General features: G+C 42.3%; 59 protein-coding genes and 5 pseudogenes (1 of these 64 running past the window's edge). 9 read left to right on the top strand and 55 right to left on the bottom strand.

Annotated features, from left to right (window positions below):
• Positions 1 to 2,050, bottom strand: partial view of a sigma-54 interaction domain-containing protein gene (locus tag TY16_RS15975; RefSeq protein ID WP_197028409.1) — the 5' portion only. Its footprint begins 68 nt before the window's first position; only the first 2,050 of its 2,118 coding nucleotides appear in the window; its start codon is at positions 2,048 to 2,050; the stop codon falls past the left edge of the window.
• Positions 2,051 to 2,174: 124 nt separating this feature from the next.
• Between TY16_RS15975 and TY16_RS15970 the strand changes: the two genes are divergently transcribed.
• Complete coding sequence (locus TY16_RS15970; protein WP_043932836.1) at positions 2,175 to 2,411, top strand: DUF2627 domain-containing protein; 237 nt, start codon at positions 2,175 to 2,177, stop codon at positions 2,409 to 2,411.
• 17 nt (positions 2,412 to 2,428) lie between these two features.
• Here TY16_RS15970 and TY16_RS15965 read toward each other — a convergent pair whose 3' ends face one another.
• From TY16_RS15965 to spoIIIAA, 24 genes are all read right to left on the bottom strand, one after another.
• Complete coding sequence (locus tag TY16_RS15965) at positions 2,429 to 3,166, bottom strand: glycerophosphodiester phosphodiesterase (protein WP_043932835.1); 738 nt, start codon at positions 3,164 to 3,166, stop codon at positions 2,429 to 2,431.
• 135 nt (positions 3,167 to 3,301) lie between these two features.
• Entirely contained in the window at positions 3,302 to 4,093 is a 792-nt protein-coding gene (spo0A, locus tag TY16_RS15960; RefSeq protein ID WP_043932834.1) for a sporulation transcription factor Spo0A, read from the bottom strand.
• 844 nt (positions 4,094 to 4,937) lie between these two features.
• Complete coding sequence (gene spoIVB, locus TY16_RS15955; protein WP_043934787.1) at positions 4,938 to 6,233, bottom strand: SpoIVB peptidase; 1,296 nt, start codon at positions 6,231 to 6,233, stop codon at positions 4,938 to 4,940.
• A 127-nt stretch (positions 6,234 to 6,360) separates the two neighbouring features.
• Positions 6,361 to 8,049, bottom strand: a complete 1,689-nt coding sequence (gene recN, locus TY16_RS15950; protein WP_043932833.1) for a DNA repair protein RecN — start codon at positions 8,047 to 8,049, stop codon at positions 6,361 to 6,363.
• A 16-nt stretch (positions 8,050 to 8,065) separates the two neighbouring features.
• A complete protein-coding gene (ahrC, locus tag TY16_RS15945; protein ID WP_043932832.1) occupies positions 8,066 to 8,515 on the bottom strand; it encodes a transcriptional regulator AhrC/ArgR in 450 nt (149 codons plus the stop codon).
• Positions 8,516 to 8,985: 470 nt separating this feature from the next.
• A complete protein-coding gene (locus TY16_RS26325; RefSeq protein WP_155922266.1) occupies positions 8,986 to 9,159 on the bottom strand; it encodes a hypothetical protein in 174 nt (57 codons plus the stop codon).
• A gap of 326 nt (positions 9,160 to 9,485) precedes the next feature.
• Positions 9,486 to 10,337 carry a TlyA family RNA methyltransferase gene (locus TY16_RS15940; RefSeq protein WP_043932831.1) on the bottom strand — a complete coding sequence of 284 codons (852 nt, stop codon included), beginning with the start codon at positions 10,335 to 10,337 and terminating at the stop codon, positions 9,486 to 9,488.
• Between the two features lie 4 nt (positions 10,338 to 10,341).
• A complete protein-coding gene (gene dxs, locus TY16_RS15935) occupies positions 10,342 to 12,234 on the bottom strand; it encodes a 1-deoxy-D-xylulose-5-phosphate synthase (RefSeq protein ID WP_043932830.1) in 1,893 nt (630 codons plus the stop codon).
• A 237-nt stretch (positions 12,235 to 12,471) separates the two neighbouring features.
• Positions 12,472 to 13,359: a polyprenyl synthetase family protein gene (locus TY16_RS15930; protein ID WP_231505636.1), complete on the bottom strand. Its 888-nt coding sequence runs from the start codon at positions 13,357 to 13,359 to the stop codon at positions 12,472 to 12,474.
• A 4-nt stretch (positions 13,360 to 13,363) separates the two neighbouring features.
• Positions 13,364 to 13,597, bottom strand: coding sequence for an exodeoxyribonuclease VII small subunit (locus tag TY16_RS15925; RefSeq protein ID WP_043932828.1), 234 nt, complete (start codon positions 13,595 to 13,597; stop codon positions 13,364 to 13,366).
• Positions 13,590 to 14,948, bottom strand: coding sequence for an exodeoxyribonuclease VII large subunit (xseA, locus tag TY16_RS15920; protein WP_043932827.1), 1,359 nt, complete (start codon positions 14,946 to 14,948; stop codon positions 13,590 to 13,592). Before xseA ends, TY16_RS15925 begins: the two co-directional genes overlap by 8 nt.
• Positions 14,949 to 15,373: 425 nt before the next feature.
• Positions 15,374 to 16,240, bottom strand: a complete 867-nt coding sequence (folD, locus tag TY16_RS15915; RefSeq protein ID WP_043932826.1) for a bifunctional methylenetetrahydrofolate dehydrogenase/methenyltetrahydrofolate cyclohydrolase FolD — start codon at positions 16,238 to 16,240, stop codon at positions 15,374 to 15,376.
• A gap of 45 nt (positions 16,241 to 16,285) precedes the next feature.
• Entirely contained in the window at positions 16,286 to 16,678 is a 393-nt protein-coding gene (gene nusB / locus TY16_RS15910) for a transcription antitermination factor NusB (protein ID WP_043932825.1), read from the bottom strand.
• Between the two features lie 327 nt (positions 16,679 to 17,005).
• On the bottom strand, positions 17,006 to 17,416 hold the full coding sequence (locus tag TY16_RS15900) for an Asp23/Gls24 family envelope stress response protein (RefSeq protein WP_043932823.1): 411 nt from the start codon (positions 17,414 to 17,416) through the stop codon (positions 17,006 to 17,008).
• A 21-nt stretch (positions 17,417 to 17,437) separates the two neighbouring features.
• Positions 17,438 to 18,790: an acetyl-CoA carboxylase biotin carboxylase subunit gene (gene accC / locus TY16_RS15895; protein ID WP_043932822.1), complete on the bottom strand. Its 1,353-nt coding sequence runs from the start codon at positions 18,788 to 18,790 to the stop codon at positions 17,438 to 17,440.
• A 3-nt stretch (positions 18,791 to 18,793) separates the two neighbouring features.
• Positions 18,794 to 19,315 (bottom strand): acetyl-CoA carboxylase biotin carboxyl carrier protein, encoded by a 522-nt coding sequence (accB, locus tag TY16_RS15890; RefSeq protein ID WP_043932821.1) that lies wholly within the window; start codon positions 19,313 to 19,315, stop codon positions 18,794 to 18,796.
• A 367-nt stretch (positions 19,316 to 19,682) separates the two neighbouring features.
• Positions 19,683 to 20,246, bottom strand: a complete 564-nt coding sequence (locus TY16_RS15885) for a SpoIIIAH-like family protein (protein WP_043932820.1) — start codon at positions 20,244 to 20,246, stop codon at positions 19,683 to 19,685.
• A 2-nt stretch (positions 20,247 to 20,248) separates the two neighbouring features.
• Entirely contained in the window at positions 20,249 to 20,911 is a 663-nt protein-coding gene (gene spoIIIAG / locus TY16_RS15880; protein ID WP_043932819.1) for a stage III sporulation protein AG, read from the bottom strand.
• Positions 20,901 to 21,533 carry a stage III sporulation protein AF gene (gene spoIIIAF / locus TY16_RS15875; protein ID WP_043932818.1) on the bottom strand — a complete coding sequence of 211 codons (633 nt, stop codon included), beginning with the start codon at positions 21,531 to 21,533 and terminating at the stop codon, positions 20,901 to 20,903. The genes spoIIIAG and spoIIIAF overlap by 11 nt, the downstream gene beginning before the upstream one ends.
• 13 nt (positions 21,534 to 21,546) lie before the next feature.
• On the bottom strand, positions 21,547 to 22,734 hold the full coding sequence (spoIIIAE, locus tag TY16_RS15870; RefSeq protein WP_043932817.1) for a stage III sporulation protein AE: 1,188 nt from the start codon (positions 22,732 to 22,734) through the stop codon (positions 21,547 to 21,549).
• Between the two features lie 178 nt (positions 22,735 to 22,912).
• Positions 22,913 to 23,302 (bottom strand): stage III sporulation protein AD, encoded by a 390-nt coding sequence (gene spoIIIAD, locus TY16_RS15865; protein WP_269320349.1) that lies wholly within the window; start codon positions 23,300 to 23,302, stop codon positions 22,913 to 22,915.
• A 16-nt stretch (positions 23,303 to 23,318) separates the two neighbouring features.
• Positions 23,319 to 23,522, bottom strand: coding sequence for a stage III sporulation protein AC (gene spoIIIAC / locus TY16_RS15860; RefSeq protein ID WP_043932815.1), 204 nt, complete (start codon positions 23,520 to 23,522; stop codon positions 23,319 to 23,321).
• A gap of 12 nt (positions 23,523 to 23,534) precedes the next feature.
• Positions 23,535 to 24,050, bottom strand: coding sequence for a stage III sporulation protein SpoIIIAB (spoIIIAB, locus tag TY16_RS15855; protein WP_043932814.1), 516 nt, complete (start codon positions 24,048 to 24,050; stop codon positions 23,535 to 23,537).
• A complete protein-coding gene (gene spoIIIAA, locus TY16_RS15850; RefSeq protein ID WP_043932813.1) occupies positions 24,051 to 24,974 on the bottom strand; it encodes a stage III sporulation protein AA in 924 nt (307 codons plus the stop codon). It lies immediately after the preceding gene.
• Positions 24,975 to 25,138: 164 nt separating this feature from the next.
• Here spoIIIAA and TY16_RS15845 point away from each other — a divergent pair, with 164 nt between their 5' ends.
• Positions 25,139 to 25,801: an SIMPL domain-containing protein gene (locus TY16_RS15845; protein WP_043932812.1), complete on the top strand. Its 663-nt coding sequence runs from the start codon at positions 25,139 to 25,141 to the stop codon at positions 25,799 to 25,801.
• 352 nt (positions 25,802 to 26,153) lie between these two features.
• Here the strand turns inward: TY16_RS15845 and TY16_RS15840 are convergent, their stop codons facing one another.
• The 12 genes and pseudogenes from TY16_RS15840 to TY16_RS15790 all read right to left on the bottom strand — a co-directional run bounded on the left by TY16_RS15840 (position 26,154) and on the right by TY16_RS15790 (position 35,706).
• Positions 26,154 to 26,732, bottom strand: a complete 579-nt coding sequence (locus TY16_RS15840) for a TlpA family protein disulfide reductase (protein WP_231505635.1) — start codon at positions 26,730 to 26,732, stop codon at positions 26,154 to 26,156.
• A 101-nt stretch (positions 26,733 to 26,833) separates the two neighbouring features.
• Entirely contained in the window at positions 26,834 to 26,959 is a 126-nt protein-coding gene (locus TY16_RS25790; protein ID WP_081773012.1) for a CcmD family protein, read from the bottom strand.
• 12 nt (positions 26,960 to 26,971) lie between these two features.
• Positions 26,972 to 27,733, bottom strand: a complete 762-nt coding sequence (locus TY16_RS15835) for a cytochrome c biogenesis protein (protein ID WP_081773011.1) — start codon at positions 27,731 to 27,733, stop codon at positions 26,972 to 26,974.
• Between the two features lie 3 nt (positions 27,734 to 27,736).
• Positions 27,737 to 28,417 (bottom strand): heme exporter protein CcmB, encoded by a 681-nt coding sequence (locus tag TY16_RS15830; RefSeq protein WP_043932811.1) that lies wholly within the window; start codon positions 28,415 to 28,417, stop codon positions 27,737 to 27,739.
• Complete coding sequence (locus TY16_RS15825) at positions 28,414 to 29,118, bottom strand: ABC transporter ATP-binding protein (protein WP_043932810.1); 705 nt, start codon at positions 29,116 to 29,118, stop codon at positions 28,414 to 28,416. The genes TY16_RS15830 and TY16_RS15825 overlap by 4 nt, the downstream gene beginning before the upstream one ends.
• 22 nt (positions 29,119 to 29,140) lie before the next feature.
• The gene (locus TY16_RS15820) at positions 29,141 to 30,127 is read right to left on the bottom strand and encodes a hypothetical protein (RefSeq protein ID WP_043932809.1); all 987 of its coding nucleotides are present in this window, start codon (positions 30,125 to 30,127) and stop codon (positions 29,141 to 29,143) included.
• On the bottom strand, positions 30,124 to 30,486 hold the full coding sequence (locus TY16_RS15815) for a hypothetical protein (RefSeq protein ID WP_231505634.1): 363 nt from the start codon (positions 30,484 to 30,486) through the stop codon (positions 30,124 to 30,126). Before TY16_RS15815 ends, TY16_RS15820 begins: the two co-directional genes overlap by 4 nt.
• Positions 30,487 to 30,498: 12 nt before the next feature.
• Positions 30,499 to 31,008 (bottom strand): cytochrome c-type biogenesis protein, encoded by a 510-nt coding sequence (locus TY16_RS15810; RefSeq protein WP_043932808.1) that lies wholly within the window; start codon positions 31,006 to 31,008, stop codon positions 30,499 to 30,501.
• The gene (locus TY16_RS15805) at positions 31,009 to 32,991 is read right to left on the bottom strand and encodes a heme lyase CcmF/NrfE family subunit (RefSeq protein ID WP_043932807.1); all 1,983 of its coding nucleotides are present in this window, start codon (positions 32,989 to 32,991) and stop codon (positions 31,009 to 31,011) included. It abuts the gene before it with no gap.
• 25 nt (positions 32,992 to 33,016) lie between these two features.
• The gene (locus TY16_RS15800) at positions 33,017 to 33,469 is read right to left on the bottom strand and encodes a cytochrome c maturation protein CcmE (RefSeq protein ID WP_043932806.1); all 453 of its coding nucleotides are present in this window, start codon (positions 33,467 to 33,469) and stop codon (positions 33,017 to 33,019) included.
• 13 nt (positions 33,470 to 33,482) lie between these two features.
• The gene (locus TY16_RS15795; protein ID WP_043932805.1) at positions 33,483 to 34,547 is read right to left on the bottom strand and encodes a hypothetical protein; all 1,065 of its coding nucleotides are present in this window, start codon (positions 34,545 to 34,547) and stop codon (positions 33,483 to 33,485) included.
• A 591-nt stretch (positions 34,548 to 35,138) separates the two neighbouring features.
• Positions 35,139 to 35,706, bottom strand: a pseudogene (locus tag TY16_RS15790) (GNAT family N-acetyltransferase).
• Between the two features lie 55 nt (positions 35,707 to 35,761).
• Between TY16_RS15790 and TY16_RS15785 the strand changes: the two are divergent.
• Positions 35,762 to 36,058: a hypothetical protein gene (locus tag TY16_RS15785; protein ID WP_043932804.1), complete on the top strand. Its 297-nt coding sequence runs from the start codon at positions 35,762 to 35,764 to the stop codon at positions 36,056 to 36,058.
• A 133-nt stretch (positions 36,059 to 36,191) separates the two neighbouring features.
• Complete coding sequence (locus tag TY16_RS26320; protein WP_155922265.1) at positions 36,192 to 36,347, top strand: hypothetical protein; 156 nt, start codon at positions 36,192 to 36,194, stop codon at positions 36,345 to 36,347.
• Positions 36,348 to 36,403: 56 nt separating this feature from the next.
• On the opposite strand, the gene TY16_RS15780 is transcribed toward TY16_RS26320, so the two are convergent.
• From TY16_RS15780 to TY16_RS15770, 3 genes are all read right to left on the bottom strand, one after another.
• Positions 36,404 to 37,063, bottom strand: a complete 660-nt coding sequence (locus tag TY16_RS15780) for a cytochrome c (protein ID WP_043932803.1) — start codon at positions 37,061 to 37,063, stop codon at positions 36,404 to 36,406.
• Between the two features lie 112 nt (positions 37,064 to 37,175).
• Positions 37,176 to 37,847, bottom strand: a complete 672-nt coding sequence (locus TY16_RS15775; RefSeq protein ID WP_043932802.1) for a response regulator — start codon at positions 37,845 to 37,847, stop codon at positions 37,176 to 37,178.
• 264 nt (positions 37,848 to 38,111) lie between these two features.
• Entirely contained in the window at positions 38,112 to 38,600 is a 489-nt protein-coding gene (locus TY16_RS15770) for a DUF6803 family protein (RefSeq protein ID WP_043932801.1), read from the bottom strand.
• A gap of 259 nt (positions 38,601 to 38,859) precedes the next feature.
• Between TY16_RS15770 and TY16_RS15765 the strand changes: the two genes are divergently transcribed.
• Together TY16_RS15765 and TY16_RS15760 are read left to right on the top strand one after the other, a co-directional pair.
• Positions 38,860 to 39,405 carry an HAD-IIIA family hydrolase gene (locus tag TY16_RS15765; protein WP_043932800.1) on the top strand — a complete coding sequence of 182 codons (546 nt, stop codon included), beginning with the start codon at positions 38,860 to 38,862 and terminating at the stop codon, positions 39,403 to 39,405.
• Positions 39,406 to 39,499: 94 nt separating this feature from the next.
• On the top strand, positions 39,500 to 39,946 hold the full coding sequence (locus tag TY16_RS15760) for an NUDIX hydrolase (protein ID WP_043932799.1): 447 nt from the start codon (positions 39,500 to 39,502) through the stop codon (positions 39,944 to 39,946).
• Between the two features lie 129 nt (positions 39,947 to 40,075).
• On the opposite strand, the gene efp is transcribed toward TY16_RS15760, so the two are convergent.
• The 4 genes from efp to TY16_RS15740 form a co-directional block, all read right to left on the bottom strand.
• On the bottom strand, positions 40,076 to 40,633 hold the full coding sequence (gene efp, locus TY16_RS15755; RefSeq protein WP_043932798.1) for an elongation factor P: 558 nt from the start codon (positions 40,631 to 40,633) through the stop codon (positions 40,076 to 40,078).
• Between the two features lie 20 nt (positions 40,634 to 40,653).
• Positions 40,654 to 41,715: a M24 family metallopeptidase gene (locus TY16_RS15750; RefSeq protein WP_043932797.1), complete on the bottom strand. Its 1,062-nt coding sequence runs from the start codon at positions 41,713 to 41,715 to the stop codon at positions 40,654 to 40,656.
• Positions 41,712 to 42,167, bottom strand: a complete 456-nt coding sequence (gene aroQ / locus TY16_RS15745; RefSeq protein WP_043932796.1) for a type II 3-dehydroquinate dehydratase — start codon at positions 42,165 to 42,167, stop codon at positions 41,712 to 41,714. The genes TY16_RS15750 and aroQ overlap by 4 nt, the downstream gene beginning before the upstream one ends.
• A 79-nt stretch (positions 42,168 to 42,246) precedes the next feature.
• Positions 42,247 to 42,735 carry a YqhR family membrane protein gene (locus TY16_RS15740; RefSeq protein ID WP_043932795.1) on the bottom strand — a complete coding sequence of 163 codons (489 nt, stop codon included), beginning with the start codon at positions 42,733 to 42,735 and terminating at the stop codon, positions 42,247 to 42,249.
• 180 nt (positions 42,736 to 42,915) lie between these two features.
• Here TY16_RS15740 and TY16_RS15735 point away from each other — a divergent pair, with 180 nt between their 5' ends.
• The gene (locus TY16_RS15735; protein WP_043932794.1) at positions 42,916 to 43,863 is read left to right on the top strand and encodes a DUF1385 domain-containing protein; all 948 of its coding nucleotides are present in this window, start codon (positions 42,916 to 42,918) and stop codon (positions 43,861 to 43,863) included.
• A gap of 65 nt (positions 43,864 to 43,928) precedes the next feature.
• Entirely contained in the window at positions 43,929 to 44,303 is a 375-nt protein-coding gene (locus TY16_RS15730; protein WP_043932793.1) for an SA1362 family protein, read from the top strand.
• Positions 44,304 to 44,479: 176 nt separating this feature from the next.
• On the opposite strand, the gene TY16_RS15725 is transcribed toward TY16_RS15730, so the two are convergent.
• From TY16_RS15725 to TY16_RS15685, 8 genes and pseudogenes are all read right to left on the bottom strand, one after another.
• Positions 44,480 to 45,364, bottom strand: coding sequence for a patatin-like phospholipase family protein (locus tag TY16_RS15725; protein WP_043934783.1), 885 nt, complete (start codon positions 45,362 to 45,364; stop codon positions 44,480 to 44,482).
• 98 nt (positions 45,365 to 45,462) lie between these two features.
• Positions 45,463 to 46,488 (bottom strand): spore photoproduct lyase, encoded by a 1,026-nt coding sequence (gene splB, locus TY16_RS15720; RefSeq protein ID WP_043932792.1) that lies wholly within the window; start codon positions 46,486 to 46,488, stop codon positions 45,463 to 45,465.
• A gap of 703 nt (positions 46,489 to 47,191) precedes the next feature.
• A complete protein-coding gene (locus tag TY16_RS15715; RefSeq protein WP_052342760.1) occupies positions 47,192 to 48,214 on the bottom strand; it encodes an HNH endonuclease in 1,023 nt (340 codons plus the stop codon).
• A gap of 325 nt (positions 48,215 to 48,539) precedes the next feature.
• Positions 48,540 to 49,172 (bottom strand): annotated as a pseudogene (locus TY16_RS15710) (vitamin B12-dependent ribonucleotide reductase); the annotation flags it as partial.
• 331 nt (positions 49,173 to 49,503) lie between these two features.
• Positions 49,504 to 50,013, bottom strand: a pseudogene (locus TY16_RS15700) (vitamin B12-dependent ribonucleotide reductase); the annotation flags it as partial.
• Between the two features lie 308 nt (positions 50,014 to 50,321).
• A pseudogene (locus TY16_RS15695) lies at positions 50,322 to 50,969 on the bottom strand (vitamin B12-dependent ribonucleotide reductase); the annotation flags it as partial.
• A 308-nt stretch (positions 50,970 to 51,277) separates the two neighbouring features.
• Positions 51,278 to 52,072, bottom strand: a pseudogene (locus TY16_RS15690) (ribonucleotide reductase N-terminal alpha domain-containing protein); the annotation flags it as partial.
• 354 nt (positions 52,073 to 52,426) lie between these two features.
• Complete coding sequence (locus tag TY16_RS15685; RefSeq protein WP_043932788.1) at positions 52,427 to 53,260, bottom strand: lipoate--protein ligase family protein; 834 nt, start codon at positions 53,258 to 53,260, stop codon at positions 52,427 to 52,429.
• Between the two features lie 200 nt (positions 53,261 to 53,460).
• Between TY16_RS15685 and TY16_RS15680 the strand changes: the two genes are divergently transcribed.
• Positions 53,461 to 53,844, top strand: coding sequence for a rhodanese-like domain-containing protein (locus tag TY16_RS15680; protein ID WP_043932787.1), 384 nt, complete (start codon positions 53,461 to 53,463; stop codon positions 53,842 to 53,844).
• A gap of 138 nt (positions 53,845 to 53,982) precedes the next feature.
• Here TY16_RS15680 and gcvPB read toward each other — a convergent pair whose 3' ends face one another.
• The 3 genes from gcvPB to gcvT form a co-directional block, all read right to left on the bottom strand.
• Positions 53,983 to 55,443 (bottom strand): aminomethyl-transferring glycine dehydrogenase subunit GcvPB, encoded by a 1,461-nt coding sequence (gene gcvPB, locus TY16_RS15675; RefSeq protein WP_043932786.1) that lies wholly within the window; start codon positions 55,441 to 55,443, stop codon positions 53,983 to 53,985.
• Positions 55,436 to 56,782 (bottom strand): aminomethyl-transferring glycine dehydrogenase subunit GcvPA, encoded by a 1,347-nt coding sequence (gene gcvPA, locus TY16_RS15670; RefSeq protein WP_043932785.1) that lies wholly within the window; start codon positions 56,780 to 56,782, stop codon positions 55,436 to 55,438. The genes gcvPB and gcvPA overlap by 8 nt, the downstream gene beginning before the upstream one ends.
• A gap of 14 nt (positions 56,783 to 56,796) precedes the next feature.
• A partial coding sequence (gcvT, locus tag TY16_RS15665) for a glycine cleavage system aminomethyltransferase GcvT (protein ID WP_043932784.1) occupies positions 56,797 to 57,671 on the bottom strand: 875 nt, incomplete at its 5' end.

Below are 57,671 nucleotides of genomic sequence, written 5' to 3'. Positions count from 1 at the left end.
CCAAAAGCTTGGCCGTTTTTGTCTTATTTCCATTTGTCTGTGCAAGAGTCCGGCTAATGATTGCAGCTTCATATTTTTCAACCATCTCTGCAAGAGGCATTGATTCAGTAGCTGATAGTCCTGGTAAGGCAACCCTGCTTGAAGAGGTACGTTTCTTAAGGTCTGGAAGATGATTAACATCAATAATCGTTTCATTGTATCCCATGAAAATAATTGCCCTGCCCAGTATATTCTCCAGCTCTCTAACATTCCCCGGCCAATCATATTCCATTAAATGAAGCATTGCCGCCTCTGTTACACCCTCAACATTGCGGCCATAATCCTGATTGATTTTTTGGATGAGCCTCTCGCATAACAACGGCACTTCCTCCAGCCGATTCCTAAGCGGAGGGATTTGGATAGGAAGACGATTGATTCTATAGTAAAGGTCTTCTCTAAACGTACTGCTTGCAATCCCTTTTTCTAGATTGACATTCGTTGCCGCGATGATCCGGACATTAATTGGAATGGCTTTGGTGCCGCCTACCCGGATAATTTCCCTTTCCTGAAGCACCCTTAATAATTTCGCCTGGGTATTAGCCGATAATTCGCCTATTTCATCCAGGAAAATGCTTCCGTTATTCGCCTCTTCAAACAAGCCACGCCTTCCGCCTCTTTTTGCCCCGGAAAAAGCACCCTCCTCATAGCCGAACAACTCGCTCTCCAAAAGCGTTTCGGACAACGCTGCACAATTGACCCGAATAAACTTATTGAACTTCCTATCGCTTGCATTATGTATTGCGTGGGCAAACAACTCTTTACCAGTACCGGATTCTCCCCTAAGAAGAACGGTCGCTGGTGTTTTTGCCGCCAGTTTCGCCTGTTCGGTGGCAAGGAGCATTTCCTCTGATTTTCCGATAATGTCATCAAAAGAATATTTTGCCTCAAGTGTCCGGATAATCTGCCTGGCACGTGAAAGCTCACGGTTCAGTGTCTGGATTTCCGACATGTCGTGAATAACGCCAACACTGCCTTTTAATTTTCCTTCAACAATAATTGGTGCTACATTGACAATTACTTCCTTCTTGTTTGGGCCAACCCTCATCGGAACACCACGGACCGCACGCCTTGTTTTAAGCACCTTAAAATGCATGCTTTCCCCTTCGGAAATATCTGCAGTGGCGGGCTTGCCAATCACTTGCTCCCGCGTCAGTCCAGTTATCCTGTTATAAGCAGGATTTACAAGAATGCCCCTTCCTTCTTCATCAACAACGGAAATAGCATCATCGCTGGATTGGATAATTGCTTCAAGCATTGTTTGTATTTCCTTGAGATTTGTTATTTCTTCCGCAAGGCTGAGTACCTCAGAAATATCTTTAAATACTGCAAAGGCACCTAAAAGAATTCCTTGTTCATCAATGATTGGGATCCTCGTCGTAATAATTTTCACACCATTAACCAGGACCATTTCCTGATTGGCCTCAATCCTTCTAGAGCTAAGAATCAGGGGCAGCCTGCTTGAAGGGATGATTTCATGGATGTGGCTGCCTAGGGCAAGCTCTCTGCTGACTCCTACCATTTCTGATGCTCTGCTGTTAAAAAGAGTGATTATCCCTTTTTGGTCAATGACAATCATGCCATCGCTTGCGGAACTAAAAATCAATTCCTGTTTATACGACTCATTTTTTAGCCGCTCGATTAAATCTTCCTTTAATTCCATCAAGGTAGCGATCAAGAATGCTACGCTCCCCGGTATCAGAATTGCATCGGATGCAGCCTTTTTTAATTCGGGAAAAACGGTAGGATCTCCTGTAACCTCAATAATGATATCATGATTTACGGCCATAAATGGCTTCCAATCCACTCCCGTGGAAATACCTTCACTCTTTGCAAGCAGTATGCCGGGGGCATCCTTGTTCCTGTCTATTACAGCCTTCACATCAAAGATTTCTGCTTCCTTAAGCATTTTAAGTATCGCAGTACCGCCTTTACCCGCACCAATGATCATCACACTAGGCAAACTTGATGCCTCCCTTTGCAGAAATTTGATTGACTCCGCAAACAATTTCATGGAGTAAGCGCCATGAACCTGCAACCTTTTTCATATTAATTCTAACGGTTCTAAACTTTCTTGACAAATTTTTATCTTAGCTTATGATTTTTTTAAGGAATAACTTTGATTGGGGAATGAATAGATGAAACGTTTGGCTGCTCTTCTTGTTATGTTGGTCCCAGGGTTTCTGGCAGCCTATGGAGTAAAATTAATGCGGGATATGCTCTTTGGCAAACTATTGGAACCCTTTGGGCTCCTATGGCTGCAATTCTTGACTGGTTTCATCCTCTTTGTAACAGGGCTTGGCTTTGTGGCCGGCTTTGTGCTTTATCGAGATCGAAAACGCAATAAAGTCCAGGACCGCTTTAAAAACAAATAAAAGGAAAGGGCAGAATTTTAATGCCTCTTTCCTTTTTTGTTTCTTATCTCGAGTGCAAGCGCTGGATTATCGGTTATAAGAGCCGTACAGCCAGCTTTATATAACCTTTCCATGTCCTTTTCCCGATTTACTGTATAAGGCCTTACCGCAACGCCATTAGATTCTGATTCCCTAATAATGTCGTCAGAAGCATATATATATTTCGGATGAATGCCCTTGGCTCCTAAAGCTTTCGCATATACCCATGGTTTATAGACAAGTTCCGCAAAAAGTGGCGCTGTTTCTATTTCAGGATCAATTCTTAAGCACTGGACAACACTGTAATGATTAAAGGAAGAAAGAATCACACGTTTTTCCAGCCCATACTTCCTGACAAGGTTAATTGACTTTTCTTCCATACCAGCATACGGAAATATCCCGTTTTTAAATTCAATATTGCAGTTAAGTTTTGTGTCCTTTAGCCATTCCAGCACTTCCTCAAGTGTTGGGATTGGTTCAGACCCTTTTGGGGACATCTTTTTAAAATCGGCATTCAACTTTTTGATTTCCGCATATGTAAAATCTTTTACAAAACCTGCATTTCCCGTCGTCCTGTCTACCTTTTCGTCATGTATAATGACCGGAACCCCATCTTTCGTTAATTGAACATCCAGCTCCAGCCCTTCAGCACCAGCCTTTTCAGCTTCAATAAAAGCAGTCATTGTATTTTCCGAATACAATGACTTGTATCCGCGATGAGCAAATATCAAAGTCATTTCAATTCCCCCTATTGCTATAAATTATCTATGCCTTAACCTCTACCCTTTTTCATTATATGTTATACTCCAAAAAATCCCTCTTTAGCACAGAGCTAAAGAGGGATTTTTGGATAAATTAGAGGAATCGCTGAATTAAGAAGCTTTATGTTCAAGCCTCAGTTTGTCTGCTACCATTGCAATAAATTCAGAATTAGTCGGTTTTGCTTTGGTCATGCTGACCGTGTAGCCGAACAAGGAGGAGATTGAGTCAATATTCCCGCGGCTCCAGGCTACTTCAATCGCATGGCGGATTGCTCTCTCGACACGGCTGGCAGTCGTGTTGTATTTTTTGGCAATATCCGGATATAAAACTTTTGTAATGGATCCAAGCAACTCGATGTCATTGTAAACCATTGAAATTGCTTCACGGAGGTATAGGTACCCTTTAATATGCGCCGGAACACCAATCTCATGAATGATGGTGGTGATGCTCGCATCCAGATTCCTTGGCTTTTGCTCGGAATGGGAACGGAAGCTTGAGGATTGGCCTTTCCTCGTAACAGAACTTGATTTACCATTTACAGTGCGAATGTGATTGCCGAGCATTTCCATATCAAACGGTTTCAAAATAAAATAGGACGCTCCCAGCTCCACAGCCTTTTTGGTCACATCTTCCTGGCCGAAAGCAGTCAGCATAATGACATGCGGCATTGGTCCATTTTTAATCTCGCGCATCCTTTCAAGAACAGCAAGCCCGTCAAGATGAGGCATAATAATATCCAAAACAAGTACGTCTGGATTTATTTCTTCCAACATTTCCAGGCATTCTTGACCATTATGCGCAACGCCAGCTACCTCCATGTCATCCTGAGACGATATATAATCATCCAGTAACCCTACCAATTCACGGTTATCGTCAACGACGCAAACTTTAATTTTCTTCACTCCCAGTTACCTCCTCAAGTTCCAAGTAATCTCATGACCAATCTATTTTCTATTCTAAAGGACAAATTCGACAATGCAACTATAATTCCTGCACGGAAGTAAAATTTTCTCAAAAAACTCATAAAAATTACGATTTTCTTTATTTATCTCGTTAATTCTCTTTATTTCGACTCTTTTCGCTTTAATCTGCGAATTTGTCGAAAAGTATTTTTGGTATCATCACAGAGGAGTTCCCAACCCCTAGCTTACAGGATTTTCGAGAAGCACTTACAGGGGCTAACAAAGTCGCTTCCGCATTAACATACCTCTCGTCGCTATTAATGCCTGTAGGCTCTACCTTTTGTTGGGGAAGAGCAAGTAAGGGAGAAAACGGTCGTTACTAAAAGTCTTGACGATTATGATGGTTAAGAAATGCAAGGGTGCGGTCGTCAATAAAGATTCTTGACGACCCGGATAGCTGAGAAATAAAGGGCACGGTCGTCAATAAAGGCCCTTGACGACCCGGATTGCTTAGAAATGAAGGGCACGGTCGTCAATAAAGGTTCTTAACGACCCTGAGAGTTAGAAATGAAGCGCACGGTCGTCAATAGAGCATCATTGATTCTTTTCCCGTTAGGAGATTGAATAAGCTCCCATTAATTAACATCTCATGACCTTATGCAATTACACAAGGAAAGCTTCCAGGAATAATCCTCAGACGATAGTATGCGTTAACATAATTAAGGATCATGAGGATTTTCGAACGAGTCATCGCACCTTTCACTTCAATCAACAATGGTAAAATTTCTACATTATCCAAAAAGAAAAAAGGCCCGCTTATGGGCCTCTAATCCAACCAAATCACTCAGCTTGCTTTTGATTCCGGCTTTTCATATATGTCAATTCCCGCTTCCGAAAGCATCCATTCGATGTGCACCCCATAACCAGAGGTAGGATCGTTTACAAATACATGCGTTACCGCACCAATTAGTTTCCCGTCCTGGATAATGGGACTGCCACTCATCCCCTGTACAATGCCGCCAGTCTTTTGGAGAAGCTTCGGATCGGTCACCTTAATGACCATTCCCTTTGTTGCAGGGAATTTTTGCGGAATCGTGCTTACAATTTCAATGTTGAACGTCTCCACTTTGTCATTATCAACAACAGTAAGAATTTGCGCTGGCCCTTCTTTTACTTGGTGAGATAAGGCGATTGGCATCGGCTTATCCATGATGCCGTTATCGATATCCCTATGCAATTTGCCAAAAATCCCGAATGGGCTGTTTCGCTTTATATTTCCGATAATTTGCTTATCATCAGAAAACCTTGCAAGCTTTTCGCCAGGGTTTCCATTAGATCCTTTTTCTATCGAAGTGACAGTTGAGCGTAAAACTTGGCCGTTTTCCACTACAATTGGCTTCTTGGTATCCATATCTGAGATGACATGTCCCAGGGCTCCATATTTCTTTGAATCAGGGTGGTAAAAGGTCATAGTCCCAATACCTGCCGCTGAATCCCTGATATATAGGCCGAGCTTATAGTTATCCGCACCTTTTTCTTTTAATGGCATTAGATTGGCTTTAACCTTTCCATTTTCCCTGGTAATCGAAAGCTTGAGCGCTTTTCCAGTCTTGCCTGCTTCCTGAACCAATGGTGCTACGTCAGCCATTTTCTCAATTCGCTGGCCATTGATTTCAGTAATGATATCTCCGACTTTGATCCCGGAAAGTTCACCAGGTGATTTACGCCCGTTTGAGGTCTCAACCTGATGATGCCCCACAACCAGGACCCCAACAGAATTCAGTTTTACACCAATAGATTGGCCACCCGGATACACCTTAAATCCTTTGAGCACCTTTACATCGACTTTTTTGATTGGAATGCCTGCGAGGTCGAGGACAACTGAGCTTGCGCCTGAATCCTTTGCAGATAAGGAAACCTGTTGGTCGGTCTGGTTCAGGACAATGTTATCCGATTTCGAGACAACCGAAGCGGTTACAGGTAATGCTTTATCAAACGAGAACTCCTGTCCCTGAAAAACAGTTATCTCATTTGGTATTTGGAGATAGCTTTGGAATGGTTTCCAGCTAGTTAAAGCAATAATTGAAACAAGGAGAATTCCACCGATTATTTTTCTAATTAATCCTAAATTCAAATTCATCACTCTCCTCGCTTCTAATGCTTGTTGCTTCTTTTCTTTAAAAATGGCTACAACTATAATTTTGCCGGGTTCTGATTCATTTATAACCATGTGAGAAATAAAAAAGCTACCCTAAATGGATAGCATTTCATGAATTCTTTATTTGTGAGGCTAATGTAAGGAGTTCTCTGGCATGTTCCTTTGTCAAGTCAGTAATTTCGACACCAGATATCATCCTGCTAATTTCTTCGACTTTCTGTTGTTCATTTAGAGGCACAACCGATGTTTTCGTTCTTCCGCCTTTTGTAATCTTGGAAATAAAAAGATGTGTATCAGCCATGGCAGCTACTTGAGGCAAGTGGGATATACAAAGAACCTGGGATCCGCTTGCAACTCGAGAAATTTTTTCGGCGATTGACTGTGCCACCCTTCCGCTGACTCCAGTATCCACTTCATCAAATATAATTGACGTAACTCCCTGGTGCTTTGAAAAGATGCTTTTTAGAGCAAGCATAATACGGGAAAGTTCGCCTCCTGAAGCGACCTTTGAAAGTGGCTTCAAAGGTTCGCCGGGATTGGTGGAAATAAAAAATCCAACCTTGTCAACGCCGCTGCGGGTAAAATTCTGGGACTCCCGTCCAAAACGGATTTCAAAGACCGTTTTTGCCATATAAAGGTCTTTCAGTTCTTTATGGATCAGTTTGGTCAGCCTGTCCGCCCATCTTTTTCTTAAACTGGTGAGCTTTGCCGCTTCACTAGTCAATTGGCCATTTAGCTTTGAAAGTTCTTTTTCAAGTTTGCCAATATGGGTTTCCTTGTTCTGAAGGGCATCAATCTCAACTTTGATTTTTTCTTGATAGGCAAGAATTTCTTCAATGGTCCTGCCGTATTTTCGTTTAAGCTGGTTAATCTCAGTTAGCCTGTCTTCTATTTCACTCAGACGCTGAGGATCATATTCGAGTGTGTCGAGACTATTACGGAGCGTGGAGGCAGCATCTTCAAGTGCGTAGTAACTGTTGGAAACCGATTCCGCCATTTCTTTATATTCCGTATCGAGAGCTGCTGCATCCTCCAGGCTGCCCATCGCTTCACCAGCCCAGTCAAGCGCCCGGGAATCACCTTTCAAGGCAGTATACGCAGCTTGAATCGCCTCATATATCTTTTCAAAATTTCCAAGGCGGTGTTTTTCTTCAGCCAACTCTTCGTCTTCGTTTTCCTTAAGGCCGGCATTATTTATTTCCTCTAGCTGGAATTGTATTAAATCCAGGCGATGGGCCATTTGCTGTTCATTTTCGCTAAGCTTTCGCAGCTTTGATAGTGTTTCTTCATATTGCCGATAAATTGACTGATATGCGTCAAGTGCAGGTTGAATATCATTTGAGCCAAATTGGTCCAGCAGCGGCAGGTGCAACGCATCATTCATCAGTTCCTGGTGCTCATGCTGCCCGTGGATATCGACAAGTGTACCGCCTATCTCCCTCAAAACGGATAAAGTAACTAATTTTCCGTTGACACGGCAAACGCTCTTCCCGCTTAAAAATATATCGCGCCGGATGACAACCATTGAATCCTCAATTTCAATACCGAACTCTTCAGCTTTCTCTATACATGGGTGGTTTTGGTCATCAAGTAGGAAAAGACCTTCAATTTCTGCCTTTTCCTCGCCATGGCGTACAAATTCTGATGAACCTCTGCCACCGACCAGCAAATGGATCGCATCGATGATAATCGATTTTCCCGCACCGGTTTCCCCTGTCAAAACAGTTAGCCCCTTCTCAAATGAAACAGAAAGGGCTTCTATAATAGCAAAGTTCTTTATTGATAATTCGGTTAACAAAAAGCATTCCCCCAAGCTAAAGCATTTCCAGGAATTTGTCAGTAATCGCCTCGGTATCCTCGGTCGTCCTGCAAATGATCAAGATTGTATCATCTCCGCAAATCGTACCTAAAATTTCTTCCCAATCAAGATTATCTATGAGTGCGCCAATGGCCATTGCATTTCCGGGAAGTGTCTTCATGACGAGTAGATGGCCAGCCGAATCAATGCGTACAAATGCATCCATCATCGTTCGTTTCAGTTTTTGAAGCGGGTTAAATCTCTGGTCAGCAGGCAAGCTGTATTTATATCTGCCATCCTGGAGCGGTACCTTGACCAGATGCAGCTCCTTAATGTCCCTTGAAACAGTTGCCTGTGTAACGTTAAATCCGGCAATTCTTAGTTCATCCACCAGGTCGTCCTGGGTTTCAATGTCACTGCTCGTTATAATTTCCCTGATTTTAATATGCCGCTGGCCTTTGTTCATTCTATTTCACCCCATCAGACAATCAAAACATTTTGTATGTTTATACATTTTGTCGGTTCTACCCATATGTTAGCTGATTTTGGCGCAGTTGTGCAATCATTCATGTGAAAAATTAAGGTATTTATCTGAATAATATAGTTTGGACCGACTTTTTTAAAGTTTTTTATCAAAAGCTATGTTAAACAACGTTGTTGATTTCCGCTGCACAAAGGGAAGCTTCAAAGAATAACCTTCGCAGGGACACAAAGGAAAGCTCCTGAGAATTAACATCGCAGAGACAGGCGCATTTTGCCTGTCGCGAGGCGTTCTTTGCCTGTCACGAGGCGCTTCGCTTTCCACGGGCGGCCTCGGAGCCTGTCTAGCTGCGGCTCCTAGCTAGTTTTCTTCTTGACTAAGCATCCTGAGTATCTTGTAACAATCATGGCTTTGGAAAAGCGATGATTGTTACAGCTCGAGGTCGCTTCGGTCCCTCAGCTGAAGTCAAATAGCGACTTCTGCTTCAGGCCCCCCACAAGAGTATGCTTCGGAAGCATAGACATCCACGAAGAAAATGCGTTTTTTGCATTTTCGAGGAGCGCAGTCGGAGCTGGGCAGTCGCCTCGCTTTTCTATCTCCTCGGCGCGAGCGCCTGTGGGGTCTCCCACTGACCTTTTCTCCCGTAGGACGTTGAATAAGCTTCCCTGAAAAAGCATCGCAGGAGAAAATGCGCTTTTTGCATTTTCGAACGAGTCTTCGCGCCTTCCGCTCCAATCAACAATGCTAATATATCAACAATATCCATTAACACAGCTTATCAAAAAAACATAACTGCTCGAACTTTGGTTGCAATCCATTTATGGAGAGTTTCCCGACTTCCTAGCCAGAAAGGCAATACTAATATTATCTCGTATAAATCTGCCTCATAAACTTAAAAGGCGTATTAATAAGCTAATGCAAAAAAGCTGTCCCAAGGGGCCGTTATCAAACGGCCTCATGGTGCAGCTTCTTCATCGGTTTTCTTTGTTTTGAGGATAGCGTGTGCTTCTTTTACAACTTGTTCCGGAGTGATATTCAAGAGGTTTTTTCCTCCATCATCTTTTCCGTCCCATTTCAGGTGAAGCAAAAATTCGATATTTCCATCCCCACCTGTTATAGGAGAATACGAGAGGCCCGCAACATTGAAGCCTTCCCCTAGCGCAAGCCCAATTGTTTTCTCCAGAACCATCAGATGGACTTTTTCGTCTCGAACAATTCCTTTCTTCCCAACCTGTTCCCGGCCAGCCTCAAATTGCGGCTTAACAAGCGCGATTACATCACTGCCAGGCACTAGAAGCGTTGCAAGAACAGGAAAGATAAGTGAAAGCGAAATAAACGAAACATCGATTGTCGCAAATTCAGGCATGCCCCTTTCCAAATCGGCAGGTGTCACATACCTGAAATTTGTCCGTTCCATTACGACAACACGTTCATCCTGACGAAGCTTCCATGCCAGCTGATTATAACCTACATCAAGGGCGTAGGACATTTTTGCCCCATTTTGCAGAGCACAATCCGTGAACCCACCTGTAGAGGAGCCGATATCGAGCATCGTTTTACCTTTGACTTCTACATTGAAAACCTTCAAGGCCTTTTCTAGCTTCAGGCCTCCTCTGCTGACATAAGGAAGCTGGTTCCCTTTTATAGTCAACGGAAGGTCAGTACTAATCTTTTCACCGGGCTTGTCAAGCCGTTCTTCATTTGTGTATACCAGGCCTGCCATGATTGACCGTTTAGCTTTTTCGCGAGTTTCTGCAAGGCCCCTCTCAACCAGCAGAACATCAAGCCTTTCCTTTTTTGCCTTCATACGATTACGCCCTTTGCTGCTTTTTTGCAGCCAATACGGACAGCCGGCTGATTGCCGAATCAACTGTAAAATCTATTTCTTCAAGCAGGAGATCAACGCTGCCATGTTCAATAAATTGATCCGGTATCCCCATCCGATCAATGACAGCCTTGAAAAATCCATGATCATGCGCAAACTCAAGCACACTGCTGCCAAATCCACCTTGAAGGACTGCTTCTTCAATTGTTAATATCGGCATGCCTTTTCCAAGTATTTCAGTCAGCATTGCTTCATCAAGCGGTTTAATAAACCGTGCATTCACTACCTTAGCCGATACCCCGCGTTTTTCCAGAGCTGCAGCTGCTTCCAAAGCCATAGGTACAGTCGTACCGAACGTTAGGATTGCAGCATCTTCACCTTCTTTCAGGACCTCCCATGAGCCAATTGGAATTTGTTTCAACTCTTCATCCATCGGCACACCGATTCCATTACCGCGCGGAAACCTCATTGCGATTGGACCATCGTCGTACTTAAGCGCCGTATTGACCATATGCTGCCCTTCATTCTCATCCTTTGGCATCATAAGTACAAGATTAGGAACATGCCTTAGGAAGGCAATATCGAATACTCCCTGGTGGGTTTCACCGTCAGCACCAACGAGGCCGGCACGGTCGATTCCGATAAAGACATTCAAATTTTGTCTGCAGATATCATGGACAACCTGATCATAAGCCCGCTGGAGGAAAGTTGAATATATCGCCAAAAACGGTTTCATATTTTGGGTAGCCAGCCCAGCTGCAACAGTCGTTGCGTGCTGTTCGGCTATCCCTACATCAAACATTCTGTCAGGGAATTCCGACGCGAAGCCTTCAAGCTTCGAACCGACAGGCATAGCTGGTGTAATCGCTACAACCCTCTCGTCCTCCCTGGCAATTTTTCGTACAGTCTCAGCGACCAATCCACTCCAGGATGGCGGAGAAAAAGCAGGTTTTACAAAATCACCCGTCTCCATCTTGTAAGGACCGGTTCCATGCCAGGTACCGATTTTATCCGATTCAGCTGGATAATAACCTTTCCCCTTCTTGGTAATAACGTGGATAATGACAGGACCTTCTGTTTTTTTTGCATAAGCAAGATTTTCAAACAGATCGTCAAAATTATGGCCATCGACCGGCCCTAAATAGGTAAAGCCCATCTCTTCAAAAAACATGCCGGAGACCAGCATATACTTCAGGCTGTCTTTTACCCTCTCTGCAGTTGCAGCCAGGACGCCTCCAACAGCGGGTATCTTTTTAATCAAAAGTTCCAGCTCATCTTTTACCCCATTATACTTCCCAGAAGTGCGCAAGCGGCCCAACACATTGTGGAGCGCGCCTACATTCGGGGCGATTGACATTTCGTTGTCATTCAGAATGACAATCATGTTTTTCTTTTCATGCCCAATATGGTTTAAGGCTTCAAGAGCCATTCCGCCAGTAAGTGCGCCATCGCCGATAACAGGAAGAATAAAGCTGTCCTCTTTCTTTAAATCCCGTGCTATCGCCATTCCCATTGCGGCAGACAGGGATGTTGAACTGTGGCCTGTTTCCCAAACATCATGCTCGCTTTCGGAACGCTTTGGAAAACCGCACATTCCCTTAAATTGGCGCAGCGTATCAAAGTCGCATGCACGCCCTGTTAAAATTTTATGAACATAAGACTGATGTCCGACATCCCAAAGAATTTTATCCTTAGGGCTGTCGAAGCATTTATGGAGAGCAATTGTCAGTTCTACTACACCAAGGTTTGGGCCGATATGGCCACCCGTTACTGATAATTTCTCAATCAGAAACTGGCGGATTTCTTTACTTAACTTCTCTAGTTGTGGATTGGTCATCCTTTTTAAAAAGGAAGGATCTTTTATAGATGTTAGATCCAAATAGGATCACTCGCTTTCATGCTTATTCTGCCCGAAGTTTCTTAACTCTTTTATTATATAGGAATGGGCAGATTCCTCAAGAAAATCTCGACAATTTTGCTTCGTATATCCCTAAAATCGTGACAAAACTATCACATATTTTATTAAAAAACTAGCCGCTACCACAAGCGTGTTAACGGCATAATCATTGTGTTCATAATTCTATCATACTTGCCTTTCAGCCTCAATTAACCAAGATTAATTGTTCCTGCTGGCAACCAATGAAGCAATTTCCCTGAGCATTGCTGTGTCCAGCCCGGCAGCTGTCAAATGCTCATTTGCCAAAGTGCTTTGTTTTTCAAGAGCCTGTTTGGCCCCTTCAAGTGTCAATAATTTTGGGTAGGTACTCTTTTCATTCAGGGTATCACTTCCAACTCGTTTGCCAATTGTCGCTTCGTCCCCGATCACGTCCAAGATATCATCCCGAATTTGGAAGGCGAGGCCGAGATGATGGGCAAAAGCTGACAAGCTCTTAAGCTGTTCCTCGGTGGCTCCCGAAAGAACAGCACCAGCAAAAATACTGAATTCCAGCAGCCTGCCTGTTTTTCTAATATGGATTGATTCCAGTTCCTCAAGAATTAAATCCCGCCGCTCTCCTTCCATATCAGCAACCTGCCCGCCTACCATGCCTTCTGCTCCCGAAGCCTTGGAGAGACCTGTCATGAGCCTAACCTTTACTTCCGGTGACGCAAATGGCAAGTTACCAATTAACTCAAAGCTTTGGGTTAACAGTGCATCACCGGCAAGGATTGCGATTGCTTCTCCAAACACTTTATGGTTTGTCGGCTTTCCCCGTCTCATGTCATCATCATCCATGCTTGGGAGGTCGTCGTGAATAAGGGAATACGTGTGAACCATCTCAATTGCAGCTGCCGCTTTCACACCGTCTTCAGGATTTTTGCCAAACGCATCCATGGTTGCAAAAGTGAGCATCGGGCGAATCCGTTTACCTCCGGCATTCAGGGAATAACTCATGGACTCCTTTAAAGATGGCGGAGCCTCTAATGCATGGACTGCATTCCTTAGCTCGTCTTCAAGAAGCTGTTTATATTTTTTTGAAAAAGCTTCAAAACTATGGTTGTCCAATGTATTATTCCTCCCCCTGTATGGTAAAGCTTTCTCTCCGTCCATCTTCTGTAATAATTTGCGTCAGCTGTTCCTCAACATTTTTTAATTTATCATGGCATAGTTTCGACAATTCCATTCCTTTTTTGTAAAAGCTGATTGCTTCCTCCAGTGGTACATCCCCTTCTTCAAGCTTTGAAACGATGAGCTCGAGCTGCTCCATCGCCTGTTCAAATGTCAATTCTTTTTCTTCACTCATTTTTAGGCTCCTCCACTTTCTCCTGAACCCTGCAAAGCAGGCTTCCGTCTGTAAGTTTGATTGTTACCCTATCATCTATATCTGCTTGTTGTATTGTCTTAATTAAACGATTGTCCTCGGTATAGGCAAGGCTGTAACCGCGTTCCATGATTTTTAACGGACTAAGTGCCCCTAGTGAGGCAACAGTTTTACCAAATTCCGCTTTTTTGCTGGCAAGAATAACATTCATCGCCCTTATCAGTTCCCTTTCAGACCTTCCATGCCGGCTGCTGGCTTCTGTAAGAAGCTGGCGTGGATTATTTCTTTCAAGCCTTCGTGTAACCTGGGCATGTGTATCTCTTTTTAGAGTTGCCAGGCGGTATGTACCCCGATTTAGATTTTCCGTAAGCCTGTCCAATTGTTCAAGCTTTTGCTCATATAATCTCCTTGGATAACGGAACGCATAGGAGCGTTGAATCCGATCAAGCCGGGTTTTTTGAAAGCTGAATTTTTCCTTCATGGCCCGGATAAGCCTTCCTTGCCGCTGAAGAACCCGTTCGAGGAGTTCATCAATATGGGGAACTGCCAATTCCGCCGCTCCTGTCGGGGTTGGCGCCCTAAGGTCAGCTACGTAGTCAGCAATTGTGTAATCAGTTTCGTGTCCGACCGCAGAGATAACAGGAACGGTGGAAGAGTAGATTGCCCTGGCTACTACTTCCTCATTAAAGGCCCAAAGCTCTTCAATGGAACCTCCACCCCTGCCGACTATAAGGACATCTGCCTCTCCATCCTGATTGGACCTGATAATGGCGTCAGCAACCGATTTTGCAGCATACTCCCCCTGAACAAGCGCCGGATAAACAAGCAGCCTTGCAATGGGGTAACGCCGCTTAATCGTTGTGATGATATCCCTGATTGCAGCACCAGTAGGAGATGTGATTATCCCAATTGTTTTAGGGAACAAAGGAAGCCGCCTTTTCCTGTCTGTCCGGAACAACCCCTCAGCATCAAGCTTCTTTTTTAACTGTTCATAAGCAAGGAACAATTCGCCGATGCCATCCGGCTTCATTTCTTTTATATAAATTTGATACTGGCCACTCGCCTCGTAAACGGAAACTTCTCCCCTGGCAATGATTTTCATCCCATTTTCCGGCGCAAATTTCAAGCTTCGGGAATTGCTGGCAAACATGACAGCAAGAATTCTGGAGCGCTCGTCCTTCAGGGTAAAATACATATGCCCGCTGGAATGCTGCTTTAGGTTGGAAATTTCACCTTTGATAAAAATATCCTGCAAATGCGGATCCGCATCAAATTTCCTCTTTATGTACTTTGTCAGAGCAGTAATAGTTAAATATCGGTTATTATCCTGCATGGGAATGTACTCCTCATTAAATGGTCATGCTTTCAAAAAAATCTAAAATTTTTTAGACTATGTTAAACAAGCCTGTTAATTTCCACTCAGTTTTGGCTGTCGAATAGAATCCTTCTTAAAGATTGCTGGTTTTATGGAGCAGAATTCAATCCAATGCTCCCCATCCCAACCAGTTTATTAAAACAACCTTTAAAAAAACAGCCCCTTCCATTATAAGGTTACATTTCTCATTCGTCACGAATAAGAAATGCAACCCTTAGGCAAGAGGCTTTTACTTTCTTTATCCTGGTCTTTAGGACTTTTCACCTTAAAGGCCAAGTGTCCCTAAAGATCCGATTGCTGTATCAAGATGTCCCCTTGGTTCAGTATTCGGCTTTGCAAGACTGACCAACAGTGAAAGGTCACCATTGATGGAATATTTACATTTATGCCTTTGTAAGCACAGACTTTGATTGGCTCGCAGCTTTCAAAGTATTAAATAAAAGCATTGTAATGGTCATTGGCCCTACTCCTCCAGGAACAGGGGTTATATAGCCTGCCTTTTCAGCAACCTCTTCAAAATGCACGTCCCCGCAAAGTTTACCTGTTTCATTTCTGTTAATTCCAACATCAATGACTGCTGCGCCTTCCTTGATGTGGCTTGCGCGGATAAAGTTTGGTTTTCCAATTGCTGAAACGAGGATATCTGCCTGGCGAGTGTGGAATTCAAGATCCTTGGTCCTTGAATGGCAATATGTAACAGTAGCATTTTGATTCAGGAAAAGCTGTCCCGCAGGTTTTCCGACAATATTGCTCCTGCCGACTATAACTACATGCTTTCCGGTTATTTCAAGACCGATTTCCTCCAGCAAAACGAGGATACCATATGGTGTGCATGGTAGGAAGGCATCCTGTCCGGTCATCATTCGTCCAATATTTATCGGGTGGAAGCCATCGACATCCTTATTTGGGGCAATTGCCTCAATTACTGTTTTTTCCTCTATATGAGCAGGAAGCGGAAGCTGTACAAGAATGCCATGAACTTTATCATCATGATTAAGTTGAGATATTTTTTCCAAAAGCTGCTCCTGCGAGATAGATGCGGGAAGTTCAAACATGAACGAATTGATACCAGCTTCATTGCAGGCCTTTTCCTTGTTTTTGACATAGGTCCGAGAAGCATGGTTATCTCCGACTAGAATTACAGCTAGTCCAGGATGGATGTCCCTCTCTTTTAATTCCTTAACCTTTTGGGCAATCTCCTGCCGTTTCTTCTTGGCAATTTCTTTCCCATCAATCAATTTAGCTGCCATCCCGATTCCTCCCTTTTTGTAGGAGCCGCCAATCATTATTCATCTTTAAATCAATTGCTGCTTAACCTTTGATAGGACGCCATTGATGAATTTACTTGATTGATCGTCTCCATAAAGCTTTGCAATTTCAATTGCCTCATCCAATACAACATTTGCAGGCACTTCTTCAGAGCAATACTTTAATTCAAAAACTCCTAGGCGGAGCAGGTTTCTATCAACACCAGCGAGCCTTTCCAAAGACCACTTCTCCAAGTTCCTTGTAATCAAGCCATCAATTTCCTGCTTATGTTCGACCGTCCCATTTACAAGTCTTGACAGGTACGAATCTCCCTGTTCTTCCTCAAGTACATGTTCTATTGCGGCAGTTGGTTCCGCATCACTTACGTCGATTTGAAAAAGCGCCTGAAGTGCCTTTTCCCTGGCTGTCCTTCTTTTCATTATACAATTAGCTCCTTTATAAATTAATCGCAAATCAGTAAATTGCGCAAATAGTCATAAATTGGATGCTTATTTTGCTATCCCCTTGAAAATAATAGCATACAGAAAAGATGAATGCACTGCAATGGATGAAAACTCTGCCGATAGTTTCACCAAATGCGAAAAAAGGCATCCTGGTATTCCATAAAGGAGACCAAAAGGGGAAAACAGACTGACAAACGCAGAACCATATACATCTTCTCCTACCCAATTAAAAAAAGGGCAGAAGCATTTAGCCTCGGCCCCCATTTTCTATTTTTCCCGTTCATCAAGAAAGTAAGCTAAAGCCTACATTTCTTGTTCTACTTCAGGCATTTCCTGCTTAACGGTTTCGAATTGGATACCAACGATATGGACATTGACTTCTTCGGCTGTGAGAGCTGTCATGTTCATCAATGTCTGGCGGATATTATCCTGTACTTTTTGTGCAACAGAAGGAATCGATACTCCAAATTTCATCATGCAGAAAACATCTACCTTGATTCCGGATTCAGTCAGTTCAACCTTGATTCCTTTTCCGTGATTCTTTTTACCAAGCTTTTCAACAACTCCAGTGGCAAAATTGCCTCTCATCGATGCAACTCCTTCAACCTCTGAAGCAGCAATCCCTGCAATGACTTCAATAACTTCAGGTGCGATTTCCACCTTGCCATGGCCACTCATGCCTTCGCTCATTTCCAAAATACTGTTTTCATTCATTCCAGACACCTCCGCGTATCTCTAGGATTTCATCACATCATACAGCTCCAGGAACTTGGTGTTGAATTCCCCTTCCACGAATTGCTTGTGCTCAAGAAGCCTTAAATGGAATGGTATTGTTGTATGGATCCCTTCCACAGCAAATTCAGAAAGGGCCCTTTTCATCCTTGCAATCGCTTCTTCCCGGGTACTGCCATATGTGATAACCTTCGCAATCATTGAATCATAATAAGGAGGAATTGTATAGCCCGGGTAGGCCGCAGAATCAACCCTAACCCCAATCCCGCCAGGCGGCAAATACATTTTTATTTTCCCGGCTGAAGGCATGAAGTTCTTTTCAGGATTTTCGGCATTAATCCGGCATTCGATTGCCCAGCCTGTAAAAGTGACTTCTTCCTGGCTTAATGGCAATTCCTCACCGGATGCAACCTTGATTTGTTCTTTAATTAGATCTACTCCGGTAACCATTTCGGTAACGGGATGCTCAACCTGGATCCTTGTGTTCATTTCCATGAAGTAGAACTTGCGATTGCGGTAATCATATATAAATTCTACAGTACCTGCGCCTGTATAATCAACCGCTTTTGCTGCTTTTACCGCAGCCGAACCCATTTCAGCCCTCATTTCAGAATCCAGGGCAGGAGATGGAGTTTCTTCAAGAAGTTTTTGAAGGCGCCTTTGAATGGAACAATCCCTTTCGCCTAAATGAATCGTATTTCCGTAAGTATCGGCAAGTACCTGAATCTCTACATGGCGGAAATCTTCAATATACTTTTCAATATATACCCCTGGATTTCCGAATGCGGTCATTGCTTCCTGCTGTGTAATATTAATTCCCTTGATTAAATCCTGCTCGTCTCTGGCAATCCGGATACCTTTCCCGCCGCCGCCTGCAGTAGCCTTAATGATTACTGGATAGCCGATCGTTTCTGCCAGCGCAATTGCCTCATCGTTATCTTTAATAATACCTTCCGAGCCAGGAACAATCGGCACACCTGCTTCTTTCATTGTCTGACGGGCGATATCCTTTGTTCCCATTTTGTTTATCGCTTCCGGACTTGGTCCGACAAATGTAATGTTACATTCCCTGCACAATTCTGCAAATGCTGCATTCTCTGCCAAAAAGCCGTAGCCAGGATGGATGGCATCACAGCCGGTAAGCTTTGCAACACTAATAATGTTTGTGAAATTCAAATAGCTGTCTTTAGAGGATTTAGGGCCAATGCAGTAAGCTTCATCTGCAAGCTGGACATGAAGCGATTCACGGTCCGCTTCGGAAAAAACGGCCACTGAATCGATGCCCATGTCACGGCAGGCACGAATGATCCTAACCGCAATTTCTCCCCTGTTTGCAATTAATAACTTCTTAATCATTAATTAACGCTCCCCTTGCGTTTTTACAAGGAACAACGGCTGTCCGTACTCAACAAGTTGGCCATCCTTAACGAGTATCTCAACGATTTCGCCGCTTACTTCCGCTTCAATTTCATTGAAAAGCTTCATCGCTTCCACAATACACACAACTGTATCCGGTGTAATCTGTGAACCGGGCTTTACATATGCATCAGTATCAGGGGAAGGGGACTGATAGAATGTTCCAACCATTGGTGAAACGATTTTATGTAAATCAGTTTGCTCCTCTTTTGTTGCCGCTTCCGGCTGGCTTGGTGCTTCCTGAACAGCTGCAGGAGCATTTACTGCCTGTGGTGCCGGTGCGGATAGAGCCTGGACAGCTGCTTGTGGCGTTTGCACGACAGGCTGTGGCTGCACCGCTACAGCCATTTGCTGGCCATGCTTCTTCATCTTAATTTTTGAACCTTCATTTTCAAAAACAAATTCATCAATGCTGGATTGATCAATTAATTTTATTAATTCACGAATTTCTTGTACTTTTAACACCTTTCAGCACTCCTTCAAATTTAAGACTAACTACTAATACTATACGATAATACCTTGTCTAAGTTCAATATGAAAAGAATTTATATCCATCCCTTACTTAATTGTAAATCTTTTAATAGAAAAAAGAAATTTTCAACTGTGCTCTATGTAATTATTGCCAAATGTTATATTTATTGATTCATCTTCGAATTTGGGTCCTGTTTCATTAAAAGAAGCTCTTAGCAGGGACAGAAAGGGAATCTTTTAAAATAATGCCGTATGTTTTCCGTCTATTAGAATAGGTTTCAGATTAGCATTTCACGGGTTCTCCCACAGCAAGCTATCTTATCCTATAGAAAAAGCCAGGCCACTAGGCCCGGCTTTCGTCTTATTTGGATGGCTGGAATTCGACCGCAGTAATTTTCATCGAACCGACCTCATTGCGGACAAGCTGAATGATTTGATTTGCAGCCTGTGGAGAGTGCTCTTTTTTTGATTTAACTGTCACTCGTACATTCTCTCCATCCGCACGTACCAGTGCATCTTCATAGCCCATGGTGGTCTTAAGGAGGGTTTCAAGCATAGCTTCCGTGCGTCCAAGCTCATTGATTGCCTCGATTTTATCAGCTGCCTCGCTCTTTTTTTCTGCTGGAAGGTCGGAGGAGCCAATCATCGTTTCATATTCCTCTTTCATTTGATTGCGCTGGTCCGTAAGCTCAAGTCGAATCGTTTCAAATGCTTCATCATTTGTTGTTTCGGTTACGATTGTTTTCCCATCTTCAGATTGGGATGTGGCAGTTTCCTTGCCTGCATCAGCCTTCTCCTTTGTCTCCTCGCTTATTGAAGCCAAATCCTTGCCGCTTTGCGGGTCAGATGTGACATAATAAACCGAAAGAACGATAACTAAACTTAGCATTGTCAGCAGCCAAACCGTTTGTTTTTTTAATAACATAATCAGGAATCCCCCTTATTTTTTTTAGGCATGACAGCGACCCGATGGCTTGGAACCCCCAAGGCCCTTGTAACCGCCTCTATAATCCATTTTTTAACTTCTATATTATCCGCTCCGCGGGCCACTACAAGAACCCCGCGAATTTCGGGTTTTTTGGTTTCTACAACAATAGGCTCCTCTTTTTCTCCATTCCGGATTATGACGAGCTGCTCGTCTACAGAAGCATCCTCAACCTGCCGTTTACCGCCTTCACGATCGGTTTCATCGGTTGTCTGCCTTTTGGTGACCGTATTTTTTTCAAGAACTCGGGATTCAGTAGATTCCAGATTCACAACAACCGTTACATCATCGACCCCAAGCATGTCCTCAAGTGCATCCTTTAATTGAGTCTCATAGGCCCGCTCATAATCCGTAGCTGTTTCTTTCTTTGTTTTCTTTTGCCCGAATACGGCCATTTCTTCTTCCTGGCCTGTTTGATCTACTCCGGCTGTTGCTTCTAGTGCCTGATTGTTGGAGAGGAAGACATTGCCTACCAGCATAAATGCCGCGCCAATACAAAGGACAAGTGCCATATACTGGTATTTCATCTGTTTTTTATCGTTTTGCCCATCTCCATTCAGCTTTTTCTTAAGCCAGGAGAACGGGCCACCATGATTATTGCCCACCCTTGTTCATCCCTCCCTCGATGGCGATTACAATTTTTTCTGCAGGTACCTGCCATTTACTCGCCAGGAATGCCCGAACCTCATCAACTTGCTTATTAGCTGGTTTTTCTTGTGAGGATCTGGTTGTCTGAATATTAATTACTTCAACTGTTTTGATCGCCTGGGCTTCCTCTTCCGGCTCGGCCAATTGTAAGGATACTTCGTCAATATGCTCCGGAAGGCTCTGCCCGTCCGCTTTTTCTGCAGCAACCGATATCCCTGCAATCTGGTACCCGAACTGCTTCATCAACTCCTCTTCCGCGTCCTTCTTAAGTTGGACAGCCATTTGTTCTAAAATATATGCATGTTGTGTCTCCTGTATTTCTTTTTTCTGCGATTCTAGTAAACTTTTGCTATTTTCACCGTTACTGTAAGCCTCAAGTGCTGGAATTGAAGCTAATGTCTCTTCAAAATCGTTAGAAATCAGCTTCAGGATTGGACTTAGAATGATAGCAATAAGAAGGAGCCCTGTTACGATTTTCGCATATTTTTGCATGGCTGAGCTTGGCATGAGCATATCAATGATAGTTGCTAAGAGGATGAACAAAATGATATTGGTAACCCATTCTATTAGAAAATCCATTCCATTCCCCTCCTTACCTCATCATCATTGTTATATTTCCAGATGCAACAATGACAGCAATACACAAAAAGAACATAAGCGAAACAATTCCCAGCGAAGCAAATACATAAATAATATTCTTGCCTATCATATCAAGGCATGAAATGATTGGGCCGCCGCCAAGCGGCTGAAGGATCGCTGCAGCGAGTTTATATATAAAGGCAATCATAAGAATTTTAATTGCTGGAAAAGCCGCAATGAGCAGCAGCAGCACAACCCCGAATATTCCTACTGAATTCTTCAGAAGGACTGAAGCCCCTATTACAGTATCCGCTGCGTCCGTGAACACCCTCCCAATAACTGGAACAAAATTCCCGGTAAGAAACTTTGCCGTTCTAATCGCAATCCCATCCGAAACCGCCGAGGTAGCACCCTGAACGGAAAGGACACCAAGAAACACAGTAAGAAATATACCAAGAAGACCGATACTCCAGTTTTTAAGCATACTGGCAAGCTGGGTGACTTTATAATGTTCTGACATTGTACTGACAATGCTGAGCAGTGTAGACAGGAACAGTAAAGGCAAAACGACAGTTTCTACGAGGAATCCACTTACATTCATCAGAAACAGAACAACAGGATGGAAGAAGGCTGCAGATACAACCCCGCCGGAAGCAGCAATCAATCCCAGCAGCAGTGGTATTAATGCAAGGATGAAGGTCGACATTGTCCTGATTGCCTCATTTGTATAATCGATAACAATATGAAAACTATTCAGGGCTAAAATTACTAAAACCATAAATACAATTGAATAGGCTACTTTGCTGATGGTGCTTTTCTCAAACGCATTTTGCAGGGATTGGAGGAACATGCTGAAAATCGTTAATAATATAATTGATCCCATCAGCTTTCCATTTGAAATGAACTCATGGAACGCAAATTTCATGAAACCTTTTGCCCACTCTTCAAGTGAAAACTGTTTGTCCCCTTTCAGGAATTCATAAAGACTTCCCTTTTGGCTTTCGGGGAGGAATCCCCCGTATTCCTCCGATAGGTTCTCCCAATATTCCATTACTTCGGATAATTCCATCCGTTCAAGCTGGGCATTTACAAGCTCTTCAGTTCCCTTGGAAACTGTTTCTGCTGAGGCAAGGGCTGGAATAGGTATTAAAAACAAGAAAAATAGAATAAGTGTTGGAATTATGCATAATCTAAACTTCATATTTTCACCTCAGTTTTTCCCACCTTAAGGGACCGTAAGCCCTAAAGGGCAACTGTCTCTAAAGGTCCGATTGGTTCACCTAACCATCAGCTAGCTGATGGAAGGTTCACTTTATCCCACCTTAAGGGACCGTAAGACTGTTGTAGAGGCAAAGTTCACAGTTGTTCACGGTCCCTGCTTAGCTTGGTATTAATTTAATGATGGTTTCTATAAGCACTGTCAGGATTGGAATGGCCATCGTTAGAATCAGGATTTTCCCGCCCAATTCAATTTTCGAGGCAATCGCTCCCTGCCCCGCATCCTTTGTTACTTGAGAAGCAAACTCCGCAATATATGCAATTCCAATAATCTTTAAGATGGTTTCCACGTACACAAGGTTCACATGTGCGTTGGCAGCTATCCGTTCTATCATTGAAATGATTTGATGAATTTGATCAATCAGAAAAAGAAAGATCACACACCCAGTGAACAAGACGAGCAGAAAGGCGAAGTTTGGCTTTTGTTCCTTGATAATCATCGCTAGAAACGTAGCGATCAATGAAACTCCAACTATTTTTAGAATCTCAATTTTAAAGTCCTCCCCTCTACTGAAACAGAAAGACTGATTTTATTTTTTGGAATAGCCCGTCTACAATTGTGGCTACCTGGAACAGGATGTAGATGAAGCCAAAAAGAGTTACCCATTGGGCATATTCCTTCTTTCCGACCTGATCTAAGACTGTGTGCAAAAACGCGACAACAATTCCTACGCCGGCAATTTTAAAAATAATATCGACATCCAACCCCATTCCAATTCCCTCCTATATCATGACAATAATGAGAAGCAGGCCTGAGAAGAAACCGAGGCTCTTCATCATTTTTTCATATTTTGATTGTTTATCCCTTGCCTCGGCTTCTTCTCTTTCAAGGTGATTAAGTGTAAGCTGGATTTGTTTTTGCTGGGATACACGATCATGACGGCCAAGAGTTTCCCCAAATTGGCTCATAATCTCAAATTCGCCCTGCTTCAATGCAGTCAGCTTCCATACTTCCCGCAAACTCTCATCCCAAGCTTCCTTAACAGTCGTTTCCGTTGTCGCAAGCCTGTTCCCGAATGATTCAAAAAGCCACGATAAAGGACGTGAAAGCTGGGCGGCCAGCCTTCTTGATGCTTCATGAAGAGGAGTATGGCCATACATGATTTCGGCTTCAAGGGATTGAAGTGCCGATTTGAGCTGACGAAGCTGCCTGGGCCGTTCACTCAGGTGCCTGGCCAATTCAAAACCAGCCCAGGTTGTTGATATGAGAATAAAGATGGCGCCAATTAATTTGATCATTTATGTCACCCCCACCATCCCGTTTACAGGATTCCCATCCCTGTCAAGTATCGTGACAATTGTCCCAGGGCCACTCGACCTTCCAAGGACAATAAACCGTTCAAAAATATGCGAGTTAATTAGCATCGTTAAGGACGGCCTATTCCTCACTTCATCCAGGGAACCTCCATGTACTGTTGTCATAATCTTGATCCCGGCATGGACCGCTTCCAGGATTGCCTCCGAATCTTCTTTTCTGCCAATTTCATCCGCTATTATGACATCGGGACTCATCGAACGAATCAGCATCATAATCCCTTCTGCCTTAGGACAAGCGTCAAGGATGTCGACTCTTGGGCCGAAGGTGAGCTGTGGTATCCCGTTCACACACCCCGCGATTTCAGAGCGTTCATCGACAATACCCGCTTTTGATGGCCTGATCTGGTGTTCTAAGTCCCCGAGTGAAATTAGCCTTGCCATATCTCTTAAAAGGGTTGTCTTCCCGGTTTGTGGAGGGCCGATTATCATCGTGTGCAGCCATCCTTTTTTATAAATAAAAGGAATCAATTGTCTTGAAATGCCGATTTTCTCTCTGGCAATTCGGATATTGAAAGAAGAAACATCCCTGATTGCCCTGACCTTTCCTTGTTCAAGAATTACTTTTCCAGCGAGGCCTACTCTGTGTCCACCAGAAACGGTTATATAACCTCTCATTAACTCCTCATCCATTGCATAGATTGAGTGTTTACTGATTTTTTGCAAGAGAAGGACTGCATCTTCTGGCTTGGCAATATAGCGGAGAAATACTGGTGCTCCTCTAACCGTAACCTCAATCGGCCTGTTGATCCGAATCCTGATTTCTTCTACATCTTCTTTTGATAGAGAGGGGATTTCTTCTAAAGCGTCAGTGATTGTTTTTGGCAAAAATTTTACGATGTTGTCCATTGGCATACTCCTCCCTTTCTGCACCTACCATAGTTAAAATGTATGCCTGTACATGCCCAATATGACTGTTAGCTTTAATCAAATAGAATCAATAACAGATGGTATGTATAAAAAACAAAGGAGTACAATTCATATAGAAAGGAAGATTGAAAGGAGGAAAAAATATGGCTGAAACTTTTGAAAGGCAATCCAACTTAAAGAAGGATATCATTCAAGTGCAGGGTGAGGGTTCCGTTGCCGCCAGTCCGGATACAGCAACAGTTACTGTGGGTGTTTCAACAGAAGTCCAGGACCTCGTACAAGGACAGCAGCAAAATGCCAGGGCTGTAGCAGCAGTTATCCAATCCATTCAGCAAACCGGGATTCCAGCTGAAAATATTAAGACACTCGATTATCGTATTGAATCAGTTTATGATTATAAGGACGGTGTTCAGACATTTCGCGGCTACAAGATTACTCATCTTTTACAGGTAACCATCTCCGATTTGGAAAAGGTAGGCACAGTAGTGGACACAGCTGTTCAAAATGGGGCCAATTACATTTCAGATATAGCTTTTACAGCCAAAAGGAAGGAGGGGCTTTATAATGAAGCCCTGGAATTGGCCGTTAGAAATTCTTTTAATAAGGCGAAAACAATAGCAGGTGCTATAAATGTTGCCCTTGACTCTGTTCCTGTTCAAGTTACCGAAGAAAATCGGATTGCAAGGCCACTGATGGAATATCAGGTTCCGATGGTTAAAGGGGCAACCAGCACCCCAATCCAGCCAGGCCAGCTGCTTATTGAGGCGACCGTAACAGCCATCTATACCTTTAAGCGGAAAGCATGAAAATACAAAAGGATTTAGCTTGAATGCTAAATTCTTTTTTAAAAATTATGTTAAACGACTATATCCTATAACACAGCCTTTTTAAGAAAGAGGGTTGATTAGAACCTGATTTAATTGAAACAGAAGGCGCGAAAATCGTTCGAAAATCCAAACTCTCTAAAGTATAATCATCCTCTAGTAAGCTATCGCTTAATTTCTTACAATGGTTATTCACTGAAACTTTCCTTTGTTGAGCTGAAATCTTAGATAACACAAAAAGAGTGTCCCATACATTCTCTTGGGACACTCTTTCTTATAGCGTATATACCATTACGATAAATGGAACAAAGTTTCTTGCCCAGCTTACACTTTTCTACTCATATTTGCTGACGAGATTGTATAATTCCATCTTTGTAATCGGGCCTTTAATATGTTCACGGATTACGCCTTTTTTATCAATAACAAAGGTTTCCGGCTGGCCGGTTACTCCGTAAAGTTTTGCTGTCTTGGAATTATAGTCGAATAAATAGGTGGAAGTTGTATTATGCTTTTCCATAAACTTCTTAACACGATCCCTGGTTTCCCCAAGATCGAGAATCAGAAGCTTATAACGGTCACCATATTCCTGTTCAAAGGCTTCCAGTTCAGGTGCTTCATCCACACATGGCCCGCACCAGGTTGCAAAATAGTTAATCACAACTACCTGGTCTTGATTATATTCCGAAAGCGTCCTCATCTTCCCATCGATATCTTCAAGCTCAAAGGCCGGAGCCGGGTCGCCAATTGTTGAAATATCTGCTTTTTTTGCCATGCTCATGCCGATAACGCCGAACAGTCCGAGCACGACAACGATGATTGTCATCCTGATGATTTTTTGTTTCATGGACGTTGTTTTCGGCTGCTCTTCAACAGAGGGATTTTCTTCAGTACCATTGATCTCTTCCTGATTCATGGTATTTCCTCCTGATACAGATTATTGATATTCCGCCTGTACCGCCTTGACGGAGATACCACATTGCAGGACCTGACATTTTCAGGTCCTGCAATGTAAAGTTATTTTTCCAATTGCTTCAAGAATTCGATTTCCTTCTTGAGATTTGTCTGACGTTTGCCGAGAACCGCAATATATCCGAAGATTAAAATCCAAGCTACTGAATATGCTCCATACATGAATTCCATTTTAGTTTCCTCCTAGTTTTCGATTGCTTCGCGAATTTTTTCTTTGTACTGAGTAACTTTGATTTTCATATTTTCAATTATGACACCCTTATGCAGCAGGAATGCATAGAGGAATGTCATTGCAGTAATGGAAGCAAGAAGCGCTACAAGCATCGTATCATCGATTCCGCCCCCAGATTGGTCTTTTCCTTCACCGAAAACGACTGGGTGGAATTTCGTATTCCACCAGCGGATTGCGAACCAAACGATTGGAACATCCGCGAACCCTATGATACCGAATACTGCACAAAGGCGAGCTTTTTTATCCCACGCGCCATCCATCTGGCGAATCATGATATAAGCGATATAGATAAACCATAAAATCAGAGTAGTAGTCAGACGCGGTTCCCAAGCCCACCAGACATTCCAGGAGGATTTTGCCCAGATTGGACCGGTCGTCAAAACGACTGTTGTAAACAAAACGCCAATCTCAGCAGAAATGTAAGCATATGTGTCATAAATCCGTTCCCGTTTCCAGAGAAATAGAATACTGAAAACAAATGTTACAAAGAAGGCAAGAAATGCAATCCAGGCTGTCGAAACGTGGATATAAAATATTTTTTGGACGACACCCATAAATTTTTCAATGTTCGCATACATGAATATCAAATAAATTGAGACCAGCATTGTTATAATGGTTCCACCAAACAAAACCTTAGAGACCAATGGGTTTCCAAAAGCTTTATCAGCTTTAAGATGGAGCACGGCACTGTCTTTATTGAGATTTAGATCCATCTCCTATACCTCCAACACATATTCTATTAATAAAAAGCAAAGGACGAAAAATATTACATCATACGCACCGATAAGTTGTATCCAGGCAATTGCACTTGGGAGTTTTTCAATGTTGGTGAGTATGATTTTAGTTGCTTGCACAGCACCAATCAATATCGGGCTGGTTATTGGGAATAGCAGGAGCGGCAGGAGCATTTCACTGCTCTTTGAGTTGGATGCCAGCACTGCAAGAAACGTCCCTATTGAGATAAAGCCAAATGTTCCAATAAATAAAACGAGAATGAAGTAACCAAAGCTGCCTGTAATTTTAAAGTCGAATAACAAGAATAAAAATGGCAGGGCGACTATCTCAACAATCAGCATCATGGCAAGGTTTGCCAGCATTTTCCCTAAAAAGATACTCGACTTGTCCATCGGTGCGATTAACAAGCTTTGCATTGTATCGTTTCGCTGTTCGGAAATGATAGACCTGTTCAGTCCTAGAATTCCTGAAAACACGATTATGACCCAGATGACTCCAGGAATCACTGCCTTGGTTGTGTTGTTCGCGGGATCAAATGCAAAGCTGAAAATCAGGATGACAAGCCCAGCAAAAATGGCCATTGTCACCAAGACTTGTTTTGTTTTAAATTCAGAGTATAAATCTTTTTTTGCCAGAAGGAGAGCGGGTTTTAAATAGTTCATGAAACTCCCTCCACCTGGTCGTTGTATTTTTCGGATAATAGGTCAATCATTTTATCCTCCAGGATAAAGTCATCCGCTATTTTTCCATTTTTAATGATGATAATCCGATCACATATCTCGGCTGCTTGTTTAAAGTCATGCGTTACCATTAAGGTAGTTGCACCCTTTTCCTTCATCCTCAGGATGACGTTGTTCAGGATTGAAATTGCTCCCTGGTCCAGCCCGGTATGTGGTTCGTCAAGAAAAAGGATTTCTGGATCATGGACGATTGCCCGAGCAATCGCTATACGTTGGATCATGCCGCGTGAAAAGTTTTTGACTGGTTCATTAAGAAAAAATGATAAACCTACCTCTTTGACTAACTCAACGGCTCTTTGTTCCGGATTCTTTATACCATATAGGTTTCCAAAGAATACAAGATTTTCACGAGGAGAATAGTGGTCATAGAGCAAACTAGAGTGAGGAAGATAACCAAACAGCTTCTTTATCTCTGACTGCTCTTTTCGAAGGTTGTACCCTCCTATTGTCACCTCACCCGTCGATGGCTTGATCAGTGTGGCTAGGACCTTCAGGAGTGTGCTTTTTCCCGCCCCGTTCGGCCCCAATATCCCGATTGTTTCTCCCTTGTTGATGGTGAGATTAATACCTCTCAAAATCAGTTTACTATCAGCCTGCTTGGTAAGCTTTTTTACTTCTATCATAAGAGACCCTCCTTGCGTGCTCTTACTCTACAAATCTCCTGAGCCCAAGCTTTACTTTGACCAGGTGCTGCTTGTAAGCCTCAAGCTTCGCATTATATTCGTCCTCGGAGAGCTCCCCATTGCCAAGATTTTCTTCGAGTTCAATAATTTTATCCATAATGGTCTTTTGCTTTGCCATAAGCAGCTTGAATGCTTTCTCATCTGAATCGTTCTCAAGCTTTTCTGCTTCTGCCCTATTTTTGACCCTGAAATAAGAGTAATAGCTTATACCGGCTATTAAAATAGCAGCCAGTATAATCATTAATATGTGTGGATCGAAGCTTTTCAATGGAGACTGGTACCACATCCGCAGGTGGCCCGGATTATGGAATGCAGGCGATTGTTTTGAAACGACAGAATCTGTACTATTTCCTCCAGTCTGAGCTGTTTCGCTTGGGCTTGGCTGTACATCCTTGTTATAGTTCATCGTCAGCTTTTGGTTTGCCTGAATGCCTTCTACACTATAGCCAACATACTTTTGATCTTCAAAATCAAAAGATCCCTGGTTAGTGGCCTTGATTCCCTTAAATTCAATACTCCCCATGCCTTCAGGTACTAGCACCTGCATCAATTGGGTCGGATAATCAAATGCAAGATTAATATCCTTGCCAGCCGGCATTCTGTAGCTATATGGCAGGACAACTGTTTGATTCCCTGGTATTGGATCTGTGGTAATAAAACCTGTATCAGTTTGTTTAGAGGTAATCTTCGCATCCATGAAAGCTAAATTTGTTGCACCCTCTGGCAAAGTTACATTGAGCACAGCCTCACTTCTGCCATCACCTTTATATTCCGCGGAATCGGTATTGGTGTAATTCACCATATACATCATATTAGTAGACCCGTCTTCAGCCGGACTAACGACTAAATAAAGCATATCTATGGTGATTTTCGATTCGGCTGCACTCGCCCCGGTTAATGGGGCGAGGAGCATTAGGCCGAGAAGGAAAATCGTGATTCTTTTAATCACTTTCCTTCCCCCTTTTTCCGATTCTTTTTCATGGATTCCTCAATTTCTCTTTCAACTTCAGCTAATAGATCAAGATCAACTTGTTTGTCCGCAGAAGCTTCTTCGTCCTTCATAATTTTAGTAACCTGGATTTCGTACTGCTTTTTCAGCTGTCGATAATCACTTTCGGACAATTTATCCATTTTGTATTCAAATTCAATTTCATTTAATGTTGTCAGCAATGCTTCCTTGGTCGCTGCATTCGTCTGGCTCTTTCTTGTATGGTCAAGGAAGGTGTCTTCTTTAAACAACGGCATTAGCACGAGGTAAAGGCAGCAGAGCAGAAACACAGCGGTAAGGAACATAAATACTAAATCCATTCTGTTCACATCCTAAAGATACTTTTTTCGTTCCTCGTCAATGATTGAAGAAAGGATTTCACCCTCTACTTCGTCAGTTCCGACAATTTCTTCTTCAATTGAGGTTTGAGGCCCTTTTCTCTTTACCCATTTCCTAATGACAAAGAATACCGCGGTCCCCGCTCCGCCCAGTGCAACAAATGGAAAGACCCAGGCAGTCAGGCTGAAACCTTCTTTTTCAGGAGCTGTCAGGATTTCTTCCCCATAAATGCCGATATAGTATTTACGGATTTCATCCTTATCCATGCCCTTGTTCATCATTCCCACGAGGTCTGCCTTGAATTCCACAGTCAGGTTACAGGTGTTCGGATCACATTCATAGTGGTCCTGCCCGCAGCCACATGTACAGGCAAACTGGGATGCAACTGCCTTAAATTCCGGGGACTTATAGTCAAATTCCTTATCCTTAGCTTCGGCAGGTGCTATTGCTGCCTGGAACAGGACCAGTGCAATCAGCAGCCCTGCATAAAGCTTTTTCAGCATTTAAACCACCTCCCTGGTTGTACCAGTATATCTAGGGGTAACATTTTGATATCTGCCGTTCCATACCGCAAACACCGAACCTATTACAATCAGGAATGATCCGACCCACATAGCGGTCATCATCGGAATTACTTTTACGATGAAGGTTGCCCTTCCATCATCTTCCCAGGCGCTGAGGATAATATATAAATCCTCAACTGCGTTTGAAATCAGTGCTACTTCCGAGGATGGCTGATCCCAGTTGCCGTAGAATACTTTTTCCACCTCGTAATTGCCTAATCTTTCACCATTTTTAAATACTGTCAAATCTGCGTAAACGATATCATTGATGCCTTCAGACCTTTGGTCCAGCTTGTCATAATTGATCCTGTAATCATCAATTTCAATAGAACCACCAACTTCAACAGTTTTCATTGTTTCATGGTCATAATTCTGAGAGCCGATAATTCCGACAGCAATAAAGGCGATACCTAAATGGACGATGTAGCCTCCATAACGGCGGCGGTTCTTTGTCATCAGGCGGTAAAGAGCAACAGGAATGCTTTCATGAGTCATTTTCCGGCGTGCCCTGACACCTCTATGAAACTCTAGATAGTGAGTGCATAGCAGAAGCGAGATGACACCATATCCAATGACAGCCCATGCCTTTGAGATTCCAAGGATAACCATCATGGCCATTGCCACAACCGCGATAATGGCTGGAATAAGGAAATTCTTTTTCAGATTTTTAAGGGATGATCTTTGCCATGCAAGCAGAGGACAAACCGCCATAACGAACATCATCGCTAGTAAAATTGGTGCCTGTGTTGCATTAAAGAATGGGATTCCGACCGTAACCTTGGTACCGCGGACTGCTTCAGAAACAAGTGGGAAAATAGTTCCCCAGAAGACTGCGAAGGCAGAACCTACAAGCAAAAGGTTATTAATTAGGAAACTGCTTTCTTTAGAGACATAGGAATTGAATTCCCCCGCACTCCGTTTGATTAGATTGTAGCGGCTCATAAGGACATACATTGCCCCAATTACGGCTACTCCCATGAAAATCAGGAAGTATAATCCAAGATTGGAGTTTGCAAAAGCGTGAACCGATGTCAATACACCACTTCGGACCAGGAATGTACCAAATAGAGTAAGAGCATACGAGATAATGATTAAGCTAATATTCCAAACCTTTAACATATTCTTACGTTCCTGAATCATGACAGAGTGCAGGAATGCTGTAGCTGTAAGCCAAGGCATAAAGGATGCGTTCTCAACAGGATCCCATGCCCAGTAACCGCCCCAGCCGAGCTCAACATACGCCCACTGGCCGCCGAAGATATTGCCAAGACTCAAGAATAGCCAGGCGATAATCGTCCATCTTCTCGTCATCTTGATCCAGAAGTCATCCATATTCTTCAGGATCAAGGCAGCCATTGCGAATGCGAATGGAACAGCCAGACCAACATAACCAAGGTACAGAGTAACAGGATGGATGATCATGCCAGGGTTCTGAAGCATCGGGTTAAGCCCTTTTCCTTCAACCGGAACTTCAGGCAGTATATTGAATGGATTTGCAACAAACGCAAGTACAAGGAAGAAGAACACGCCATTGGCCATCAGGATGGACATGATGTACGGAACCATCGGATTGCCTTTCATCTTCCGCGAAAAAACAATCATGACAATATAAAGTGTGAGGAAGAAAGTCCACAGAAGCAATGAGCCCGCGTTCCCTGCCCACAATGCAGTGAGTTTATAAACAATCGGAAGTTCACTGCTTGTATAGTCATTGACATATTCATATTGGAATTGGGAGGTTGCTAATAGGTAAAATAACGAAAGCATTGCGAGCGAAGCGCTTATGAACAGGCCAAGCGCCGCTCCTTTACCGCTGTTTACTAATTTTTGATTCTTTGTCACAATCCCGTAGGTTGTCACTAGTAATGAATAGATTGCCAATGCAAGGCCTACATAGATTGTCGCATTTGAGAATAAATACATATCGTCACCTTCTTTAATTTGGCTTCTATTCTTCGCTGGAAGGCTTGTTCAACTTGCTTTTATGTGCTTCCGGATCGTAGTTTTCAATATCTTCACCTTCATACTTGGAAGGGCAGCGAGTCTTAACCGTTTCCGCCTGGAAAGTATCTTTCTTAGTCGGTGCACCTTGGAGGATGACAATGACACCTTCCGAGAAGTTATCAGGCTTCACACCATTGTGGACGACGTGCATCAAATTGCCTTCATTGTCTTTAAGATCAAATCTCAGTTCAATCTTGTCTGCATTCCATTTGATTGATTCTTCAATTAGCAGGCCTTCAACCGTAACGAAATCGTCTTTATGCTTTTCCTGGTTAGCAAGCAAATCCTTCATGGTCAATTCAACGCCACTTGAACCTGGTGTAGCAGCCATAAGCAAAAAGATAATTGCTCCAGCAATGATAAATCCACCCAGCATGACAATTGTGTTCTTTTTCATACCTTACATCCCCCTAAATCAATTTTTTGACTTGCTCTTCGTAAGCTTCCTGATCAATCTTTCCATTCAACAGCTTTTTTCGAAGCTCTTTTATTTCATCTGCGTTTGATACGTTCTTTTTTACTTGTTTACCAGCAGGTTTTTTCTCTTTTGTCTTTTTCTGAGGAGTTGGGTTGTTTCGGTTGTCGGCTTTATTTTTAAAACCAAAGAACACGAACATGCCAGCAATGATGATAGATACTCCAATGATCGTTCCACCTGCAGCCCCGATTATCGGGCGGCCCCCATTTCCACCGTTTCCGCCACTTCCGTTGTTGGCTGCACCGGTAACCTGGTCAGTTGCAGTTTGGCCACTATGGTTTTCGTCATTTGGAGCCTTCGATGTTTCTACCATCGATAGAGTAGAAGCATTTCCTTTCTTTTTATAAGAAACTGCGTACTTTAGGGCATCCCCCTGTATGACACCCTTTTGCTGATAAAAAGCAATCTGCTCTCCATACTCGCTCTTCTGGGTGCTGGAAGGCTTTGGATCCATTACGATGTCAGTCGACTTTAGTGGTGCATACACAATGACGTCGATTGTTTCAACTGCTGATGGAGCCTTGTATTCATAAGTAAAATTTTTCTGCGAATCTTTTACAGCAATTGGGTTGGAATAGTACTCGACCACGAAGCTATAGGCAGCATCTTTTTTAATGGGCTTCTGAGGCTGAAATGTTACAACCCCCCGTTCTTTATCCACTTCGTAAGGACGCTGTACTTCCGGTTCTTCAGGACTTGGAAATTCGGCAACCAGATATATCTGGAAATCTTTTTCTTTAACCGGCACTGGGACTTCAATTTTACCCGTGTAATCTTGGCCGCTTTTATTGGTAATTGTTCCGTACAGGCCCACTAATAAGGATGGTTCCTCTTTCGGCCAATTTTCCGGATAATCAAACTCAGGCATGACTTGGATCTGCATTTCCTGATAGGGAAATTTATCAATAGGAAAACTTCCTTCAGCATTGGCCACGGTACCGTCTACCGATAAAGCAATTGCGGCCCCTAGCACTACCGACAAAATTTTATTGAACATGTTAATCCTCCTTGGCTTGTGGAAAACCCTTGACTAGTTAGTACTATTTTCCACTATAGTCCTCTTTGAAATAAATATAATCGACAGTACTACTTCGTGGGTTATTCACTCTTGAACATTTTGTTAAAGGGAAAGAAACGTTGGGTTTTTGACATCAAAAGAACATAAAATGTTCACATTTGGCTTCCACTTGTTTTTTAACGAACTTCAACGAAAAGAATTCAAAGAATTTACTAGTGATTCTGTTAATTTTCTACCTTGTGAAGTTTTTAACATATGAATGTTTGGTGGTGAATCCGAATCCCCCATTTCCTTATTTCTAAAAATGATTACTATGTATTTAGTAAAATCACTAATTCTTATTTCCTATATTTACTATAATGCCTATCCTTTTTTACCAGTTATTCCAGATATGAACGTTTTGTTAAACCTGGCTAATATATAGTAATAACTAGTGAATTTTGATTTTCGTCCCAGGGAAGCTATTTTTAAGTAATTTAGTAAAAAAACAGCTTGGGGCCTAATGGCTCCAAGCTGTTTATCTCATATATAAAGGCACTTAATTTTCATTGTACTTACGTATCTGTGAGACTATTTACTACTTTGCCATTCACTTTTTTGAAGAGTGAAATGTTTATAATTGTGATTTTCAATTTCAATGTCCCCGACATACTTGAACCCAGTTTTTTGAATCACTCTATTCGAACTTATATTTTGCGCGAGAACAATAGTATTTAAAAGTTCGACAGTTGTTTTTTCAAATAAATAGGTAATTAATCCTTTAACTGCTTTTGTTGTAAAACCTCTATTTCTAAAATGCTTTGATATAGCATAAGCAATCTCTCTATTTGGCGAAGGAAGTTCCTCTTTTATTCCCGTGCTGCAAAAACCGATAAACTGGCCAGTTTCCTTTAGGATAATTCCTAATTTCAAATAGTTTTTGCTTTTCGATATTTGGCACTGCAGTTAAAAATCTTTTGTTGGACGGTATTTCATAATTTGTTACCCAGTCTAAACGTTGTTCTCTTGTTGATCTCCAATCAGGCAAGTATTCATAAACTTTAGGTTGAGAGGTAATTTCGTAAATAGCATCTACATCTCCTATGATAAATTCCCGCAGTAAAATTTCTCCACAGTCAATTGTAAATAAATTGTTCAAGTTTCCAACCCCTTGTTTCTTTTTTTAAGGCTGTGTTAAAGGTGAATGTTGATTTTTGATCAGTGTTGATTGGAGCGGAAGGTGCCGACTCGTTCGAAAATGCAAAAAGCGCATTTTCTCCTGCGGTGCTTTTTTAGGGATGATTATTCCACGTCCTGCGGGAGAAGCGGGTCAGCGGGAGACCCCACAGGCGCTTGCGCCGAGGAGAATGAAATGTGTATGTGCCTTGGTCAGCCCCGACAAGCGCTCCTCGAAAATGCAAAAAACGCATTTTCTTCGTGCGATGTTTATGCTTCCGAAGCATACTCTTGTGGTGGGCCTGAAGGAGAAGTCGCTTTTTGACTTCACCTGAGGGACCGAAGCGACCTCGAGGGGCTAGGCACTGAAGCAAGACCAGCTCCCGGACCCGCCCGCGGAAAGCGTGCGACTCGTGACAGGCAAAGGGCGCCCGTCTCTGCGATGACTATTCTGAGGAGCTTTCCTTTGTGGAGCGTAAATCAACAGCTAAGTTTTACAGAGCCTTTTTAAAAAAATTCTTTAAAAAATGGAAATTTCCTGCTTCAACCATAATGCTAGGCTTAGATAAAGCTTTTTACAAAAAGAAGCAGTCCAATCCAGTTGCGAATCGGGCTGCAAAATGATTTATTAAGTTAGAAATTTCACCCAATTACATCTATCGGTACCAGGATTTCATCGTCTATTTTTCTTTTTCCAGGGCACGGATAAACACGACAACATCCGAGATTTCCTGCTTGCTCAATTGACGGACACCATCTAGCCCTTTAAGGGACGGAGCCATCCGGGTTTCTTCCCGGCCGTAGGCAACTCCGATCCAGATCTGTCTATCCGATGTGTATTTCAAGTGCTCCGGATTAGCAAGAACCGTTCCCATACTCTTCTTGCCAGCACCCTTTTCACCATGGCATGTCAGGCAAGAACGGTTGTATATTTTCTCCCCGGCAACTGGATCTCCTTCAATTTTTTCAGGAACTTCGAAATTGATCTCATCCTTTTGCCAGCTTCTCATAAAATCAACGACATTCTGCAATTGTTCTTCAGACATTCTCTCTCCATATGCGGGCATTGCAGCAGCGGGACGGCCATATTTTACACTGTTGTACAAATCCTCATCTGAAGAGTAGCTTAAATAGACTTGGCTATTAAGTGCAGTTCCTACTTTTGATCCTTCACCTTTGCCAGTATCGCCATGGCAAAGTGCACATTCAGCCTTATAGATCTTCTCGCCGGCCTGGACCGATTCATAATTCTTGCCTTTAAATCCATTTGTGCCAACAAATACCGATATTCCAATTATGACGACAAGAATGTAGCTGCCGATTAATAATTTTTTCTTCATTATCTGCACCCTTGCTTTGGACTCATTTAGCAAAAGTCCTTATTTTTTCTGATTACTGTATGGCATTGGGCTCCTTTTACTGAAAGCCAAACTATTAGTAGCGAAGCTCAGATTAAACAAGCTGCAGCCAGCCTTCCTTTTTTGCATAATTGGCAGCTGAAAGGCGGTTATTCATCTGGAGTTTCTCCATGATATTTCTAATGTGATTCTTAACGGTGTTTTCAGAAATAAAAAGTGCATTTGCGATTTGACGGTTGGTCATACCTTTAATGACATGGCTAAGAATTTCCTTCTCTCTCCGTGTCAGTACATTTTCCTTCTTCTCGGCAACCTCTTCATTTTCGGCCGCACTAAGACCTCCACAAGTATTTGCCTCCATTACTTTCTTGGCCAACGGGCTCGAGATGATATATTCTCCTCGATAGGCCATATGAATGAAAACAAGCAACTCGTTCGGGAGGAGATGTTTTGTCAGATAACCTTTGGCACCATACCTAATTGCTTCCATTAGGCTTTCTTCACTATCATCGTTTGTCATCATTAACACATTCAATTCGGGAAGGTCCTTCATTATTTTCTTCAGTGCGTCTATTCCTCCGACTGTCGGCATGTCTACATCCATCAAGATTACATCTGGCTTTATTTCCAAAGCCAGTTCCACAGCTTCTTTGCCATTATGCGCCTCTCCTACTACTTCAAGAGAACTATCATCATTGATAATACTTTCTAGTCCTTTCAGGAACATATAATGATCGTCGACTATTAATACTTTTATTTTCTCCATCAGGCTATTTGCCTCCCCTAACCCGCGAGGCGGTTTTGACCGTCGTAGGCTTCTAATATAGTAATGTGAGATAAATATCCCACTAAATTACTATTGATTAGTTATATTTTAGTCCCCTCATATCCTACTGACTAGTTATCTGGGAGGATGTTTATAAAACGTTCAAATTTAGGGTTGGCAATCTTCACAATTTCTTCATAAGTTTGTGCTTATAACTAAAAAAACAGGAAAATAGCTGCCAAATTTCATGGCAGCTATAATTCATTACATATTGCTCATATCATGCATGTTGCCGCCCAAAGTTGGGTCAACCATTCCGAAAATCATGGCAACGTGTGCAACTATAAGGAATAATCCGACATAAAAGACATGAACTTTCATTTTTTGCTGGTCTGGTTTATTTTTCATAACCAGCCCCATATCGATTAGGGCCATTCCCAGAAGAGGTACTATTCCCAACAAATAGAAGGTCACCGCAGTAAAGTCGACCCATCCGTGCCAGCCGCCTGACAAGGTTAATGGAATCCAGGCTGTCTGCATTAAATAAATGAAAATTCCGGTAAAATATACTCCTGCAAAAATGCTGGTAATCTTATTTATTTTCCTCAGTTTTCCGTTAAAATTCCTTGTGAATAGAATACTCAGTTCGGTGATTGCAATGGTTTCAGCAGCTATTACAACCACCGCCATAAAGATAATGAGGTTCCACGGCTGATTGCTTGCCAACAATTCCATATAATGCGTCATATTCATTGTGTTTTGCTCCTTTGTAATGGGTTAACTATAATTTAAAAAATAAATGTGCAGAATCTAAGCAGAAATAATGGAGAAATTGTTAACATAAACCTCTGCGTTGCTTGGCAAAAAAGAGTTCAGTTATCGAGTACTAGAACTAAATGGGATTTCAAAGATACTCATTATCTGGATAATAATGTTAAAATAAATAGTGATTATCGCCATTTTGCTGTAGAAAAAAACATATTTTTAATCAATAAGATGGGGGAGCAAATGAATGCAGGTACAAGCTGTCTTTATAGATAGAGATGGAACTATCGGGGGAAGCGATAATGTTATTTATCCTGGAGAATTTAAACTTTTTCCTAATGTGGCAGAGTCGTTAGAGCAATTGAAAAGGTATGATATGTTAATTTGTTCATTCACAAATCAGCCTGGGATTTCAAAAGGAGAGGCTTCTCTTCAAAGTTTTGAAAAGGAACTGATAGATTTTGGTTTTGACAGAATTTATCTTTGTCCCCATTTACATAATGAAGGTTGTGAATGCAGAAAACCTTCTCCTGGAATGTTAAAAAAAGCAGCACATGATAATAAGCTGGATTTAGAGAGTTGTATAGTGATTGGAGATCGCTGGACAGATTTATTAGCTGCCGATGAAGTTGGATGCCATAAAATTTTAGTGAAAACAGGAAATGGGAAAGCTGCCTTCATAAAATACGTAAACAATGAATATTTTGGCCGTTGGGCCCAAGTAAAACCCGATTTTGTTGCAGAGGATTTTAAAGAAGCTGTTCAATGGATAATAAACGAACATTTGATTTGAATTTCCTGATTCAATCAGCGCGGAGTTAGAGAAGGACTTCATCTAATAGGTAGAACTCTTTTAGTTTAGTACAGTTATAAAGGAGGCGCATAAAGTGCAAAGATGGTTTGGTTCTGCAGGCTTATGTATGAATGAGAATGGCCATTTGCTTATGGTTTTACAAGGAACACCTGAAGAGAAAAAAACCTGGTCTATTCCATCAGGGGGAAAAGAGCACAATGAGACATTCGAAGAGTGTTGTGCCAGGGAGATTGAGGAAGAAACTGGATATTCAGCAGAAATTATTGAGGAAATTAAGGTCAAAATCAGGATTTATGAACATCTAAACTTATCGGCTGAGGTCCATTATTTTTTAGTAAAAATCGTGGGGGGAGAGAGAAAATTTCAAGACCCTGATAATCTTATTTATGATATTGCCTGGAAAACCATAGACGAAATAAAGGCTTTAGATTTAACCTACCCTGAAGATAAAGATTTTCTTATTTCCTACATAACGGAGGTATTTCAATCAGATACCTTGTATTACCTAAACTATTGCTGATATAAAAAAGCTCAGGCCTCAATGTATGAGGCTCTGAACTTTTTGTGTACCATGTTAAAGTGCTTGCTAATTTCTTACGTAAATCCTGCTTATTAGTATTCATTCTAAATCGGACCATGTCTGGCAGGACTAGGCGCGGGAAACGTAAGAAGAATCAGTTGTATTGATGATTAGGCGGTCTCCCTGGTTAACAAAGAATGGGACGTGTACAACAAGTCCAGTTTCAAGCGTAGCAGGCTTGGAGCCTCCGGATGCAGTATCACCTTTGATGCCAGGTTCGGTTTCAGTTACTTCAAGTTCAACTGTATTTGGAAGTTCAACACCCAGTGTTTCTCCTTGATACATCATAATTGAAACTTCCATGTTTTCCTTAAGGAATTTCAACTCATACTCAATTGTGTTTGCAGGAAGTTCTATTTGCTCATACGATTCGTTATCCATGAAGATGTGCTGATCACCGCTAGCATATAAATATTGCATCCTGCGGTTATCGATTTGAGCCTTGCCAACCTTTTCACCAGCACGGAAAGTTTTTTCATTTACTGCTCCTGTACGAAGGTTACGCAGTTTGGAGCGGACGAAAGCAGCTCCTTTACCTGGCTTCACGTGCTGAAAATCCATAACGCGCCAAATTCCGCCGTCAACTTCAATTGTAAGTCCTGTACGGAAGTCGTTTACTGAAATCATGTGTGTTCCTCCTAATTCCTTTAAAGAATAATCAGTTCCTTAGATGAGTGGGTAAGCTTTTCATTTTTATCAAGCGTAATCACAGTATCATCTTCAATCCGGACTCCGCCAAGCCCAGGAATATAAATGCCCGGCTCGACCGTCACAACCATGCCTGGCTCAAGGATTACATCAGAATGAACCGATAACCCTGGGGCTTCATGAATTTCTAGACCAATTCCATGACCTGTGGAATGGCCAAAATACTCCCCGTATCCTTTTTCGGTAATGAAATTCCGGGTGAGGGCATCTGCTTCCTTACCGGTCATTCCTGGCTTGATGCCAGCAAGTCCCCTTAGCTGAGCTTCCAGAACAATATCATAAATTTCCTTTAGTTTCTGGTCGGGAGCGCCTACTGCAATAGTCCGGGTTATATCGGATACATACCCGTTATAATACGCACCGTAATCCAGTGTAACAAAATCACCTGATTCAATTACTTTTTCACTTGCCACTCCGTGGGGTAATGCAGAACGGTATCCTGAAGCAACAATCGTATCAAAAGAAGAAGATGTTGCCCCCGCTTTACGCATAAAGAATTCAAGTTCATTCGAAACCTCTAATTCCGTTCTGCCCGGGCGGATGAATTCCAGGATATGTGTAAAGGCCGCATCAGCAATAGCCGCAGCTTCCTTTAATATCTTAATCTCTGCATCGGTCTTAATCAAGCGCAACTTTTCTACTGCACCGTCAACTGGTACAAGCTCGCCTTCAATTCCAGCCTGATAGGTTTTATATAAGCCATATGTAACATGATTCTTCTCAAAACCAAGTTTTTGGATACCCAGCTGCTTGGCTTGAAGAACAACTTCTTCCTCCATCGTACCTTTACGCAAGATAATTTCGAAACCTGCGCATTGCTTGGCTGCTTGTTCTGTATACCTGAAATCCGTAATAAAAAGCGCCTTATCCGCAGTGATGAGGACTGTTCCAGAGGTTCCAGTAAAATTGGACATATATCGGCGGTTGAAATCACTTGTTATCAGCATGCCGTCAATGCCCAGTTTTGAGAACTCATTTCTTAATTTATCTACTTTGCTCATTCCTGCTTCCTCTCCTTTTCGCTGTCCATTAGGGCGTAAAAAGCCAGTTCATACCCTTTCGTGCCCAAGCCGCTAATTTGTCCCCTGCATACTGGGGCCGTAACCGAATTATGCCTGAAGCTTTCCCGCGCATGAATATTCGATATATGGACTTCGATAACCGGTACACTGATTCCTGCAATTGCGTCACGGATTGCATAACTGTAATGTGTATACGCACCGGGATTGAAGATAATTCCATTGAAGCGTTCTTCATTTGCTTCCTGTAACCAGTCAATTAAGGCTCCTTCATGATTGGACTGTCTGCAATCGACTTCGTAACCCCTATCCAATCCAAGCTTTTTAATTGAATCTTCAATAGAACCAAGTGTCTCCGCTCCATAAATGCCAGGTTCACGTTTACCGAGCATATTCAAATTCGGGCCATTCAACAGCATGATTTTTTTTGTCATCGATATTCCCCAAATCTTTATAATCTCTAATGCCAGCACTATTTACCTAAATCATTCTACCATATCAAAAGTATTTCTCCTACTCGGATATCTCCTTGTTATTTTGAATATTCGAGAATTCCCACGAGATAGAATACCCTATAAATACGCCGTATAGAAGGAAGAGGCATACAGATGTCACAAACGTATTTTTATCCAAATCTCTAAAAGGTGAAATGCCAGGAAAAATAGGATTCAGCAGCAGAAATATGATCAAGAAAACACCAAGGCCAAAAGCTGCACCAGGAATGAGCCCTTTGGCTTTTTTCAATAAAACCGAATAAACGAACGCAACTCCTATCGAAATCACCGCAATCAAAATCATAGAAATAAGCGTGCCTAGCCAGCTTGTTTTCCAATTACCTAATGCCCATGGCTCAAGGATTACTCTTGGAGAAATTTTCGTAAAATTGAAGTAGTAACCTACCTGGCCTAAAAAGCTCCAAAAAAGCCCGCCCCAGAAACCGGTTAATATGATTAACATACGAAATTCACTCATTTTATTTTCATTATTCTTGGATGGTTCCATTTTTGCATCTCCTTTAATTTTAAGGTCTGTTTTAGTATGTACATCCGAGGCCTTCTCCTTCCAGCAAAAATGTTCAATCACAATGTATAGAGGTTTTTGTATTTTTCTAGTAGAATAAAGGAAAGTACAGGCAGTCTCCACTGCGGGTGCAACTTTATTAGTAGGTTGGTGTAGATAAGAATGACAACGAAAGAAAACAAGCCCATATATGGGGGCCAGGCAGTCGTAGAAGGTGTCATGTTTGGCGGAAGACATCACTATGTGACAGCTGTCAGACGCAAAGATAATTCGATTGATTACTTAAGACTGCCACGCACATCCCAACCATTTGTAACTTTCCTGAAAAAAATCCCATTCATCCGGGGCATCGCAGCAATTATTGAAGCCAGCGCGAATGGTTCCAAGCACCTTAATTTTTCAACGGAACGCTACGATATTGATCCAAATGATGACGATACTATTGCCGAGCAGGAAACCTCGAAGCTTGCTCTATGGCTTGGCGTTGCCGCGATTGGTGTTATCTCGTTTTTATTCGGGAAATTCCTGTTCACTCTTATCCCTGTCTTCCTGGCTGAAATGGTTAAGCCAATCTTTCCGGGCGACACGGCACAGGTGCTAATCGAAGGTCTTTTCAAGCTATTGCTTTTGCTCGCATATATATATTTTGTATCGCTTACTCCTCTCATAAAAAGGGTATTTCAATATCATGGAGCAGAACATAAGGTAATTAACTGCTTTGAGAGCGGCAAGGAACTGACCGTCGAGAACGTCCAAGCAAGCTCCCGATTACATTACCGCTGCGGTTCCAGCTTTATGCTATTTACAGTAGTAGTTGGCGTCTTCATTTATTTATTCGTCCCGACTGATCCGCTTTGGGTACGTGTCCTGAACAGGCTGGCGCTTATACCGGTTGTTCTTGGTATTTCTTTCGAGGTCCTTCAATTCACAAATAAGCTTAGGGACATCCCGGTCCTCCGTTACCTTGGTTATCCTGGCTTGTGGCTTCAGCTTTTAACGACTAAAGAGCCGGACGATAGCCAAGTCGAAGTTGCGATTCTTTCATTTAATGAACTCTTGAAAATGGAGAAAGAAACTGAAGCGGCAAAACTTCAGGACGAAATTGTATAAAGAAGTGTAAAGTAAGTTTAAAATTGAGGAAATTTGCTTATGATGCTCTTAGGGAGGTGGCTATCTTGAATAAAAGAAAATCCGGTTTCTTTATAGGTGTTCTTATCTTTTTTGCGGTCATTGGCTTATTGGGGAGCTTTTTAGATGATCCTTCCGATTTCATACAAAAAATCGCCATTGCCGCCCTGATCGGTTTGGTTATTTATTACATTTACCGCCGTATCACTGCAGCCAATCCTGCCAAAAAAGAGCAACGGGCTTTCCTCAAAGCTGCCAGAAAATCAAAGAAACGAAATGGAAATAAGAACAGCCAACCACAGGCAAAAAACTCTTTCCACGGAACACTTGCATCTTTAAAAAGACCAAAGAAGAAAACACAGGCACATTTAACAGTCATTGAAGGAAAAAAAGGAAAGAAAAAAGACCGGGCCTCCTTTTAAAGGAAATCCGGTCTTTTGTTTATAATTAAGAAAGTATTTTTTATTATGAGAACTGTCTAGCTCCAGCGCTGAGCACAAAGGAAAGCATCTGTGATTTAACATCGCAGAGACAGACGGCTTTTTTCCCGTTGCGAGGCGTTCTTTGCCTTTCACAAAGGCGCTCGCGCTTATCTTTGTCAATAGCTCCACTTTCGGAAAAAGAATTCGGCACAATCCCTGCCATGTTTTATCAACAGGTCCTTTTTTTCCTCTGTCAATTCAAATTCTGTCGCCAAAACACCGGCTGTGGGAATAAAGATAATATTCCTGGCATGCTTACGGGCAATGTATCTCGCATCATGGGCATCCTTCATTGTTTCAAAAAGTGCCTCAAACAATTGAATGGCATTTTTTATTTTGTGCTTAGGATGATTTTCGGGATCGTGGCTTAGCTTAATGCCGAGAACCGGCCTTACTTTCTTTACATTCTCCCGATCAAACAGCCACATTGGGAAATTGCTCAGGACACCGCCGTCAACCAGGATGTTAGTCCCGCTGGCATCCGTTAGCTTAACAGGCTCAAAAAAGTAGGGAATGCTGCAGCTCATTCTGACAGCCTTTGCTATCGGAAACGAAGCAGGGGACAGACCGTATTTTGGAAGGTCGTCCGGTAGAATAACCATCCTCCCGTTTGAGAGGTCAGAGGCAACGATCCTTAATGTTTCAGGCGGCAAGTCACCAAATGTTCTTAATCCTTTTAAAGCGAGTTTTTCAGCAATCCATGCTTCCAGTGCGTCCCCTTTATACAATCCCATTTTCCAATAAAGAAGCAGCCATTTTGTTAAAGGAGAAGGTAATAGCAATTTGCGTGAATCAAGCAGCTTTTCCAAATTCAATTCATCAAGGAGGCCACGCATTTCAACGCTTGTATACCCCGCTGCGACAAGGCTTGCAACAATGGACCCTGCACTTGTCCCCGCAACCCGGCAGAACCTGAAGCCGCGCCTTTCAACCGCCTCATATGCACCGATTAGAGCGAAGCCTTTTATTCCTCCACCGGAAAAAACACCGTCTATCAGCATGGAAGCCACTCCCATCGATGTTATTCACTCCTACATCTTTAAGCGGCTTTACTGCAAAATAGTACGGTGGACAAATTGAAAATTTAAATTAAACCATCTTAGGTGAAATACTGTATTTCAGCATTGGGAAAGTATTCGCTAATATATCCTCGAATGGTGGACTCGAGTCGCGCTGCTTCCTCGGTTGGATAAACATATTTACCGATTCCGTACCTGCCCCATTTGTACTTACGTTTTTCTTCATTCATTTCAAGCTTGGTTTTGGGATATCGTTTCATGATTACATTCTTAGCTGGCTTGGTGTAACGATGCTGAATCATCTCAAAGGATAGATCTTTGATTTCGACCCCATCAAGTGACACCTTCAATCTTTCGAATAACTCATGGTATCCCTCTTCCCAGTCCTCATGCATGTAAATTGGCGCGACAATGAAGCCCAGCGGATACCCAGCTCCCGCAACCTTGCGAGCTGCTTCCAGTCTTTCATCAAAGGATGAAGTCCCAGGCTCAAAATTTTTAATCACATAACGGGAATTCACACTGAATCTGAACCTTGTTTTTCCGTTGTGCTTTGCATCCAATAGATGATCGACGTGATGATACTTTGTCACAAATCTCAATTGGCCAAACTCCGACTGCCCAATGAACTCAATCGCTCTTTTTAATGAATGGGTAAGATGGTCGATGCCGACGATATCCGAGGTACACGCTGCCTCAAAACGGGTGATTTCCGGTGCTCTCTCATCCATGTATTTTTGTGCCTGTTCAAATATTTCATCTAGATTCACATACGTCCTGATATACGGTTTGCTCCCTAATGTTGTTTGAAGATAGCAGTAATGGCAATGGCCCATACATCCAGTTGCAAGTGGAATTGCGTATTCGGCAGATGGCTTGGAAGTGTCGAATTTCAGTGTCCTCCGCACACCGACCACCAATGTCGATTTAGCGTTCCGGTACTTCTGTAGTTCGTTTTCCCCCGGAATATTCCTAACCTGGTTATGTGAGGTGGTCTCCCTGATTTCAAGTCCCATGCCTTCGAACTTTTCCTTAAGTTCTCGGCCAAGCGGGTATTCAAGAGCCTGTGGCTCAATATAAACCAATTGCGGCATAAATGGCTTCATAAGTTCATCCCTCTTTTTGCAAAAAGTCTTGCTAGTAGTATCAGCAAAAAAGGAGGATTGAACAGAAAAACAGGAAAGCAAATTATTCCTATTGCAGTTTTTGTGAAAACCTGTAGGCATCAATACTTTCAATAAAATCAGCTATATAAGTTAAACTAAAGAATTACTGCAATACAGAAAATTTATTGATTGAAGCGGATGGCGCTAAGACTCCTACAGGAGAAAAGGTCAGTGGGATCCCGCAGGCGCTCGCGCCGAGGAGAAAGAAATGCGGAGTGAAACATTGAGCAATATTTGTAAACAGATTGATCATTTTCTATGATTGATCTAAACTAAAGCCCCCATTACTTTAAGAAGTGTGATTACGTTTTTTCCACAATCGCTCTCGATTGTGGAACTGTTGAGATGCTACAAATTCCAGTTAGGCTAATTAATAAGTTATAATCAAATTCAGAAATCCTGATTACTTGTTGCGTAAAGTCAACTTCTTGTGTATTCACGGAATAACAGTAGCAACAAAAACTATACAACATCCTTTCCCTAAATATTATTAATTCTTAATAAATATTTCGGTTTAAACCGGATACGAATTTAAGTGGGTTTTTTCACTCCGAAACTTGAGTTAATATCTTTAATCCTAGAGTTGAAATGAAGGATAATGAAATTTTGATATTTGGATATGGAATTAGGTATCCATTATTCATTATTTAACCTTACCTCTAGGTCTAATTAAACGAGGTGCAATTTCATAAAGATCCTGATTTGTTTTTCCATTATAAATTCTGTACAGATTTGTCTTCGATACTCCTGTTTTTTCGACTATTTCCTCTATTTTTAAATCAGTATTTAGTAGTAAGTAAACGGCTTTTTTTATTTTTTCCCTCGATGTTTCCGGATCTTTAGCTAGGCTCATAGTTCTCGGCCTTATCTCTCTAGGCGGTTTAGAATATAATTGTTTCCACCTTTCTCCAATGTAAATGGAGCGAACTCTAATATACGATAATCCTGTTTCCTCAGAAATGTTCTTTAAGGATTTGTCCGTGTTTAGTAATAAATCAATAACCTTTTTTGCGACTTCCAACTGTTTTGCTCCTACCCTATTCAAGGCATTCTCAAAAACAATCTTTTCCGTATCAAATTTTAAAGGATGTTGTTCTCCAACATGTTCTTTTCGATGACATGGTTCACATAAAGAAATAAGATTTTCTAATTTATTCGCTTCAAAATAATCTTTAAAAAATACAAATGGTTTTTTATGATGAACTGATAATTCCTGCCCGTATTCTTTTTCTGTTATTCTACAATTTGGATTTTGACATGTATAACTATCACGTTTTCTTGCCCTTTTCCTCTGTTGTATCCAATTGGGACCGTAATATTTTTTAGCACCTGTCTTTAAACCATCAGAAATTAACGAAAGACAGAATGTTTGGCTCAGACTTTTACAAAGTTGTGAGCAAAAGAATTTTGTCTTAGAATGACAGGACATAACCCAAATCGGTTTATCACAAACTTTGCAAAGACGATAAAATCCTTTAATTTTTAAAAGTCCATTTCTTACGTTTTCACAATATTTACTACAAGTAAATAATCTCTTTTTGGAGTACCTTAAGGGCGAAGGAAACTCACGTTGGCAAATTATGCATTCATAATATTCAAACTCCTTATAATGGGGATAACTTCTAATACTAAACATAGAGTTGTTTTCCTCTTTATTATTACTCATTATTTATCCCTCGAAATTTATTGGTTCTATATAAAATCAAATACATATTTAATAGATTTATTAATTTCTTTATTTACTGTTCAGTTGTTATATTAGTAAATTAAAAGTAAATTCAAACTCTTAAGGTTGTTTAATATTATTATAAGATAAAAACACATGTTCGCCAAATAATTACAATAGAGAATATTGTAAGAAAAAATTATTCAAAAAAATAAGGAATGCTGAATTAACAACATTCCTCACTATACAAGACGACTATTTTAATCGATCTTTTTTATTAACATCGAAACTTTTTTAAAGCCATACCTTCTTATCTTTCGAAAAGTTAAAGCCCGCATTTCAATTGAGCGTTACAGTTTGTACAAGTATTACATCCACCAATTTCTTCGACTGTCCCTTTACGACACACCGGGCATATGTCACCTACTTCTGAACCGATTGTAACAGAAGTCGAGCGTAAATCATTAATGGTATCTAGTAAAACTACATGTGGCTTCTCCGTTGTCTGCGTATGTGTATGTTTTTGGTCATATACATCGTCCGCGCGATTTTCTTCAGCTTTTAAAGTTAGAACTTGGGTTTCACGCGAACCGTCTACATAGACAGTACCACCCTTTGCTCCACCTTTGTAAAGACGCTCGTATACTTTTTCTACTTGTTCTACACTATAGCCTTTTGGTGCATTAACCGTCTTACTGATTGAGCTATCAATCCAGCGTTGAATGACACATTGTGTATCTGCATGAGCTTCTGGTTTTAATTCCATTGCTGTTACAAACCAATGTGGTAGATTTTCTGGATCTGCTTCAGGATTTTGATTTAAATACTCTTGAACAATATCTGCTTTTACTTCAATAAACTTCCCTAAACGTCCACTTCTAAAATATGAGAACGAGAAGTATGGTTCAAGTCCTGTTGATACACCTACCATCGTACCTGTGGATCCTGTCTCTTTTATTCATATAAAGACGCTACTCTTTATACCGCTTTATAAGCTGCTTGTGCTTTCACACAAGGATAGACTATATCAAACACTCGGGTGAGTGCCCTCCTATTTCCCACGCCAATAGCTTGCGCGGTACGAGCTGCCGCTCTAGTCGTTGAAGCTTTTATCTTATTACTGCTAAATAAGATAACTTGCCTGCTGATTGCCCATTGTAATATCTGTTTCATTTTCAAACCATCACGCTTATTGTCACCAATTACGTTGTGGTTGAAACAGCTTTAGGGTGTCCCAGCAATTAAAGAGGTTTCGATTATGTGTCACCACATAAAAGCCCAAATTATTTAGGTGCAACAGTTAGTAGGTGTGAGTTGCGAATTCCATGCTTTAAGATTGATTGTCTAATGTCTTCAGGCATTTTTTCCATATAACCAGTGTTAATGAACGCTTCGCGAAGACGATTGGTTTCTTCTTGTGTTTTACCTGTTAAGAATGGGAAGCATCCCTTTTCTTTTCCAAGTTCAACAGATGTACGATAGGCAGTTGTTGCAATTGTTTCAAATACTTGATCAACAAGCTTATTTCCTTCTTCAGAGCCGTATTCTGTCTCACAGTAGATGAGTAAGTCATGTAGTCCCATAACACCTAATCCAACACGACGCTCACCAAGTGCTTGTTTTTTATTTTCTTCTAAGAAGTATGGTGTCGCATCGATTACGTTATCTTGCATACGAATACCAACTTCGACTGTTTGCTTTAACTTTTCGAAGTTCACTGTTTTTGTTTCTTTATCAACCATTTCAGCTAAGTTCACCGCTGCAAGATTACACACTGAAAATGGTGCGAGCGGCTGCTCCAGTTATTTGTTATCCCAGAGGCTTTTTATCCCCTGGTTCTAACGGTTCATTTTCCGTTAGCTCAGCATATCTTTTCATTACAAGTGTGTAATGCCGCGGCCTCGTGGATGGATTATATTCTCATAAGAGTTTCACCATCTATGCGTTGCCCCTGACTGAACTTTTAAGAACAGCCTTCGGTTCGGATTCCCAAGCTATTTGAACCTTAGATATTCGGTTCGTCAATATTTACTTCGGTTCAAAAGCTATGTCTCAGGGTTCCCGCTTAATTCCGCGGTTTTTAACGTGAGGCAATTTAAGCCACTTTACCACACGGGTTGGTTGCAACCACTTTCTGACCGTACGCTTGGGCGTTTGTCATGTCATTTGCATTATCGATAAAGAAGATGCCCGGCTCAGCCGAGTAGGTAGCACATATATTGATGAGATTCCAAAGTTCTTTTGCCTTAATTTTTCGGTATGTGCGAACCTTGTATCCCATTCTTTCCCATTCACGGACATCGCCGACTTTATGCCATTCTTCATTGTAAATCTTCATCATTTCTTCATCATAACTTTCGGTCGCAGGGAAGCGAAGTTCATACTCTTCGTCATTTTCTACTGCTTCCATGAATTCCTTTGTCAGGGTAACTGAAATATTCGCCCCTGTTAGGAAATCAGGGTTATGGACGGTATATGTACCGCCGGTTTCAAGCTTTTCATCCACATCTTCGAATATCTTTTCGCTGAATCCGCCGTACCCAGGGATATGCTTGTAATTAATGATTCCCTGGTACATGGCCTTCTCCTGCTCGGTGAGCGGTGTAAATTTCAGCTTGCTCTTTGCCTGCTTTTTAATCCATTCATCATTTGTATTCTCAATGAGAAACCTGAGAATCCGAGGATTCTGCATTTTTGAAACAATGAATTCGATAATATCAGGATGCCAGTCCGCCAGCATGATCATTTGGGCCAAGTATGTTTCGCTGAGTCGCTACTTCAGCTCTCTAAGTCGCCTTAGAGTTCAGACCATATCTTGCACTACAAAGAGTGCCCTCGCACTTCGGATCCGCTTGAATCCTACTCTACTCGCTTCTACCTAGGTATGCTTTCGATGGCCGTTGAACCTTCTCCATATGAAAGGAGCTTGGCTGCTGATTGTCTTTATCCACTTGCTGTTTTCAAGCATTCACGCTTACTGTTTCCAGTTACGTTGTAGCCAGCAAGTCATGTAAAGAGTTCCCAGCAATTCACGAGGTTTTTTTAAAGACGAGGCACTCATTTACCACGTCTTGACCCGCCCTGCTCAACCAAATGTGTCAGCTTGGCGATGTCATCCAGCCACGATACCGAACCGGAAGATTTACCGTTTACGCCCCTCGCCAGTGCAGCGCGAGGACGAAGTGTTGAACCGTTTGTTCCTACCCCTCCGCCGCGGCTCATGATTTCCATTACCTTTTTGCGGTGGTCGGAAATTCCTTCACGGGAATCCTGGACAAATGGCATAACATAGCAGTTAAAGAACGTTACATCCGTTCCTGCCCCAGCACCATACAGCACGCGGCCCGCAGGAATAAAGTTCATGTTCACAAGCTCTTCGTAGAACTTATTGAACCACTCAAGCCTTTTCTCCTCGGTTTTCTCCGCTTGTGCAAGGCCTGTTGCATTCCTCATGGCAATCTGCTCGTAGAAGATCTCAAGCGGCTTTTCAATCACATCAAGGGAACGGATAATCACTCCTGTTTGAACTTCTTCCGCCGTATCCAGCACGCCCCTGAATTCCTCATCAACCTGTACCTGGGCAACTTTCTTTTCCCAGTCAATCTCGAGGATGTAGCCAAGCCCCCTGGCAGGGAACTTAGGGTCCTCCTTAACGGTCAGGACGACAAAATCACCTTTGGTTAACGTGATTTTTTCGGTATCCTTGAATGTATATCGGTCGAGCATGACCAGGCGGGATACCCCTTTGTGTGTAATGTGCATATCCGGTGTGACAGGATGAACCTGAGGAAACAATCGGATATCTTCATTAAGCCTATCAAAATCAATATTTAGTTTTTTCCTTAACGCAACAGACATGAGCACATCTCCTTTTCCTTTGATCCAAATCCACTATGTCGAACTCTGTGATGTTTTGCTAGATATCTAGTTGTTTTTTGGATACCCTTAACCTATCATAGTGAAACCATCAAAATCAACATATAGTGCTTATTAATTTTTCGACAACACTATATATTGTGTTTAAGGCAAAAGAATAAAATTTTGTCAAAAATAGAATCACATAAAAACTAGAGTAAATGAGAGATTTCGCAGGAATTTCTACATCAGACCATTAATTTTGACAAATTTCGAAGGTTGCCTCAAAACGATATAATTCTATAAAGAACAGGTGATTTTTTCCAATAATCAAGAAAAGAGCGGGAGCTCCGCTCTTTATCGTTTAAAGTTCCATTCGTCGTTCTCATAAACGTCCGCTGCCAATTTTTCCACAAATTCCATTTGCACATCTGTCAGCTGATAGGAAATTAGTTCAATTTCCAGTCCTTTTTCGAATCCGTCAAAAAATGCTGACTTCGCTTCGTCAATTCCAATCTTGCGAGGACTGATGTCATTGATTGGGACGGCCTTGTCCTTGAATGCAGCCTTCATTCTTTCCTTCAGACGCTCACTTGAATAATTGAACAGGCTGAAAAGCTTATCCTCATCAAGATCCAATAGGATGGAACCATGCTGGAGAATGACACCTTTCTGGCGTGTCTGGGCGCTTCCTGCAACCTTGCGTCCCTCAACGACAAGCTCATACCAGCTAGGCGCATCAAAGCATACCGAGGATCGCGGATTTTTCAGCGCGCTTTTTTCCTCATCGGTTCTTGGAACGGCAAAATAAGCATCAAGGCCGAGATTTCGGAAGCCCTGTAGAATTCCTTCCGAAATAACTCTATATGCTTCAGTAACCGTGTGAGGCATTTTTGGATGTTGTTCGGAGACAATGACACTATAGGTTAATTCATGTTCATGAAGGACACCGCGGCCTCCTGTAGGTCTTCTAACAAAACCTAAGCCGTGTTGTTTGACTGCTTCCATCTTGATTTCTTTTTCAACCTTCTGGAAGTACCCGATAGACAGTGTGGCTGGATCCCATCCGTAAAACCTCACCACCGGAGGGATTTCGCCGGCACTGTGCCAACTAAGAAGGGCCTCATCCAGCGCCATGTTAAATGAAGGGGAACAGTTTCCCGAATCTATAAAATACCATTGTTCTTTCATAAAAATAACTCCCTGCTTCGCTTTTACATTATGTGACACGATGTTAAGTCTAGCAAAAAGAGAGTCGATTTCAAAGCCAGACGAACCGGATATCCTTTTCCAATAAAAGAATTTTGACAAATTCCCTTTACTGATTCGACATTTGGCTTATATAATTAAACATGTTGTTGTAGCATAGCTTGAAAGGGGCTCTTTACATTTTGGAAACACTATATTTCTTACTCGTACTGCTCGCTGGTTTTCTTGTCTATTCAATCATAGCCTGGCTGATCCAGCGCAGGATTGTAAAAACATTGTCGGAAGAAGAATTCCGGGCAGGCTACAGGAAAGCCCAGCTCATTGATGTGCGTGAACCAAACGAATACAATGCTGGCCATATCCTTGGTGCAAGGAACATCCCTCTTTCCCAAATGAAGACACGGATCAAGGAAATTCGTCCGGACCAGCCTGTCTACCTTTATTGCCAAAGCGGAATGAGAAGCGGACGTGCGGCACAATTTCTATACAGAAGAGGTTATCGCAACCTTGTTCAGCTCCAAGGCGGCTTTAAGAAGTGGTCTGGAAAAATAAAAGCAAAAAAATAAAGAGAAAAACGCACTGTCAATCCTTAATCGACAGTGCGTTTTTTGTAAATACATACAAGATCTTTTTTCAAAACCACATTTATGTGAAATTCCCTCTGAATAAAAACGCCCGCACTATGCAGTACGGGCGTTTCATATTTATGCCTGTTTATATCTTAATACCGGTTTTCTTGCTGCAGTTGTTTCATCTAGCCGTCCAACCACCGTCGTATGAGGCGCTTCCTGGACGATTTCCGGGTTTTCCTCAGCTTCTTTCGCGATTTGGATCATTGTATCGATAAACCCATCCAGCGTTTCTTTTGACTCGGTTTCAGTTGGCTCAATCATGATACATTCCTCAACGTTAAGCGGGAAATAGATGGTTGGCGGATGATAACCGAAATCAAGCAGCCTTTTTGCAATATCGAGTGTCCTTACACCAAGCTTCTTCTGCCTGCGGCCGCTCAGTACGAATTCGTGCTTGCAGTGCCTATCGAATGGAAGGTCATAATAAGGTTGTAATCTTCTCATCATATAGTTTGCGTTCAGCACTGCATACTCAGTTACGGCCTTCAAACCATCAGGGCCCATTGAGCGGATATACGTATAGGCGCGGACATTAATCCCGAAGTTTCCATAGTACGGTTTAACACGGCCGATCGATTGCGGTCTGTCATAATCAAACACATACTTCTCTTCCCTCTTCGTGATGACCGGTTTTGGAAGATATGGAATCAAGTCAGATTTAACACCTACAGGTCCTGAACCCGGTCCGCCGCCACCGTGCGGGCCAGTAAATGTCTTATGAAGATTAAGGTGGACCACGTCAAATCCCATGTCTCCAGGCCGTGCTTTGGAAAGTACTGCGTTTAGGTTCGCTCCATCATAATAAAGCTTTCCTCCAGCACCATGGACGATTTCGGCCATCTCAAGGATGTTTTCCTCAAAAAGCCCAAGTGTATTCGGATTTGTCAGCATCAGAGCGGCTGTATCCTCGCCTACTACTCTGCGAAGGTCATCCAGGTCAACTAATCCATGTTCATTCGATTTAACAGTAATCGTTTCAAAACCGGCTACAGTTGCCGATGCGGGGTTGGTCCCGTGTGCAGAGTCAGGTACAACAACCTTTGTACGTTTTGTATCTCCGTTTGCTTCATGGTATGCACGAATCATCATTAAGCCTGTCCACTCGCCATGTGCTCCCGCAGCAGGCTGCAGGGTAACTTCGTCCATCCCGGTTATTTCTTTTAAATGCTCCTGCAAATCATAAAGCAATTCAAGCGCACCCTGGACAGAGCTCTCATCCTGCAGAGGGTGGATATGGGCAAAGCCGCTGTATCTAGCGACATTTTCATTGATTTTTGGATTGTATTTCATTGTACACGAACCTAGCGGATAAAATCCTGAATCGACGCCGTGGTTTCTCTTGGATAATGCTGTGTAATGGCGCATAATATCCAATTCGGAAACCTCAGGAAGATTTGGTTCCTCTTCCCGTACATAGCCGACTGGAAGGAGGCCATTCAAATCAAGTTCAGGGACATCCATTTCCGGCAGGCTGTAGCCGATGCGGCCAGGTTTGCTTATTTCGAAAATTAGCGACTGATCCTCGTTATGCATGTATATCCCCCAATTCCTTTGCAAATGTATCAATCTCTTCCTTTGTCCTTAGTTCAGTAACAGCAATTAGCATATGGCCATCAAGTTCCTTATAATCCCGGCCAAGATCATAACCGCCGATGAAACCTTTTTGAAGGAGTGCCTGGTTTACTTCCTTAACCGACTTGCCCAATTTAACAACGAATTCATTAAAGGAAGGTCCATCCATAGCAATTTCAATTCCATTTTCACGCAAGGCCTTCTTGGCATAATGGGCTTTCTGGATGTTGGCTGCTGCCATTTCCCGGACTCCTTTTTTACCAAGAGCTGTCATCGCAACAGATGCAGCCAGTGCGTTTAGTGCCTGGTTTGAGCAAATGTTCGAGGTGGCCTTATCACGGCGGATATGCTGTTCACGGGCCTGCAGGGTAAGGACAAAACCGCGGCGTCCCTGATCATCATGGGTTTGACCAACAAGCCTGCCCGGAACCTTCCTCATCAGCTTTTCTGTTACGGCAAAATATCCGCAGTGTGGGCCGCCGAAAGCAGCAGGAATTCCAAATGGTTGTGCATCACCTACAACGATGTCAGCACCGAATTTTCCAGGAGGTGTTAAGACTCCCAATGAAAGTGGATTGCTTGATACAACAAACATTGATTTTTCTGAATGCGCGATTTCTTCAATTTCCTTTAAAGGTTCGATCCTTCCGAAAAAGTTCGGATATTGAACGATCACTGCCGCAATATCGGAAGAAACCAATTCTTTCAAGGCATCAAGGTCCGTAATGCCTTCTGCCGCCGGGACTTCGACTACTTCGATATACTGACCCTTTGCGTAGGCCTTAACAACTTCACGAGATTCCGGATGGACAGTTTCCGAAATAAGAATCTTTTTCCTCCGAGTCTGTCCCACGCTCAGCATGGCTGCCTCTCCCAAAGCTGTACCCCCGTCATACATAGAAGAGTTCGCAACATCCATGCCTGTGAGTTCGCAAATCATTGACTGAAATTCAAAGATGGCCTGCAGCTCCCCCTGTGAGATTTCAGGCTGATATGGGGTATAAGCGGTATAGAACTCCGACCTGGAAAGAACATGGTCAACGATAACAGGCATATAGTGGTCGTAAACCCCCGCGCCAAGGAACGAAGCATGGCTTTTAAAATCTGCATTTTTAGAAGCAAGGCCTGCTAGTTCTTTCATTAGCTGGGTTTCCGACTTGGCTTGCTTAATGTTATATTCTCCCTGGAAACGTACTCGTTCCGGGATGTCATTGAATAACTCTTCTACGGAGTCGACACCTATTGTTTCCAGCATAGCTGCTTTGTCTTGTTCCGTCATAGGTAAATAGCGGTGCTTCATCTTGATTCCCCCTACTATTTCTTTGCCCGTTTGTAAAATGGAACGGGAACAATCTTAGCCTTAATTTTTTTACCGCGAATTTCAACTAGCAGCTCTTTATTAAGTTCTGCGTAATCGGCTTCTATCAACACGAGGCCAATATTACGTTTCAAAGTTGGTGACTGCGTTCCAGTAGTTACCTCGCCTATTTTGGTATCCCCGGAATAAACTGGGTAGCCATGGCGCGGAATACCTCTGTCAATCATTTCAATTCCGGCAAGCTTTCTTGGTATGCCATTTTCTTTTTGCAGCTTTAGAACTTCTTTACCAATAAAATTACTTTCTTTGTTCAGCTTTACAGCAAATCCAATCCCAGCCTCCAATGGGGATATTTCCGGAGAAAGCTCTTGGCCGTAAAGTGCTAGATTCGCTTCAAAACGAAGTGTATCACGCGCTCCAAGCCCGCATGGCAGAACACCTTCCTCTTTACCTGCCTCAAGGATTTCCTTCCATAGCTTTACAACATCCTCAGGTTTGCAATATATCTCGAAGCCATCCTCACCGGTATAACCTGTCCTGGATACTAGCGCTTTGGAGCCATTCAGATCTACCCCATCCCTAAATTTGAAAAAGCCTATTTCGGAAAGATTATCCTGACCGGCAAGCTTTTGAAGTATCTGCTCAGCCAATGGGCCCTGAATTGCCAATTGCGCAGTTCTGTCCGAAAGGTTCTCGATGGTTACCTTCCCTTCCAGATGGTCTTCGAGCCAGCTGTAGTCCTTTTCAATATTCGAAGCATTCACCACAAGCAGATAGTCATCATTGCCTTTTTTATAAATAAGCAAATCATCTATCGTCCCGCCATTTTCATAGCACATAGCAGTGTATTGGGCGGCGCCGTCAGAGATTT

Source organism: Bacillus sp. EB01, from assembly GCF_000613125.1.
In the GTDB taxonomy this organism is placed as follows: Bacteria; Bacillota; Bacilli; order Bacillales; family Cytobacillaceae; genus Bacillus_D.
The sequence above is the reverse complement of the archived record's forward strand: the minus strand, read 5'-3'. Positions and strand labels throughout refer to the sequence as shown.

Bases quoted from the DNA above. Each gene is read 5' to 3' on its own strand.
- TY16_RS15970 (WP_043932836.1), top strand. From the start codon at position 2,175: ATGAAACGTTTGGCTGCTCTTCTTGTTATGTTGGTCCCAGGGTTTCTG.
- TY16_RS15965 (WP_043932835.1), bottom strand. From the start codon at position 3,166: ATGACTTTGATATTTGCTCATCGCGGATACAAGTCATTGTATTCGGAA.
- spoIVB (WP_043934787.1), bottom strand. From the start codon at position 6,233: ATGAATTTGAATTTAGGATTAATTAGAAAAATAATCGGTGGAATTCTC.
- ahrC (WP_043932832.1), bottom strand. From the start codon at position 8,515: ATGAACAAAGGCCAGCGGCATATTAAAATCAGGGAAATTATAACGAGC.
- TY16_RS15940 (WP_043932831.1), bottom strand. From the start codon at position 10,337: ATGAAGGCAAAAAAGGAAAGGCTTGATGTTCTGCTGGTTGAGAGGGGC.
- TY16_RS15925 (WP_043932828.1), bottom strand. From the start codon at position 13,597: ATGAGTGAAGAAAAAGAATTGACATTTGAACAGGCGATGGAGCAGCTC.
- xseA (WP_043932827.1), bottom strand. From the start codon at position 14,948: ATGCAGGATAATAACCGATATTTAACTATTACTGCTCTGACAAAGTAC.
- folD (WP_043932826.1), bottom strand. From the start codon at position 16,240: ATGGCAGCTAAATTGATTGATGGGAAAGAAATTGCCAAGAAGAAACGG.
- nusB (WP_043932825.1), bottom strand. From the start codon at position 16,678: ATGAAAAGAAGGACAGCCAGGGAAAAGGCACTTCAGGCGCTTTTTCAA.
- TY16_RS15900 (WP_043932823.1), bottom strand. From the start codon at position 17,416: ATGAATGAAAACAGTATTTTGGAAATGAGCGAAGGCATGAGTGGCCAT.
- accC (WP_043932822.1), bottom strand. From the start codon at position 18,790: ATGATTAAGAAGTTATTAATTGCAAACAGGGGAGAAATTGCGGTTAGG.
- TY16_RS15885 (WP_043932820.1), bottom strand. From the start codon at position 20,246: ATGTTATTAAAAAAACAAACGGTTTGGCTGCTGACAATGCTAAGTTTA.
- spoIIIAF (WP_043932818.1), bottom strand. From the start codon at position 21,533: ATGGATTTTCTAATAGAATGGGTTACCAATATCATTTTGTTCATCCTC.
- spoIIIAE (WP_043932817.1), bottom strand. From the start codon at position 22,734: ATGAAGTTTAGATTATGCATAATTCCAACACTTATTCTATTTTTCTTG.
- spoIIIAC (WP_043932815.1), bottom strand. From the start codon at position 23,522: ATGGGGTTGGATGTCGATATTATTTTTAAAATTGCCGGCGTAGGAATT.
- spoIIIAB (WP_043932814.1), bottom strand. From the start codon at position 24,050: ATGATCAAATTAATTGGCGCCATCTTTATTCTCATATCAACAACCTGG.
- spoIIIAA (WP_043932813.1), bottom strand. From the start codon at position 24,974: ATGGACAACATCGTAAAATTTTTGCCAAAAACAATCACTGACGCTTTA.
- TY16_RS15845 (WP_043932812.1), top strand. From the start codon at position 25,139: ATGGCTGAAACTTTTGAAAGGCAATCCAACTTAAAGAAGGATATCATT.
- TY16_RS15840 (WP_231505635.1), bottom strand. From the start codon at position 26,732: ATGAATCAGGAAGAGATCAATGGTACTGAAGAAAATCCCTCTGTTGAA.
- TY16_RS25790 (WP_081773012.1), bottom strand. From the start codon at position 26,959: ATGGAATTCATGTATGGAGCATATTCAGTAGCTTGGATTTTAATCTTC.
- TY16_RS15835 (WP_081773011.1), bottom strand. From the start codon at position 27,733: ATGGATCTAAATCTCAATAAAGACAGTGCCGTGCTCCATCTTAAAGCT.
- TY16_RS15830 (WP_043932811.1), bottom strand. From the start codon at position 28,417: ATGAACTATTTAAAACCCGCTCTCCTTCTGGCAAAAAAAGATTTATAC.
- TY16_RS15825 (WP_043932810.1), bottom strand. From the start codon at position 29,118: ATGATAGAAGTAAAAAAGCTTACCAAGCAGGCTGATAGTAAACTGATT.
- TY16_RS15815 (WP_231505634.1), bottom strand. From the start codon at position 30,486: ATGGATTTAGTATTTATGTTCCTTACCGCTGTGTTTCTGCTCTGCTGC.
- TY16_RS15810 (WP_043932808.1), bottom strand. From the start codon at position 31,008: ATGCTGAAAAAGCTTTATGCAGGGCTGCTGATTGCACTGGTCCTGTTC.
- TY16_RS15805 (WP_043932807.1), bottom strand. From the start codon at position 32,991: ATGTATTTATTCTCAAATGCGACAATCTATGTAGGCCTTGCATTGGCA.
- TY16_RS15800 (WP_043932806.1), bottom strand. From the start codon at position 33,469: ATGAAAAAGAACACAATTGTCATGCTGGGTGGATTTATCATTGCTGGA.
- TY16_RS15795 (WP_043932805.1), bottom strand. From the start codon at position 34,547: ATGTTCAATAAAATTTTGTCGGTAGTGCTAGGGGCCGCAATTGCTTTA.
- TY16_RS15780 (WP_043932803.1), bottom strand. From the start codon at position 37,063: ATGAAGAAAAAATTATTAATCGGCAGCTACATTCTTGTCGTCATAATT.
- TY16_RS15775 (WP_043932802.1), bottom strand. From the start codon at position 37,847: ATGGAGAAAATAAAAGTATTAATAGTCGACGATCATTATATGTTCCTG.
- TY16_RS15770 (WP_043932801.1), bottom strand. From the start codon at position 38,600: ATGAATATGACGCATTATATGGAATTGTTGGCAAGCAATCAGCCGTGG.
- TY16_RS15765 (WP_043932800.1), top strand. From the start codon at position 38,860: ATGCAGGTACAAGCTGTCTTTATAGATAGAGATGGAACTATCGGGGGA.
- efp (WP_043932798.1), bottom strand. From the start codon at position 40,633: ATGATTTCAGTAAACGACTTCCGTACAGGACTTACAATTGAAGTTGAC.
- TY16_RS15750 (WP_043932797.1), bottom strand. From the start codon at position 41,715: ATGAGCAAAGTAGATAAATTAAGAAATGAGTTCTCAAAACTGGGCATT.
- aroQ (WP_043932796.1), bottom strand. From the start codon at position 42,167: ATGACAAAAAAAATCATGCTGTTGAATGGCCCGAATTTGAATATGCTC.
- TY16_RS15740 (WP_043932795.1), bottom strand. From the start codon at position 42,735: ATGGAACCATCCAAGAATAATGAAAATAAAATGAGTGAATTTCGTATG.
- TY16_RS15735 (WP_043932794.1), top strand. From the start codon at position 42,916: ATGACAACGAAAGAAAACAAGCCCATATATGGGGGCCAGGCAGTCGTA.
- TY16_RS15725 (WP_043934783.1), bottom strand. From the start codon at position 45,364: ATGCTGATAGACGGTGTTTTTTCCGGTGGAGGAATAAAAGGCTTCGCT.
- splB (WP_043932792.1), bottom strand. From the start codon at position 46,488: ATGAAGCCATTTATGCCGCAATTGGTTTATATTGAGCCACAGGCTCTT.
- TY16_RS15715 (WP_052342760.1), bottom strand. From the start codon at position 48,214: ATGAGTAATAATAAAGAGGAAAACAACTCTATGTTTAGTATTAGAAGT.
- TY16_RS15685 (WP_043932788.1), bottom strand. From the start codon at position 53,260: ATGAAAGAACAATGGTATTTTATAGATTCGGGAAACTGTTCCCCTTCA.
- gcvPB (WP_043932786.1), bottom strand. From the start codon at position 55,443: ATGCATAACGAGGATCAGTCGCTAATTTTCGAAATAAGCAAACCTGGC.
- gcvPA (WP_043932785.1), bottom strand. From the start codon at position 56,782: ATGAAGCACCGCTATTTACCTATGACGGAACAAGACAAAGCAGCTATG.